We start from the raw sequence: 56,938 nt of genomic DNA on the forward strand, positions 1-56,938 counted from the left end.
TCTCACGCAAGTCTCGGCCTTGCCCAGATCCCTGTAGGAGCGGCTTTAGCCGCGAACACCGGCAAAGCCGGTGCCATCCACCACGTCGCCTGCTTCGCGGCCAAAGCCGAACCCCACAGGGATCGCGACACAAGGCCGCACTTACAGGCCCTTTTCCTATGCAAGCCAACAGCCCATGGCTATCATGCCTGCCTTATTCCAAGTCGAGACTGGCATGCTGAAGTTGTTGAATCTCCTCAAGGATGGCCGGTTCCATTCCGGTGAAGCCCTGGGGGCAGCCCTCGGGGTGAGTCGCAGTGCCGTTTGGAAGCAGCTGCAGCACCTGGAGAGTGAACTGAACCTCACCATTCACAAGGTTCGTGGGCGCGGCTATCAGCTGGCGGCACCGCTCGCCTTGCTCGAAGCACAGGCAATCGCCGGTTATGCCGAAGGCGAGCAGTGGCCGGTGTTCATCCACGAATCGATTGACTCGACCAATGCGGAAGGTTTGCGGCTTGCCGGCCAAGGGCAGGCAGCTCCGTTTATCGTGCTGGCCGAGCGGCAGAGTGCCGGCCGCGGCCGGCGTGGCCGTCAGTGGATCAGCCCATTTGCCGAAAACCTCTATTACAGCCTTGTATTGCGAGTGGATGGCGGCATGCGTCAGCTCGAAGGTTTGAGCCTGGTGGTGGGATTGGCTGTAATGCGTACCCTGCAGGCGTTTGGCGTAAAAGAGGTAGGGCTCAAATGGCCCAACGATGTGCTGGTTCGCGGGCAGAAGATTACCGGCATTCTCCTGGAGCTGGTGGGCGACCCCGCCGATGTCTGCCATGTGGTGCTGGGTGTCGGTATCAATGTGAACATGCAGGCAAATGACCAGGTCGATCAACAGTGGACCTCGATGCGGCGTGAGGTGGGTGCGACAATTGATCGCAATCACTTGGTGGCATCGCTCAGTCAGCAGCTGCAGCATGAATTGGCGCGCCATCGTCGCTACGGATTTGCAGCATTCCTGGAAGAATGGGAGCAGGCGCACCTTTGGCAGGGGCGCAATGTTTCGCTGGTTGCTGGCAGCACGCATATTGATGGTGTGGTTCTCGGCGTCGACGGGCAGGGTGGCTTGCGCCTTGAGGTGGACGGAGTGGAAAAGAGCTTCAGTGGTGGTGAGCTCAGTTTGAGGTTGCGTGATGATTCTTGAGCTCGATTGTGGTAACAGCTTCATCAAGTGGCGGGTAATCCATGCCGCTGATGCAGTCATTGAAGGTGGCGGGATCGTCGATTCCGATCAGGCGTTGCTCGCTGAAGTGGCTGCGTTGGCTTCGGTGCGTCTTACAGGCTGTCGCATTGTCAGTGTGCGCAGCGAGGAAGAAACCGATGCGCTGTGTTCATTGATTGCCCAGGCGTTTACCGTTCAGGCGCGTGTTGCACATCCGGCGCGGGAAATGGCCGGCGTGCGCAATGGCTATGACGATTATCAGCGTCTGGGTATGGATCGTTGGCTGGCTGCGCTGGGTGCATTTCACTTGGCAAAGGGCGCGTGCCTGGTCATTGACCTGGGCACTGCCGCAAAAGCGGACTTCGTTGCGGCGGATGGTGAGCATCTGGGTGGTTACATCTGCCCGGGCATGCCTTTGATGCGTAGCCAGCTGCGCACCCATACCCGGCGTATCCGTTATGACGATGCCTCCGCCGAGCGTGCATTGACCAGTCTGTCGCCCGGGCGCTCCACCGTCGAAGCGGTCGAGCGCGGCTGTGTGTTGATGCTCCAGGGCTTTGCGCGCACCCAGCTTGATCAGGCGCGTGCGCTGTGGGGGGATACGTTCACGGTATTTCTCACTGGGGGTGATGCGCCACTGGTAAGGGAGGCTGTGCCCCAGGCGCGTGTTGTGCCAGACCTGGTTTTCGTTGGCCTGGCCATGGCCTGCCCATTGGATTGAGGTGCCTATGCGTTGGTTGTTTCTGCTGTTACTGGTGCTCAACGTCTTCTATTACGTGTGGCACCAGCAGGAAGCCCCGCTGAAGGTCAAGGAAGTCGCCCCGCTGTCTCTGTACAAGGGGAATCAGCAAGAAATCCGCCTGCTGCGTGAAACCGGCGTGTCGGCGCCGCCCAAGCGTCGTGATGAATGCCTGGTAGTGGGAGGGGTGATGGGGCAGGGGCAGCTGGATGCGCTGCGTCAGCGCCTCTTGAGCCTTGATATTGCGACGTTGCCAGTGGTGGGGCAGCTGCCGGGAGCAGATGGGCGCTGGCTCAAGGTTGCACCGGAAAGCGAGCGTTTGCTGGACCAAACGGTGCTCTCAGCTCTTTCCAATGATTTCAAAGACTTAAAACATAAAATTATTTTCTGCCAGGGTATTGCAACTGGCGAATAGCTTGATAGAATGGCGCCCGCTTCACAGGGAACACCACTCAGGTGGTAGAACTGGAAGCGGTGTCAAAACAGCTAAGTTTCAGATTTGATTGAAAAAATTTGAAAAAACGCTTGACACTAGGGCGGCAGACAAATAGAATGCCGGCCACATCTGGAGGGATTCCCGAGCGGTCAAAGGGGACGGACTGTAAATCCGTTGCGAGAGCTTCGAAGGTTCGAATCCTTCTCCCTCCACCAGTTTTAGCGAGAGCCGCAAGCTCCGCGGGTATAGTTTAGTGGTAGAACCTCAGCCTTCCAAGCTGATGATGCGGGTTCGATTCCCGCTACCCGCTCCAAGTTTGCCGGATTTTGCACAAAGTGTTTCGCTCTTGTAGCTCAGTTGGTAGAGCACACCCTTGGTAAGGGTGAGGTCAGCGGTTCAAATCCGCTCAAGAGCTCCATATAAACAAGGCAGATATGAAAATATCTGCCTTTGTTTTATCAGCGCAAGACTATTTCTTCTGCGGAGGATTGTATCGATGGCTAAGGAAAAGTTTGATCGTTCCCTTCCCCACGTTAACGTCGGCACTATCGGCCACGTTGACCACGGTAAGACCACTCTGACCGCAGCTCTGACTCGCGTCTGCTCCGAAGTTTTCGGTTCGGCAGTCGTTGAGTTCGACAAGATCGACTCGGCTCCGGAAGAAAAAGCGCGCGGTATCACCATCAACACCGCTCACGTCGAGTACAACTCGAACATTCGTCCACTACGCTCACGTTGACTGCCCAGGTCACGCTGACTACGTGAAGAACATGATCACCGGTGCTGCCCAGATGGACGGCGCGATCCTGGTTTGCTCGGCCGCCGATGGTCCGATGCCGCAAACCCGTGAGCACATCCTGCTGTCCCGTCAGGTAGGCGTTCCGTACATCGTGGTCTTCCTGAACAAGGCTGACCTGGTAGACGACGCTGAGCTGCTGGAACTGGTCGAGATGGAAGTTCGCGACCTGCTGTCCACCTACGACTTCCCAGGCGACGACACTCCGATCATCATCGGTTCCGCTCGTATGGCCCTGGAAGGCAAAGACGACAACGAAATGGGTACTACCGCTGTCAAGAAGCTGGTAGAAACTCTGGATGCCTACATCCCTGAGCCAGTTCGTGCCATCGACCAGCCGTTCCTGATGCCGATCGAAGACGTATTCTCGATCTCGGGTCGTGGTACCGTTGTTACCGGTCGTATCGAGCGTGGTATCGTTCGCGTTCAAGATCCACTGGAAATCGTCGGTCTGCGTGACACCACCACCACCACCTGCACCGGTGTTGAGATGTTCCGCAAGCTGCTGGACGAAGGTCGTGCTGGCGAGAACTGCGGCGTTCTGCTGCGTGGCACCAAGCGTGACGACGTTGAGCGTGGTCAGGTTCTGGTCAAGCCAGGTTCGGTCAAGCCGCACACCAAGTTCACCGCAGAAGTTTACGTTCTGTCGAAGGAAGAAGGCGGCCGTCACACTCCGTTCTTCAAAGGCTACCGTCCTCAGTTCTACTTCCGTACCACTGACGTGACCGGTAACTGCGAACTGCCGGAAGGCGTTGAAATGGTAATGCCAGGTGACAACATTCAGATGACTGTCACCCTGATCAAGACCATCGCAATGGAAGACGGTCTGCGCTTCGCTATCCGTGAAGGCGGTCGTACCGTCGGCGCCGGCGTCGTAGCAAAAATTATTGAATAAGTAGTTGATTTACTTGATCAGGCCGGTATAATGGCCGGCCTGATACAGCGTTACAGGTCAGTAGCTCAATTGGCAGAGCGACGGTCTCCAAAACCGTAGGTTGGGGGTTCGATTCCCTCCTGACCTGCCATTTCACCTCGGTGTGATGGCTTTCTTCTTACAGGATCCTCCTCGATGACCCCCAAAACTGAAGCCCAAGAATCGCGTTTTGATCTGTTCAAGTGGCTGGCTGTAGTGGCTTTGGTGGTTGTTGGTGTTGTGGGTAATCAATATTACTCCGCCTCTCCAATCCTGTATCGCGTTCTCGTACTTCTCGTCCTGGCTGCTGTCGCGGGCTTTGTAGCTCTGCAGACTGCGAAGGGCAAGTCGTTCTTTGCGCTGGCGAAGGAAGCTCGTACCGAGATTCGTAAAGTCGTGTGGCCGACCCGCCAGGAAACCACCCAGACCACGCTGATTGTCGTGGCTGTCGTGCTGGTTATGGCACTGCTGCTGTGGGGGCTCGATTCCCTGCTCGGCTGGGCGGTCTCCTTGATCGTTGGCTAAAGGTGTCCCGTGGCTAAGCGTTGGTATGTTGTGCATGCTTACTCGGGTTACGAGAAGCATGTAATGCGCTCCCTGATCGAGCGCGTCAAGCTGGCTGGCATGGAAGACGGTTTCGGCGAGATCCTGGTCCCGACCGAAGAAGTCGTCGAAATGCGCAACGGCCAGAAGCGCAAGAGTGAGCGTAAATTCTTCCCTGGCTATGTATTGGTCCAGATGGAGATGAACGAAGGGACTTGGCACTTGGTCAAGGACACCCCTCGTGTGATGGGCTTTATTGGTGGCACTGCAGACAAGCCTGCGCCGATCACCGATAAAGAAGCTGAGGCTATCCTGCGTCGCGTTGCCGACGGTAGCGACAAGCCGAAGCCGAAGACGCTGTTCGAGCCAGGTGAAGTGGTTCGAGTCATTGACGGTCCGTTCGCTGACTTCAATGGTAGTGTCGAAGAGGTTAACTACGAGAAGAGCCGTCTGCAGGTTGCAGTGCTCATTTTCGGTCGCTCTACCCCGGTAGAGCTCGAGTTCAGCCAGGTCGAAAAGGTCTAGGCGGACGAAGCATCCCATACCCCGCAGCCCTGTGTGCTGCGGGGTTTTGTCGTCACTGGGATAAAACGCAAGTCATCCGGGGAGCCAACAGGCGTTCGTACCCGATTTTGGAGTAGCTCATGGCTAAGAAGATTCAGGCTTACATCAAGCTGCAAGTTAAGGCCGGCCAGGCCAACCCAAGCCCACCCGTTGGTCCAGCACTGGGTCAACACGGTGTGAATATCATGGAATTCTGCAAGGCCTTCAACGCCCGTACCCAGGGTCAAGAAGCCGGCCTGCCGACTCCTGTGATCATCACTGTTTACAGCGACCGTAGCTTCACTTTCGAGACCAAGAGCACCCCTGCCTCGGTTCTGCTGAAGAAAGCTGCTGGCCTGACCAGTGGTTCGGCTCGCCCGAACACCGTTAAAGTCGGTACCGTTACCCGTGCTCAGCTGGAAGACATCGCGAAAGCCAAACAGGCTGACCTGACTGCCGCTGACCTGGACGCTGCTGTACGCACCATCGCTGGCTCTGCCCGCAGCATGGGCCTGAACGTGGAGGGTGTGTAATGGCTAAGCTGACCAAACGCCAAAAGGCAATCGCCGAGAAAATCGAAGCAGGCAAGGCCTACAACTTCGAAGAAGCGGCAACTCTGCTGGCCTCGCTGCCTGCTGCCAAGTTCGTAGAGTCCTACGACATCGCCGTTAACCTCGGTGTTGACCCGCGTAAATCCGACCAGGTCGTACGTAGCGCTACTGTGCTGCCACACGGCACTGGCAAGACCGTTCGCGTTGCTGTCTTCACCCAGGGTCCAGCTGCTGAAGCCGCTCTGGCTGCCGGCGCTGACCGCGTAGGTATGGACGACCTGGCTGCCGAAATGAAAGGCGGCGACCTGAACTATGACGTCGTCATCGCATCGCCTGATGCCATGCGCGTTGTAGGTCAGCTGGGTCAGGTTCTGGGTCCTCGCGGCCTGATGCCTAACCCGAAAGTCGGTACCGTAACTCCAGACGTAGCCACTGCCGTGAAAAACGCCAAGGCTGGTCAGGTTCGCTACCGTACCGACAAAAACGGTATCATCCACACCTCCGTTGGCAAGATCGGCTTTGAAGCTGGCAAGCTGAAGGAAAACGTTGAAGCCCTGATCGCTGACCTGAAGCGTATCAAGCCAGCTTCCTCGAAAGGTATCTACGTCAAGCGCGTTACCCTGAGCACCACCATGGGCCCAGGTCTGGTCATCGATCAGAGCTCGCTGAACGTGTAAGAACATGGTGGCGTGACCTGTCACGCCACCAGCAAAAATTGGGGTCCCTGCCTGGCGGGGGCTATCCAAGACCGTAGGCGGCGCAAGCCTTAAAACACCAGCCCACGCAGATGGTGCTCCCGATTCGTTACCGAATCAGACACCAAAACGACATCAGGCTTCGGCCAGATGAAACGGTAAAAACCAGGAGTAAACCCGTGGCAATTAAACTCGAAGACAAGAAGGCCATCGTCGCTGAAGTCAACGAGGCTGCCAAAGTCGCTCTGTCCGCTGTCGTGGCTGATGCCCGTGGTGTGACTGTAAGCGCAATGACCGGACTCCGTAAAGAGGCCCGCGAAGCTGGCGTTTACGTACGTGTTGTACGTAACACCCTGCTGAAGCGCGCTGTTGAAGGCACCGAATTTTCGATCCTCAACGACGCGTTCAAAGGCCCGACCCTGATTGCTTTCTCCAACGAACACCCGGGCGCTGCTGCTCGTCTGTTCAAAGAGTTCGCCAAGGGTCAGGACAAGTTCGAGATCAAGGCAGCTGCGTTTGACGGCAATTTCATTGCAGCGAACCAGATCGACGTGTTGGCTACCCTGCCGACCCGCGACGAAGCTATCGCAAAACTGATGAGCGTGATCCAAGGCGCCACCAGCAAGCTGGCTCGTACTCTGGCAGCCATTCGCGACCAGAAAGAAGCTACCGCCGCCTAAGGCGCGCGAACTCTTTCAAAATCATACGTTTAATTTGATGGCTGCGTAGGCTGTCACCCCAATACAGGATTTAAGTCATGTCTCTGACTAACGAACAAATCATCGAAGCAATCGGCCAGAAAACCGTTCTGGAAGTTGTTGAGCTGATCAAAGCTATGGAAGAAACCTTCGGCGTTACCGCTGCTGTTGCCGCTGCTGGCCCAGCTGCTGCTGCTGCCGTTGTTGAAGAGCAGACCGAGTTCAACGTTGTTCTGGTTGAAGCCGGCGACAAGAAAGTGAACGTGATCAAAGCCGTTCGCGAACTGACCGGTCTGGGCCTGAAAGAAGCCAAAGAGAAAGTCGATGGCGCTCCTCAGGTTGTAGCTGAAGGCGTTTCGAAAGAAGCCGCTGAAGACGCTAAGAAGAAGCTGGAAGAAGCAGGCGCTAAAGTCGAGCTGAAGTAATCTCGACCTTGCGATGCCAGCCTGAGCGTTGAGCGAAGGGCTGATGGCTGGTGGCTTACGCCACCGGCCTTTTTCCGTTATTGGTGGTCGGTCAGGCCGGCCCCGATAACAAGCTGCAAGACACCCATGTGGGTGGCGCAAACCAAGGGGTTTGCACGATTTTCTGGCTGCTCCCGCCGGGAGAAGCCAAACAAGCAGGTGACCAAGCTGGGGAACGCTGATGGCTTACTCATACACTGAGAAAAAACGTATCCGCAAGGACTTTAGCAAGTTGCCGGACGTCATGGATGTGCCTTACCTCCTGGCCATCCAGCTGGATTCGTATCGCGAATTCCTGCAAGCGGGAGCATCCAAGGATCAGTTCCGCGACGTCGGCCTGCACGCGGCCTTCAAATCGGTATTCCCGATCATCAGCTACTCCGGCAATGCTGCCCTGGAGTACGTAGGCTATCGCCTGGGCGAACCGGCCTTCGATGTGAAGGAATGTGTCCTGCGTGGCGTGACCTTCGCGGTCCCACTGCGGGTCAAGGTGCGCCTGATCATCTTCGACAAGGAATCGTCGAACAAAGCGATCAAGGACATCAAAGAGCAAGAAGTCTACATGGGTGAAATCCCCCTGATGACTGAGAACGGTACCTTCGTTATCAACGGTACCGAGCGTGTGATCGTTTCCCAGCTGCACCGTTCGCCTGGTGTGTTCTTCGACCACGACCGTGGCAAGACCCACAGCTCCGGCAAGCTGCTGTACTCCGCTCGCATCATCCCTTACCGCGGCTCCTGGCTGGACTTCGAGTTCGACCCGAAGGACTGCGTGTTCGTGCGTATCGACCGTCGCCGCAAACTGCCGGCTTCGGTGCTGCTGCGCGCCCTGGGCTACAGCACTGAAGAAGTGCTGAACACCTTCTACACCACCAACGTGTTCCACATTTCCGGCGAAAAACTCAGCCTGGAACTGGTGCCTCAACGTCTGCGTGGTGAAGTTGCAGTCATGGACATCCATGACGAAACCGGCAAAGTCATCGTCGAGCAAGGCCGCCGTATTACCGCGCGCCACATCAACCAGCTCGAAAAAGCCGGCGTCAAGCAGCTGGACGTTCCAATGGAATACGTCCTGGGCCGCACTACCGCCAAGGCCATCGTGCATCCGGCTACCGGCGAGATCCTGGCCGAATGCAACACCGAGATGACCACCGAACTGCTGATCAAGGTCGCCAAGGCACAGGTTGTCCGTATCGAGACCCTGTACACCAACGACATCGATTGCGGTCCGTTCATCTCCGACACCCTGAAGATCGACACCACCAGCAACCAGCTGGAAGCTCTGGTCGAGATCTACCGCATGATGCGTCCAGGCGAGCCGCCAACCAAGGATGCAGCCGAGACCCTGTTCAACAACCTGTTCTTCAGCGCCGAGCGTTACGACCTGTCCGCCGTTGGCCGCATGAAGTTCAACCGTCGTATCGGTCGTACCGAGATCGAAGGTTCGGGCGTGCTGAGCAAGGAAGACATCGTCGAGGTTCTGAAGACCCTGGTCGATATCCGTAACGGCAAAGGCATCGTCGACGACATCGACCACCTCGGTAACCGTCGCGTACGTTGCGTTGGTGAAATGGCCGAGAACCAGTTCCGCGTTGGCCTGGTGCGTGTAGAGCGCGCGGTCAAGGAACGCCTGTCGATGGCGGAAAGCGAAGGCCTGATGCCGCAAGACCTGATCAACGCCAAGCCGGTTGCGGCGGCGGTGAAAGAGTTCTTCGGTTCCAGCCAGCTGTCCCAGTTCATGGACCAGAACAACCCGCTCTCCGAGATCACCCACAAGCGCCGTGTCTCTGCACTCGGCCCTGGCGGTCTGACCCGTGAGCGTGCCGGCTTCGAAGTCCGAGACGTACACCCGACCCACTACGGCCGTGTGTGCCCGATCGAGACCCCTGAAGGTCCGAACATCGGTCTGATCAACTCCCTGGCAGCCTATGCCCGCACCAACCAGTACGGCTTCCTGGAAAGCCCGTACCGCGTGGTGAAGGAAGGCGTTGTCAGCGACGACATCGTGTTCCTGTCGGCCATCGAAGAAGCTGATCACGTTATCGCCCAGGCTTCGGCCGCGATGAACGAGAAGAAGCAACTGATCGATGAACTGGTAGCGGTTCGTCACCTGAACGAATTCACCGTCAAGGCGCCGGAAGACGTCACCCTGATGGACGTTTCGCCGAAGCAGGTTGTTTCCGTTGCTGCCTCGCTGATTCCGTTCCTCGAGCACGACGACGCCAACCGTGCATTGATGGGTTCGAACATGCAGCGTCAGGCTGTACCAACCCTGCGTGCCGACAAGCCGCTGGTAGGTACTGGCATGGAGCGCAACGTTGCCCGTGACTCCGGTGTCTGCGTGGTTGCTCGCCGTGGTGGTGTGATCGACTCGGTCGACGCCAGCCGTATCGTTGTTCGCGTTGCCGACGACGAAGTGGAAACCGGCGAAGCAGGTGTGGATATCTACAACCTGACCAAGTACACCCGTTCGAACCAGAACACCTGCATCAACCAGCGTCCGCTGGTGAGCAAGGGCGACAAGGTTCAGCGTGGCGACATCATGGCCGACGGCCCGTCCACCGACATGGGTGAGCTGGCACTGGGTCAGAACATGCGCATCGCGTTCATGGCGTGGAACGGCTTCAACTTCGAAGACTCCATCTGCCTGTCCGAGCGTGTGGTTCAGGAAGACCGCTTCACCACCATCCACATCCAGGAACTGACCTGTGTGGCGCGTGACACCAAGCTTGGCCCAGAGGAAATCACTGCGGACATCCCGAACGTGGGTGAAGCTGCACTGAACAAACTGGACGAAGCCGGTATCGTCTACGTGGGTGCCGAAGTCGGCGCTGGTGACATCCTGGTTGGCAAGGTCACGCCAAAAGGCGAAACCCAGCTGACTCCGGAAGAAAAACTGCTGCGCGCAATCTTCGGTGAGAAGGCCAGCGACGTTAAGGACACCTCCCTGCGTGTGCCAACCGGCACCAAGGGTACCGTCATCGACGTACAGGTCTTCACCCGTGATGGCGTAGAGCGCGACAGCCGCGCCCTGGCCATCGAGAAGATGCAGCTGGACGAGATCCGCAAGGACCTCAACGAAGAGTTCCGCATCGTCGAAGGTGCAACCTTCGAGCGTCTGCGTTCTGCCCTGAACGGCCAGGTGGTCGACGGTGGCGCGGGCCTGAAGAAAGGCACCGTGATCACTGACGAAGTGCTGGACGGTCTGGAGCACGGCCAGTGGTTCAAACTGCGCATGGCTGAAGATGCACTGAACGAGCAGCTGGAAAAGGCTCAGCAGTACATCGTCGACCGTCGCCGTCTGCTGGACGACAAGTTCGAAGACAAGAAGCGCAAGCTGCAGCAGGGCGATGACCTGGCTCCGGGCGTACTGAAGATCGTCAAGGTCTACCTGGCAATCCGCCGTCGCATCCAGCCGGGTGACAAGATGGCCGGTCGTCACGGTAACAAGGGTGTTGTCTCGGTCATCATGCCGGTCGAAGACATGCCGCACGATGCCAACGGTACTCCGGTCGACGTCGTACTGAACCCGCTGGGCGTACCTTCGCGTATGAACGTTGGTCAGATCCTTGAAACCCACCTGGGCCTGGCGGCCAAGGGCCTGGGCGAGAAGATCGACCGCATGCTCGAAGAGCAGCGCAAAGCCGCTGAACTGCGCGTGTTCCTGACCGAGGTCTACAACGAGATCGGCGGTCGTCAGGAAAACCTCGAAGAGTTCACCGACGCAGAGATCCTGGCTCTGGCCCACAACCTGAAGAAAGGCGTGCCGATGGCTACCCCGGTCTTCGACGGTGCCAAAGAGCGTGAGATCAAGGCCATGCTGAAGCTGGCTGACCTGCCAGAAAGCGGCCAGATGGTGCTGTTCGATGGCCGTACCGGCAACAAGTTCGAGCGTCCTGTGACCGTTGGTTACATGTACATGCTCAAGCTGAACCACTTGGTGGACGACAAGATGCACGCGCGTTCCACTGGTTCCTACAGCCTGGTTACCCAGCAGCCGCTGGGTGGTAAGGCGCAGTTCGGTGGTCAGCGTTTCGGGGAGATGGAAGTGTGGGCGCTGGAAGCATACGGCGCGGCATACACCCTGCAAGAAATGCTCACAGTGAAGTCGGACGACGTGAACGGCCGTACCAAGATGTACAAAAACATCGTGGATGGCGATCACCGTATGGAGCCGGGCATGCCCGAGTCCTTCAACGTGTTGATCAAAGAGATCCGTTCGCTCGGTATCGATATCGATCTGGAAACCGAATAACACGTGACGCGAAGGGGAGTGGGGCAGGTAATGCCCGCTCCCTGCTCCGCCAGGAGGAAAGGCCTTGAAAGACCTACTGAATTTGCTGAAAAACCAGGGTCAAGTCGAAGAGTTCGACGCCATCCGCATCGGTCTGGCGTCGCCTGAAATGATCCGTTCGTGGTCGTTCGGTGAAGTTAAGAAGCCGGAAACCATCAACTACCGTACGTTCAAGCCTGAGCGTGACGGCCTGTTCTGCGCCAAGATCTTTGGCCCAGTCAAGGACTACGAGTGCCTGTGCGGCAAGTACAAGCGCCTCAAGCACCGCGGCGTAATCTGCGAGAAGTGCGGCGTTGAAGTTGCCCTGGCCAAGGTTCGTCGTGAGCGCATGGCGCACATCGAACTGGCCTCGCCGGTAGCCCATATCTGGTTCCTGAAGTCGCTGCCGTCCCGTATCGGCCTGCTGATGGACATGACCCTGCGTGACATCGAGCGCGTGCTCTACTTCGAGAGCTATGTCGTTATCGACCCGGGCATGACCACCCTGGAAAAGGGCCAGCTGCTGAACGACGAGCAGTACTTCGAAGCGCTGGAAGAGTTCGGTGACGACTTCGACGCCCGCATGGGTGCCGAGGCTGTCCGCGAGCTGCTGCACGCTATCGACCTGGAGCACGAGATCGGTCGCCTGCGCGAAGAGATTCCGCAGACCAACTCGGAAACCAAGATCAAGAAGCTGTCCAAGCGCCTGAAGCTGATGGAAGCTTTCCAGGGCTCGGGCAACCTGCCTGAGTGGATGGTCCTGACCGTCCTGCCAGTGCTGCCGCCGGACCTGCGTCCGCTGGTTCCGCTGGATGGTGGCCGCTTCGCGACCTCCGACCTGAACGACCTGTATCGTCGGGTGATCAACCGTAACAACCGTCTGAAGCGCCTGCTGGATCTGTCGGCGCCGGACATCATCGTGCGCAACGAAAAGCGCATGCTGCAGGAAGCGGTCGACGCCCTGCTGGACAACGGCCGTCGCGGTCGCGCCATCACTGGCTCGAACAAGCGTCCGCTGAAGTCCCTGGCCGACATGATCAAAGGTAAGCAAGGTCGCTTCCGTCAGAACTTGCTCGGTAAGCGTGTGGACTACTCCGGCCGTTCGGTAATTACCGTAGGCCCGACCCTGCGCCTGCACCAGTGCGGTCTGCCGAAGAAGATGGCCCTCGAGCTGTTCAAGCCGTTCATTTTCGGCAAGCTGGAAATGCGTGGTCTGGCGACCACCATCAAGGCCGCCAAGAAGATGGTCGAGCGCGAGCTGCCAGAGGTGTGGGACGTTCTCGCCGAAGTGATTCGCGAACACCCCGTACTGCTCAACCGTGCACCTACCCTGCACCGTCTGGGTATCCAGGCCTTTGAACCGGTTCTGATCGAAGGTAAGGCGATTCAGCTGCACCCGCTGGTCTGTGCTGCGTACAACGCCGACTTCGACGGTGACCAGATGGCCGTTCACGTGCCGCTGACGCTGGAAGCCCAGCTCGAAGCGCGCGCGCTGATGATGTCGACCAACAACATCCTTTCGCCAGCCAACGGTGAGCCAATCATCGTTCCGTCGCAGGACGTTGTACTGGGTCTGTACTACATGACCCGTGAAGCCATCAACGCCAAGGGCGAAGGTCGCGTGTTTGCCGACCTGCAGGAAGTCGACCGCGTATTCCGCGCCGGCGAAGCTGCCCTGCACGCGAAAATCAAGGTTCGTATCAACGAAACCGTGAAAGAGCGTGATGGTTCGGTGGTCAAGAACACCCGCATCGTCGACACCACCGTCGGCCGTGCGCTGCTGTTCCAGGTTGTACCGGCAGGTCTGCCGTACGACGTGGTCAACCAGCCGATGAAGAAAAAGGCGATCTCCAAGCTGATCAACCAGTGCTACCGCGTGGTTGGTCTGAAAGAGACCGTTATCTTCGCTGACCAACTGATGTACACCGGTTTCGCTTACTCGACCATTTCCGGCGTTTCCATCGGTGTTAACGACTTCGTTATCCCGGACGAGAAAGCCCGCATCATCGGTAACGCTACCGACGAAGTGAAGGAAATCGAGAGCCAGTACGCCTCCGGCCTGGTAACCCAGGGCGAGAAGTACAACAAGGTCATCGACTTGTGGTCGAAGGCGAACGACGAAGTGTCCAAGGCGATGATGGCCAACCTCTCGAAAGAGAAGGTCATCGACCGCGAAGGCAAAGAAGTCGAGCAAGAGTCCTTCAACTCGATGTACATGATGGCTGACTCGGGTGCGCGGGGTTCCGCAGCCCAGATCCGTCAGCTGGCCGGTATGCGTGGTCTGATGGCCAAGCCGGACGGCTCCATCATCGAGACGCCGATCACTGCGAACTTCCGTGAAGGTCTGAGCGTACTTCAGTACTTCATCTCGACTCACGGTGCTCGTAAGGGTCTGGCGGATACCGCCTTGAAGACTGCGAACTCCGGTTACCTGACTCGCCGTCTGGTAGACGTTGCCCAGGATCTGGTCGTTACCGAGATCGACTGCGGCACCGACCAAGGCCTGCTGATGACTCCGCACATCGAAGGCGGCGACGTTGTAGAGCCACTGGGTGAGCGTGTACTGGGTCGTGTCATCGCCCGTGACGTGTTCAAGCCTGGCACCGAGGACGTCATCGTTCCGGCCGGTACCCTGGTTGACGAGCAGTGGGTCGAGTTCATCGAGCTGAACAGCATCGACGAAGTGATCGTGCGTTCGCCGATCAACTGCGAAACCCGCTATGGCATCTGCGCCAAGTGCTACGGTCGCGACCTGGCTCGCGGTCACCAGGTGAACATCGGTGAAGCTGTCGGCGTTATCGCTGCACAGTCGATCGGTGAGCCGGGTACCCAGCTGACCATGCGTACGTTCCACATCGGTGGTGCTGCAAGCCGTACTTCGGCTGCCGACAGCGTCCAGGTGAAGAACGGCGGTATGGTGCGTCTGCACAACCTGAAGCAGGTTGAGCGTGCCGACGGTAACCTGGTTGCCGTATCGCGTTCGGGCGAGCTGGCCATTGCCGACGAATTCGGCCGTGAGCGTGAGCGCTACAAGCTGCCTTACGGTGCGGTGATTTCGGTCAAGGAAGGTGAGAAAGTCGAAGCTGGCGCCATCGTCGCCAAGTGGGACCCGCACACCCACCCGATCGTTACCGAGCTGAAAGGTACCGTGACCTTCGTGGGTATGGAAGAAAACATCACCATCAAGCGTCAGACCGACGAACTGACCGGTCTGACCAATATTGAAGTACTGGACGTCAAGGATCGCCCTGCCGCAGGCAAGGAAATCCGTCCGGCAATCAAGATGGTCGATGCTGCTGGCAAGGACCTGTACCTGCCAGGTACCGACGTACCTGCCCAGTACTTCCTGCCGGCCAACGCCCTCGTTGGTGTGGCTGACGGTGCCCAGATCGGCGTTGGTGACGTTATCGCGCGTATCCCGCAAGAAACGTCGAAAACCCGTGACATCACCGGTGGTCTGCCACGCGTTGCCGACCTGTTCGAAGCGCGTCGCCCGAAAGAAGCCTCGATTCTGGCTGAAGTCAGCGGCACCATCGCATTCGGTAAAGAGACCAAGGGCAAGCGTCGCCTGGTCATCACTCCGACCGACGGTAGCGATCCGTACGAAGAGCTGATTCCGAAGTGGCGCCACCTGAACGTCTTCGAAGGTGAGCAGGTAAACCGTGGTGAAGTTATTTCCGACGGCCCGAGCGATCCGCACGACATCCTGCGTCTGCTGGGTGTGAGCGCGCTGGCGAAGTACATCGTCAACGAGATCCAGGACGTTTACCGTCTGCAAGGCGTGAAGATCAACGACAAGCACATCGAGACCATCCTGCGTCAGATGCTGCGCAAGGTCGAGATCTCCGAGTCGGGCGATTCCAGCTTCATCAAGGGCGACCAGATGGAACTGACCCAGGTACTGGTAGAGAACGAGCGTCTCGCCGGCGAGGACAAGTTCATCTCCAAGTTCACCCGCGTGCTGCTGGGTATCACCAAGGCGTCGCTGTCGACCGAGTCGTTCATCTCCGCGGCTTCCTTCCAGGAAACCACCCGCGTACTGACCGAAGCGGCGGTAACCGGCAAGCGCGACTACCTGCGCGGCCTGAAAGAGAACGTGGTCGTGGGTCGTCTGATCCCGGCCGGTACTGGTCTGGCCTACCACAGCGAGCGCAAGCGTCGCCGTGATGCCGACAAGCCGCTGCGTGTGAGCGCCAGTGAGGTGGAAGCCGCACTGACCGAAGCGCTGAACTCCAGCGGTAACTAAGTACAGGGCAGAGCCCCGGCAAGCCTCGAACGACCGTCGGTGACATGAAATGTTGCCGATGATCGGGCGGGGAGGGCCGGGGCCTCGTCTTGACTGGGTGCAAGATCCTCTTTAGACTTTTGTACCCTTAAATTTGGTGAGGCTCCGTCTCGCCAATTTTTGGCTTTCTTGCAAGACAATAGAGTCGCAAGACAATCAGTGGAGCTAGTAGATGGCAACTATCAACCAGCTGGTACGTCAGCCGCGTAAGCGTTCGGTCGAGAAGTCCGACGTTCCTGCGCTGCAGAACTGCCCGCAGCGTCGTGGCGTGTGCACCCGTGTGTACACCACCACGCCGAAAAAACCTAACTCGGCACTGCGTAAAGTATGCCGTGTGCGTCTGACCAACGGTTTCGAGGTTTCCTCGTACATCGGCGGTGAAGGCCACAACCTGCAAGAGCACAGCGTCGTCCTGATCCGTGGCGGCCGTGTAAAAGACTTGCCAGGTGTTCGTTACCACACCGTTCGCGGCTCTCTGGATACTTCGGGCGTTAAAGGCCGTAACCAGGGTCGTTCGAAATACGGTACCAAGCGTCCGAAGTAATCGGCCGTTTGCAGACATCCATTTTTTTGAGTCGATAAGAGTAAGGTCGGGCAGGGGTCGAAGACCCACGTCCCGGGCTAACCTGAAGACCGTTTGAGGGCTTATCATGCCAAGACGTCGTGTAGCAGCAAAACGTGAGATCCTTGACGATCCGAAGTACGGATCCCAGATCCTCGCCAAGTTCATGAACCACGTGATGGAAAGCGGCAAGAAGGCCGTAGCCGAGCGCATCGTTTACGGTGCCCTGGATACCGTCAAAGCACGCAAGAACAGCGACCCCCTGGAAATCTTCGAGAAAGCTCTCGACGCCATCGCTCCGCTGGTCGAAGTTAAGTCCCGTCGTGTCGGCGGTGCCACTTACCAGGTTCCGGTTGAAGTTCGTCCATCCCGTCGTAACGCTCTGGCAATGCGCTGGCTCGTAGACTACGCCCGCAAGCGCGGCGAGAAGTCGATGGCTCTGCGCCTGGCTGGCGAACTGCTGGATGCTGCCGAAGGCAAGGGTGCTGCAGTCAAGAAGCGTGAAGACGTTCACCGTATGGCTGAAGCCAACAAAGCGTTCTCGCACTACCGCTTCTAATTCAAGCATCAATCATTTTGCGAGGGCTTTATGGCTCGTACTACAGCAATTAACCGCTACCGTAACATTGGTATCTGTGCCCACGTTGACGCGGGCAAGACCACTACTACCGAGCGGATCCTGTTCTACACAGGTCTGAGCCACAAGATGGGCGAGGTGCATGACGGCGCCGCGACCACCGACTGGATGGTGCAGGAGCAGGAGCGCGGTATCACCATTACCTCCGCTGCCGTTACCACCTTCTGGAAAGGTTCCCGTGGTCAGTACGACAACTACCGCGTAAACGTCATCGATACCCCCGGCCACGTTGACTTCACCATTGAAGTAGAGCGTTCGCTGCGTGTACTCGACGGCGCGGTCGTTGTGTTCTGCGGTACCTCCGGCGTTGAGCCTCAGTCCGAAACCGTATGGCGTCAGGCCAACAAGTACGGCGTTCCACGTGTTGTTTACGTGAACAAGATGGACCGTGCCGGTGCCAACTTCCTGCGCGTTATCGGCCAGATCAAGAACCGCCTGGGTCACACCCCGGTTCCGGTCCAGCTGGCTATCGGTGCAGAAGATGACTTCCAGGGTCAGGTTGACCTGATCAAGATGAAAGCCATCTACTGGAACGATGACGACAAGGGCACCACCTACCGCGAGGAAGAGATTCCTGCTGAGCTGGTAGACCTGGCCAACGAATGGCGCAACAACATGGTCGAGGCTGCTGCCGAGGCCAACGAAGAGCTGATGAACAAGTACCTTGAAGAAGGTGACCTGTCCGTCGAAGACATCAAGGCTGGTCTGCGCGCCCGTACCCTGGCGAGCGAGATCGTTCCTGCTGTCTGCGGTTCCTCGTTCAAGAACAAGGGTGTTCCCCTGGTTCTCGACGCCGTTATCGACTTCCTGCCTGCTCCGACCGAAATCCCGGCGATCAAGGGTATCCACCCTGACCTGATCGACACGCCGAAGGAAGAAGTCACCCCAGAGCAGTATGACGAGCGTCCTGCTGACGACGACGCGCCGTTCTCGGCCCTGGCGTTCAAGATTGCCACCGACCCGTTCGTGGGTACTCTGACCTTCGTCCGCGTCTACTCGGGCTTCCTGACCTCCGGTGACTCCGTCATCAACTCGGTCAAGGGCAAGAAAGAGCGCGTTGGTCGTATGGTGCAGATGCACGCCAACCAGCGTGAAGAAATCAAGGAAGTACGTGCAGGCGACATCGCTGCTCTGATCGGCATGAAGGACGTCACCACCGGTGACACCCTGTGCAACGCCGACAAGCCGATCATCCTCGAGCGTATGGACTTCCCTGAGCCGGTGATTTCGCTCTCCGTAGAGCCGAAGACCAAGGCTGACCAGGAGAAGATGGGTATCGCACTGGGCAAGCTGGCTCAGGAAGACCCGTCGTTCCGCGTCAAGACCGACGAAGAAACCGGCCAGACCATCATCTCCGGTATGGGTGAGCTGCACCTGGACATCCTCGTTGACCGCATGAAGCGCGAGTTCAACGTCGAGTGCAACGTCGGCAAGCCGCAGGTTTCGTACCGCGAGAAGATCACCAAGTCCGGCGTCGAGATCGAAGGCAAATTCGTTCGTCAGTCGGGTGGTCGTGGTCAGTTCGGTCACTGCTGGATCCGCTTCTCGGAGCCAGAGCAGGACGACAAAGGCAACATCACCGAAGGTCTGGTGTTCACCAACGAAGTCGTTGGTGGCGTGATTCCTAAGGAATTCATCGCCCCGATCCAGAAAGGTATCGAAGAGCAGATGAAGAACGGCGTTGTCGCCGGCTATCCGCTGATCGGCCTGAAGGCTACGGTATTCGACGGTTCGTACCACGACGTCGACTCCAACGAAATGGCGTTCAAAATCGCTGCTTCGATGGCAACCAAGCAGCTGGCCACCAAGGGCGGCGGCGTGGTTCTCGAGCCGATCATGAAGGTCGAAGTTGTAACCCCGGAAGACTACCTGGGTGACGTGATGGGTGACCTGAGCCGTCGTCGCGGGATGATCCAGGGTAATGAAGACTCGGTGTCCGGCAAGGTAATCACTGCTGAGGTGCCGCTCGGAGAAATGTTCGGTTACGCAACCGACGTTCGTTCCATGTCTCAGGGTCGCGCAAGCTACTCCATGGAATTCTCCAAATACGCCGAAGCTCCGTCGAACATCGTCGAAGCACTCGTTAAAAAACAAGGCTAATCCCCTTTAGGCAAGAGGTTCACTGTCGTGGCTAAAGAAAAATTTGATCGCTCCCTTCCCCACGTTAACGTCGGCACTATCGGCCACGTTGACCACGGTAAGACCACTCTGACCGCAGCTCTGACTCGCGTCTGCTCCGAAGTTTTCGGTTCGGCAGTCGTTGAGTTCGACAAGATCGACTCGGCTCCGGAAGAAAAAGCGCGCGGTATCACCATCAACACCGCTCACGTCGAGTACAACTCGAACATTCGTCCACTACGCTCACGTTGACTGCCCAGGTCACGCTGACTACGTGAAGAACATGATCACCGGTGCTGCCCAGATGGACGGCGCGATCCTGGTTTGCTCGGCCGCCGATGGTCCGATGCCGCAAACCCGTGAGCACATCCTGCTGTCCCGTCAGGTAGGCGTTCCGTACATCGTGGTCTTCCTGAACAAGGCTGACCTGGTAGACGACGCTGAGCTGCTGGAACTGGTCGAGATGGAAGTTCGCGACCTGCTGTCCACCTACGACTTCCCAGGCGACGACACTCCGATCATCATCGGTTCCGCTCGTATGGCCCTGGAAGGCAAAGACGACAACGAAATGGGCACTACCGCTGTCAAGAAGCTGGTAGAAACTCTGGATGCCTACATCCCTGAGCCAGTTCGTGCCGTTGATCAGCCGTTCCTGATGCCGATCGAAGACGTATTCTCGATCTCGGGTCGTGGTACCGTTGTTACCGGTCGTATCGAGCGTGGTATCGTTCGCGTTCAAGACCCACTGGAAATCGTTGGTCTGCGTGACACCACCACCACCACCTGCACCGGTGTTGAGATGTTCCGCAAGCTGCTGGACGAAGGCCGTGCTGGCGAGAACTGCGGCGTTCTGCTGCGTGGCACCAAGCGTGACGACGTTGAGCGTGGTCAGGTTCTGGTCAAGCCAGGTTCGGTCAAGCCGCACACCAAGTTCACCGCAGAAGTTTACGTTCTGTCGAAGGAAGAAGGCGGTCGTCACACTCCGTTCTTCAAAGGCTACCGTCCTCAGTTCTACTTCCGTACCACTGACGTGACCGGTAACTGCGAACTGCCGGAAGGCGTTGAAATGGTAATGCCAGGTGACAACATTCAGATGACTGTTACCCTGATCAAGACCATCGCAATGGAAGACGGTCTGCGCTTCGCTATCCGTGAAGGCGGTCGTACCGTCGGCGCCGGCGTCGTGGCCAAAATCATCGAGTAATCACTCGACCGATTGAAAAAACCCCCGCTCAGCGGGGGTTTTTTTTATTGGGTTGACACTAAATTGGGGCGTCTATAGAATCACGCCTCCTTTTAGCGGGCGTAGTGCGTCCGTTGGGAACAGCCTGGAGTCTGAAATCCAATGCAAAATCAGCAAATCCGTATCAGGTTGAAGGCTTTCGACCATCGCCTGATCGACCAATCCACCCAGGAAATCGTGGAAACCGCGAAACGTACTGGTGCACAAGTGCGTGGTCCAATTCCACTGCCTACCCGCAAAGAGCGTTTCACCGTTCTGGTCTCCCCGCACGTCAACAAAGACGCGCGTGACCAGTACGAGATTCGCACTCATAAGCGTGTTCTGGACATCGTCCAGCCAACGGATAAAACCGTTGACGCGCTGATGAAGCTTGATCTGGCGGCAGGTGTGGAAGTACAGATCAGCCTCGGCTAAGACTTCGGTCTAGTCGTGTAACGCTCTGAAATGGGCGGCCATAGCGGGTGAAAGCCCCGTACACTCATGAGGTTTACAACATGACTATTGGTGTAATCGGTCGCAAGTGCGGTATGACCCGCATTTTCACCGAAGAAGGTGTCTCCATTCCGGTCACGGTCATTGAGATCGAGCCGAATCGTGTCACCCAGTTCAAAACTGAAGAAACCGATGGCTACCGTGCAGTGCAAGTCACTGTCGGCGAGCGTCGTGCTTCGCGTGTGACTGCCGCTCAGGCAGGTCACTTCGCCAAGGCTAACGTTGCCGCTGGTCGCGGTGTCTGGGAGTTCCGTCTTGAAGAAGGCGATTTCCAGGCTGGCGATCTGATCAAAGCTGAACTCTTCACTGCAGGCCAGCTGGTAGACGTTACTGGTCAGTCCAAAGGTAAAGGCTTCGCCGGTACCATCAAGCGCTGGAACTTCCGTGGTCAGGACAACACCCACGGTAACTCCGTGTCGCACCGTGTTCCTGGTTCCATCGGCCAGTGCCAGACTCCTGGTCGTGTGTTCAAGGGCAAGAAAATGTCCGGTCACATGGGCGCCGAGCGCGTGACTGTTCAGTCCCTGGAAGTAGTTCGCGTAGACGCTGAACGCAACCTGCTGCTGGTCAAGGGTGCCGTTCCTGGCGCTACTGGCGGCGACGTGGTTGTACGTCCAGCTGTCAAGGCTCGCGGTTAAGGGGAAACTGACATGCAACTCAATGTAAATGACGCTCAGGCGATCGAAGTTTCCGAACTGACTTTCGGTGGCGAATTCAACGAGACGCTGGTACACCAAGCAGTCGTGGCCTACATGGCCGGCGGCCGTCAGGGCACCAAGCAGCAAAAGACCCGTTCCGACGTGGCTGGTGGCGGTAAGCGCCCATGGCGTCAGAAGGGTACTGGCCGTGCTCGTGCTGGTACCACTCGTGGTCCGATCTGGCGTGGCGGTGGTGTAACCTTCGCAGCTCGCCCTCAAGATCACTCGCAGAAGCTCAACAAGAAGATGTACCGCGCAGCCCTGCGCTCCATCCTCGCTGAGCTGGTGCGTAGCGACCGTCTGGTCGTGGTTCAGGACTTCGCTGTCGAAGCACCGAAAACCAAAGATCTGCTGAACAAGCTGAACGGCATGGGTCTGAGCGACGTATTGATCGTTTCCGACGCTGTTGATCAGAACCTGTACCTGGCTGCTCGCAACCTGCCGCACGTCGACGTACGTGACGTACAAGGTTCCGACCCGGTCAGTCTGATCGCATACGAGAAAGTGTTGATCACTGTCTCGGCCGTGAAGAAATTCGAGGAGCTGCTGGGATGAACCAGGAACGCGTATTCAAAGTCCTCCTTGGCCCGCACGTTTCCGAGAAGGCTACCGTTCTGGCTGAGAAAAAAGGCCAGTTCGTATTCAAGGTTGCTACTGATGCAACCAAGCTGGAAATCAAGAAAGCTGTCGAAGGCCTGTTCAACGTAAAGGTTGAAAACGTGTCGACTGTTAACGTTCTGGGTAAAACCAAGCGTACCGCACGTGGTCTGGGCAAGCGTAATGACTGGAAGAAGGCGATCGTCTCCCTTCAGCCAGGCCAAGATCTCGATTTCAGCAGCAGTGCTGAGTAAGGAAGGGGTGCATCATGGCAATCGTTAAATGCAAACCGACTTCCCCTGGCCGCCGTTTCGTGGTCAAGGTGGTCAACAAGGAGCTGCACAAAGGCGCTCCTCACGCACCGCTGATCGAGAAAAAATCGAAGTCTGGTGGTCGTAACAACAATGGCCGCATTACCACTCGTCACGTTGGTGGTGGTCATAAGCAGCATTACCGTCTGGTCGACTTCCGTCGCAACGACAAAGATGGCATCCCAGCCACTGTCGAGCGTATCGAATACGATCCGAACCGTACTGCTCACATCGCCCTGCTGTGCTACGCAGACGGTGAGCGTCGCTACATCATCGCCCCTAAAGGCGTGAGCGCTGGCGACCAGCTGATCGCAGGTGCCCTGGCCCCAATCAAGGCCGGTAACTCCCTGCAGCTGCGCAACATTCCAGTGGGTTCCACCATTCACGGCATCGAACTGAAGCCGGGTAAAGGTGCTCAGATCGCTCGTTCCGCTGGTGCTTCGGCTCAGCTGATCGCTCGTGAAGGTGTCTACGTGACCCTGCGTCTGCGCTCTGGTGAAATGCGTAAAGTCCTGGCTGAGTGCCGTGCGACCCTGGGCGAAGTCTCGAACTCCGAGCACAGCCTGCGTTCGCTGGGTAAAGCTGGTGCCAAACGCTGGCGCGGCGTTCGCCCAACCGTTCGTGGTGTTGCCATGAACCCGGTTGACCACCCACACGGTGGTGGTGAAGGTCGTACCTCCGGTGGTCGTCATCCGGTATCGCCATGGGGCTTCCCAACCAAGGGTGCTAAAACCCGTGGTAATAAGCGTACCGACAACATGATCGTCCGTCGTCGCAAGTAACTAGAGGGATACGACAGTGCCACGTTCTCTGAAAAAAGGTCCTTTTATCGATCTTCACCTGCTGAAGAAGGTCGAAGTGGCGGTGGAGAAGAACGATCGCAAGCCAGTTAAAACCTGGTCGCGCCGTTCGATGATCCTGCCACAAATGGTCGGTCTGACCATCGCGGTACACAACGGTCGTCAACATGTCCCAGTTCTCGTGAACGAAGACATGGTCGGCCACAAACTGGGCGAGTTCGCCGGTACCCGCACCTACCGCGGGCACGTGGCTGACAAGAAAGCCAAGCGTTAAGGGGTAAGGAAATGGAAGTAGCCGCTAAGTTGTCGGGCGCTCGCATCTCCGCCCAGAAAGCCCGCTTGGTCGCCGACCAGATCCGCGGGAAGAAGGTGGGCGAAGCGCTCAACCTGTTGGCCTTCAGCAGCAAAAAAGCCGCTGAAATCATGAAGAAAGTCCTCGAGTCGGCCGTAGCCAACGCCGAACACAACGAAGGCGCAGACGTTGATGACCTGAAGGTCTCCACCGTCTTCGTCAACGAAGGGCGTTCGCTGAAGCGCATCATGCCACGTGCCAAAGGCCGTGCTGATCGCATCGTCAAGCGGTCTTGCCATATCACTGTCAAGGTTGCGGACAAGTAACGGAGTCGATCAGATGGGTCAGAAAGTACATCCCACTGGCATTCGCCTGGGAATCGTCAAGGAGCACACCTCCGTCTGGTACGCAGACGGTGCTACTTACGCAGATTACCTGTTGAAGGATCTGAAAACGCGTGAGTACCTCCAAGACAAACTAAAAAGCGCGTCCGTAAGCCGTATCGATATTCATCGTCCGGCTCAAACTGCACGCATCACCATCCACACCGCTCGTCCAGGTATCGTTATCGGGAAGAAAGGTGAAGATGTCGAGAAGCTGCGTCAGGACCTGACCAAGCAGATGGGTGTGCCTGTGCACATCAACATCGAAGAGATCCGCAAGCCGGAACTCGACGCTATGCTGGTTGCGCAGAGCGTAGCTCAGCAGCTGGAACGCCGCGTAATGTTCCGTCGCGCCATGAAGCGCGCCGTACAGAACGCCATGCGTATTGGTGCCAAGGGCATCAAGATCCAGGTGAGCGGTCGTCTCGGCGGTGCTGAGATTGCTCGTACCGAGTGGTATCGCGAAGGTCGTGTGCCGCTGCACACCCTGCGTGCCGATATCGACTACAACACCTACGAAGCTCACACCACTTACGGTGTGATCGGTGTGAAGGTTTGGATCTTCAAAGGCGAAGTTATTGGTGGTCGCCAAGAAGAACTGAAACCACAAGCACCAGCGCCTCGTAAAAAAGCTGCTAAGTAAGGGGTACGCCAAATGTTGCAACCAAAGCGTACAAAATTCCGCAAGCAGATGACTGGCCACAACCGTGGTCTGGCACTGCGCGGTAGCAAAGTCAGCTTCGGCGAGTTCGCCCTGAAAGCTGTTGCTCGCGGTCGCCTCACCGCTCGCCAGATCGAGTCCGCACGTCGTGCGCTGACCCGTCACGTTAAACGTGGCGGTAAGATCTGGATCCGTGTGTTCCCGGACAAGCCGATCTCCAAGAAACCTCTCGAGGTTCGTATGGGTAAAGGTAAGGGTTCCGTGGAGTACTGGGTTGCCCAGATCCAGCCAGGTAAAGTCCTGTACGAGATCGAGGGTGTTTCTGAAGAGCTGGCGCGCGAAGCATTCGCCCTGGCTGCTGCAAAGCTGCCTCTCGCCACCTCCTTTGTTAAGCGGACGGTGATGTGATGAAAGCGAATGAACTTCGTGAAAAATCGGCACAGCAACTGAACGAGCAACTGCTCGGCTTGCTGCGCGACCAGTTCAATCTGCGTATGCAGAAAGCAACTGGCCAGTTGGGGCAGTCGCACCTGCTCTCGCAAGTTAAGCGTGACATCGCTCGCGTGAAAACTGTGCTCAACCAGCAGGCAGGTAAGTGATCATGGCTGAAGCTGAAAAAACCGTCCGTACGCTGACTGGCCGTGTCGTCAGCGACAAAATGGACAAGACCATCACCGTTCTGATCGAGCGTCGCGTAAAGCACCCGATCTACGGTAAATACGTTAAGCGTTCGACTAAGCTGCACGCGCACGACGAAGCCAACCAGTGCAAGATCGGCGACAAGGTTTCCATCCGTGAAACCCGTCCGCTGGCCAAGACCAAGTCCTGGGCACTGGTTGAAGTCCTCGAACGCGCTGTTGAAGTCTAAGGGCTAGGGGTCGGAGAAATTTTATGATTCAGACTCAATCCATGCTCGATGTGGCCGATAACAGCGGCGCTCGTCGCGTCATGTGCATCAAGGTGCTCGGCGGTTCGCACCGCCGTTACGCCGGCATCGGTGACATCATCAAGGTTACCGTCAAGGAAGCAATTCCGCGCGGTAAGGTCAAAAAAGGCCAAGTGATGACTGCTGTTGTCGTGCGCACCCGTCACGGTGTTCGTCGCGCTGACGGTTCCATCATTCGTTTCGACGGCAACGCTGCTGTTCTGCTGAACAACAAGCAAGAGCCGATCGGCACTCGCATCTTCGGGCCAGTGACCCGTGAGCTTCGTACTGAGAAGTTCATGAAGATCGTCTCGCTCGCCCCTGAAGTGCTGTAAGGAGATCCGACATGCAAAAGATTCGTCGTGACGACGAGATCATCGTGATCGCCGGCAAAGACAAAGGTAAGCGCGGTAAGGTGCTGAAGGTTCTGGCTGACGACCGTCTGGTCGTTGGTGGTGTGAACCTGGTCAAGCGTCATACCAAGCCTAACCCGATGGCGGGCGTACAGGGCGGTATCGTCGAGAAAGAAGCGCCTCTGCACGCTTCCAACGTTGCCATCTTCAACGGCGAAACCAACAAGGCTGACCGCGTTGGTTTCAAAGTAGAAGACGGTAAAAAAATTCGTGTCTTCAAGTCGACCCAAAAAGCGGTTGATGCTTGAACACTGCTAGGTAGAAGACCATGGCACGACTGAAAGAGATTTACCGGAACGAAATCGCTCCTAAGCTTAAGGAAGAACTTAAGCTGTCGAACGTGATGGAAGTTCCGCGCGTTACCAAAATCACCCTGAACATGGGTCTGGGCGAAGCGATCGGTGACAAGAAAGTCATCGAGCACGCTGTTGCCGACCTGGAAAAGATCACCGGTCAAAAACCGGTTGTGACTTTCGCTCGCAAATCCATCGCTGGCTTCAAAGTCCGCGAAGGCTGGCCGATCGGCGTCAAGGTGACCCTGCGTAGCGACAAGATGTACGAATTCCTGGACCGCCTGCTGGCGATCTCCCTGCCTCGGGTTCGCGACTTCCGCGGCCTGAATGCCAAGTCCTTCGATGGCCGTGGCAACTACAGCATGGGCGTGAAAGAGCAGATCATCTTCCCGGAAATCGACTACGACAAGATCGATGCTCTGCGCGGTTTGGACATCACCCTGACCACCACTGCTCGTTCGGACGACGAAGGCCGCGCTCTGCTGCGTGCTTTCAAGTTCCCGTTCCGCAACTGATTGGAGTAGGAAAATGGCCAAGAAGAGCATGAAAAACCGCGAGCTGAAGCGTCAGCTCACGGTAGCCAAGTTCGCTAAGAAGCGTGCTGAGCTGAAAGCGACCATCGTCAACGTTAACGCCTCTCCAGAAGAGCGTTTCGCTGCCGTTGTCGCTCTGCAGAAGCAGCCACGTGATGCTAGCGCCTCGCGCCTGCGCAACCGTTGCCGCCTGACCGGTCGTCCTCACGGTGTATACCGTAAGTTCGGCCTGGGCCGTAACATGCTGCGTCAAGCTGCAATGCGCGGTGACGTACCAGGTCTGGTCAAGGCCTCCTGGTAATCGCTGCAGGCTGGGTCCCGGCGCAAGGGGAGCAATCTTCCGACCGCCGGTGACCTTGCCAACAAACAAGCCCCTATATGGGGCTTGTTTCGTTTCTGCCTTGTGTCTAGAATGACCGGCTCACCTGAGCCTGGGTTTTTTACCCTGCCTGCTTGGGTGGTTGTGATAGCCGCAAGGCTAATAATTCTTGTATCAGGAGCATCTAGCCCATGAGTATGCAGGACCCGTTAGCGGACATGCTAACTCGCATCCGTAATGCCCAGATGGCTGAAAAGTCCGTCGTAAGCATGCCTTCCTCCACCCTGAAGGTCGCGGTTGCCAAAGTTCTGAAAGACGAAGGTTACATCGCTGGCTACCAGGTTACTGGTGAGGCCAAGCCTTCCCTGTCGATCGAGCTGAAGTACTTCGAAGGCCGTCCGGTCATCGAGGAGCTGAAGCGTTCCAGCCGTCCTGGCCTGCGCCAGTACAAGTCCGTCGCAGAACTGCCGAAAGTACGTGGCGGCCTGGGCGTGTCTATCGTCTCCACCAACAAAGGTGTGATGACTGATCGCGCTGCGCGCGCTGCCGGTGTCGGCGGCGAAGTTCTGTGCACAGTGTTCTAAGGGGAGATAGGCATGTCTCGCGTCGCTAAGAACCCCGTTAAGCTGCCAGCAGGCGTCGAAGTCAAATTCGCCGGCCAGCAGCTTTCGGTGAAGGGTGCCAAAGGCACTCTCGAACTGAACGTTCACTCGTCTGTTGAAGTTACCGAAGAGTCTGGCGAGCTGCGTTTCGTCGCTCGCAACGGTGACCAGCAAGCTCGCGCCATGGCCGGTACCACCCGCGCTCTGGTGAACAACATGGTCCAAGGCGTAAGCCAAGGCTTCGAGCGTAAGCTCCAGCTGGTCGGTGTTGGTTACAAGGCACAGGCTAAAGGCACCGTCCTGAACCTGGCTCTGGGCTTCTCGCACCCAGTGGACTACGAACTGCCAGCCGGTATCACCGCTGAAACCCCAAGCCAGACCGACATCCTGATCAAGGGTATCGACAAGCAGCTGGTGGGTCAGGTGGCCGCTGAAATCCGCGACTTCCGTCCGCCAGAGCCTTACAAAGGCAAGGGTGTGCGTTACGCGGACGAAGTAGTCCGTCGTAAAGAAGCCAAGAAGAAGTAGGGCCTAGCAAATGACCGACAAAAAAGTTATCCGACTGCGTCGCGCTCGCAAAGCACGTCTCAAGATGCACGAACTCGAAGTCGTGCGCCTGTGCGTGTTCCGCTCCTCGCAGCACATCTACGCCCAGGTCATTTCGGCCGACGGCAGCAAGGTTTTGGCAAGCGCCTCGACCTTGGACAAAGAACTGCGTGATGGCGCCACTGGCAACATCGACGCGGCCACTAAGGTTGGCAAGCTGGTAGCTGAGCGTGCGAAAGCCGCCGGTGTATCTCAAGTTGCCTTTGACCGTTCCGGCTTCAAGTACCACGGCCGCGTCAAAGCGCTGGCTGATGCTGCTCGTGAAGGCGGGCTGGAGTTCTAAGTTATGGCAAATAACGATCAAAAGCGCGACGAAGGCTACATCGAGAAGCTGGTTCAAGTTAACCGCGTTGCCAAAACCGTAAAAGGCGGCCGTATCTTCACCTTCACCGCGCTGACCGTGGTAGGTGATGGTAAAGGTCGTGTTGGCTTCGGCCGTGGCAAATCGCGCGAAGTACCAGCCGCGATCCAGAAAGCCATGGAAGCTGCTCGCCGCAACATGATCCAGGTTGACCTGAAGGGCACCACCCTGCAGTACGCCACCAAGGCTGCCCACGGCGCCTCGAAGGTTTACATGCAGCCTGCCTCGGAAGGTACCGGTATCATCGCCGGTGGCGCAATGCGTGCTGTCCTGGAAGTTGCTGGTGTTCAGAACGTTCTGGCCAAGTGCTACGGTTCGACCAACCCAGTGAACGTGGTTTACGCCACCTTCAAGGGTCTGAAAGCCATGCAATCTCCTGAATCCATTGCTGCCAAGCGCGGCAAGAGCGTCGAGGAGATCTTCTGATCATGGCAACCGTAAAAGTAACGCTGATCAAGAGCGTCTCGGGCCGTCTGCCTAACCACAAACTGTGCGTTAAAGGCCTGGGTCTGCGTCGCATCGGTCACACTGTAGAAGTCCAGGATACTCCCGAGAACCGCGGGATGATCAACAAGGCTTACTACATGCTGAAGGTCGAGGGTTAATCGATGAAACTCAATGATCTGAGTCCAGCGCCGGGTTCCCGTCGCGAGAAGCATCGTCCAGGTCGTGGTATCGGTAGCGGTCTGGGTAAGACCGGCGGCCGTGGCCACAAAGGTCAGACTTCCCGTTCGGGTGGTTCGATCGCTCCTGGCTTCGAAGGCGGTCAACAGCCGCTGCACCGTCGTCTGCCGAAGTTCGGCTTCGTTTCCCTGAAAGCCATGGACCGCGCCGAAGTGCGTCTGTCCGAGCTGGCCAAAGTGGAAGGCGACGTGATCTCCGTGCAATCCCTGAAGGATGCCAACGTGATCAACCAGCACATTCAGCGTGTGAAAATCATGCTGTCTGGCGAAGTTACTCGCGCAGTCACCATCAAGGGCATCGCAGCCACCAAGGGTGCGCGTGCGGCTATCGAAGCAGCTGGCGGCAAATTCGAGGAATAAATGGCTAAGCAAGGTGCTCTCTCTTCGCTCGGTAAGGGCGGGATGTCGGAACTCTGGGCTCGTCTGCGCTTTCTGTTCATGGCGATCATCGTCTATCGGATAGGTGCGCATATCCCGGTTCCCGGCATCAATCCGGACCGTCTGGCGGATCTGTTTCGGCAGAATGAGGGGACCATTCTTAGCTTGTTCAACATGTTTTCCGGTGGCGCGCTTGAGCGCATGAGCATCTTTGCACTGGGGATCATGCCGTACATCTCGGCATCGATCATCATGCAGCTGATGACGGCGGTCAGCCCGCAACTGGAGCAGTTGAAGAAGGAAGGTGAAGCTGGCCGTCGCAAGATCAGCCAGTACACCCGCTACGGCACCGTTATCCTGGCACTGGTTCAAGCCATTGGCATGTCCATTGGCCTGGCCAACCAGGGCGTGGCGTTTTCTGTAGGCCTGGGCTTCCATGTCGTTGCCGTCTCCACCTTTGTGGCGGGCGCGATGTTCATGATGTGGCTGGGCGAGCAGATCACCGAGCGCGGTGTGGGCAACGGTATCTCGATGTTGATCTTCGCAGGTATCGTTGCCGGTCTTCCGAGAGCAATCGGGCAGTCTTTCGAGTCTGCACGCACAGGCGATATCAACATTTTCGCCCTGGTCGCTATCGGTTTGCTGGCAGTAGCGATTATCGGTTTCGTGGTGTTCATTGAGCGTGGTCAGCGTCGTATCGCCGTTCACTACGCCAAGCGTCAGCAGGGCCGCAAGGTCTTCGCTGCGCAGACCAGCCACTTGCCGTTGAAAGTGAACATGGCGGGGGTTATCCCGGCCATTTTCGCGAGCAGCATTTTGCTGTTCCCGGCTTCGCTGGGTGCCTGGTTCGGTCAGTCCGAAGGTATGGGCTGGCTGCAGGACATCTCGCAGTCGATCGCTCCTGGTCAGCCGTTGAACATTCTGCTGTTTAGTGCAGGGATCATTTTCTTCTGCTTCTTCTACACAGCGTTGATGTTCAACCCGAAAGACGTAGCGGAAAACCTGAAGAAGTCCGGTGCCTTTATTCCGGGTATCCGTCCTGGTGAGCAGTCGGCACGCTACATTGATGGCGTTCTGACTCGTCTGACCATGTTCGGTGCTCTTTACATGATGGCCGTCTGCCTTCTGCCCCAGTTCCTGGTGGTGGCAGCAAATGTGCCGTTCTACCTTGGCGGGACCTCGTTGCTGATTGTGGTAGTGGTTGTGATGGACTTCATGTCCCAAGTACAATCGCACCTCGTTTCGCACCAGTACGAATCCCTGATGAAGAAAGCCAACCTGAAAGGCTACGGTGGCAGCGGTCTGCTGCGCTGATACGCCCCTAAGGTTCGAGGAGTCGGTAATGAAAGTTCGTGCATCGGTGAAAAAGCTGTGCCGTAACTGCAAGATCATCCGTCGCGAAGGCGTCGTACGAGTGATCTGCAGCGCGGAACCGCGTCACAAACAGCGCCAAGGCTGAGTGTGATCTGCGCTTCAAACCCAGCAGCTAGTGTGCTGCTGGGTTGATTATTCGTTTCTACAGCGATATTATCTCGCGCCCTATTTCTTGGCTTCCGGGGCGTAGGTAGCTGTCAATTGGAGTCCCACTGAATGGCCCGTATTGCAGGCGTCAACATTCCAGATAACAAGCATACTGTTATCTCGCTGACCTACATCTATGGTGTCGGTCGCACAACTGCACAGAAGATCTGTGCAGACGCTGGTGTAAACCCAGCCGCTAAGATCAAGGATCTGAGCGACGAGCAAATCGAAACCCTGCGTGGCGAAGTCGCGAAGTTCACCACCGAAGGTGACCTGCGTCGTGACATCAACATGAAGATCAAACGCTTGATGGACCTGGGTTGCTACCGCGGCCTGCGTCATCGTAAAGGTCTGCCGGTTCGCGGTCAGCGCACCAAGACCAACGCACGCACCCGTAAGGGCCCGCGTAAGCCGATCCGCAAGTAATCGCCCAGGAATATAGACATGGCAAAACCTGCTGCTCGTCCTCGTAAGAAAGTCAAAAAGACAGTGGTTGATGGCATCGCCCACATCCATGCCTCTTTCAACAACACCATCGTGACCATCACCGACCGTCAGGGCAATGCTTTGTCCTGGGCGACCTCCGGTGGTTCGGGTTTCCGTGGTTCGCGCAAATCCACCCCGTTCGCAGCTCAGATCGCTGCTGAGCGTGCTGGTCAAGCTGCGCTGGAATACGGTCTGAAGAACCTCGACGTTAACGTCAAGGGTCCAGGTCCAGGTCGTGAGTCCGCCGTTCGTGCATTGAACAGCTGCGGCTACAAGATCGCCAGCATCACCGACGTGACGCCAATCCCGCACAACGGGTGCCGTCCGCCGAAGAAGCGTCGCGTGTAATCAGGAGACAGAAGAATGGCACGTTACATTGGTCCAAAATGCAAACTGTCTCGTCGTGAAGGCACTGACCTGTTCCTGAAGAGCGGCGTTCGCGCTCTGGAATCGAAGTGCAACATCGAAGCAGCCCCAGGTATCCACGGCCAGCGCCGTGGCCGTCAGTCTGACTACGGCACCCAGCTGCGTGAGAAACAAAAAGTCCGTCGTATCTACGGTGTTCTGGAGCGTCAGTTCCGCGGTTACTACCAAGCTGCTGCCTCGAAAAAAGGCGCAACCGGTGAGAACCTGCTGCAACTGCTCGAGTGCCGTCTGGATAACGTCGTTTACCGTATGGGCTTCGGCTCGACTCGTTCCGAGTCGCGTCAGCTGGTTTCGCACAAAGCGATCAGCGTCAACGGTAAGACTGTAAACATTCCATCCTACCAAGTTCGTCCGGGTGACGTGGTCGCGGTTCGCGAGAAATCGCTGAGCCAGCTGCGCATTGTTCAAGCCCTTGAACTGTGCGCCCAGCGTGGCCGCGTTGAGTGGGTTGACGTGGATGCTGCTAAAAAGTCGGGCGTTTTCAAGAACGTTCCTGCTCGCAGCGACCTGTCTGCCGACATCAACGAGAACCTGATTGTCGAGCTCTACTCCAAGTAAGGGCTAGAAAATAGGTGCATCCATGCAGATTTCGGTAAATGAGTTCCTGACTCCCCGCCACATTGATGTGCAGGTAGTCAGTCCGACCCGCGCCAAGATCACGCTCGAGCCTCTCGAGCGTGGTTTCGGCCATACCCTGGGCAACGCGCTGCGCCGCATCCTGTTGTCCTCCATGCCTGGCTGTGCAGTAGTCGAGGCCGAGATCGATGGCGTACTCCACGAGTACTCCGCGATCGAAGGTGTTCAGGAAGACGTCATTGAAATCCTGTTGAACCTGAAAGGCCTGGCTATCAAACTGCACGGTCGTGACGAAGTTACGCTGACCTTGTCGAAAAAGGGTTCGGGGGTGGTTACCGCTGCCGATATTCAGCTGGATCACGATGTCGAGATCGTCAACCCCGATCACGTAATCGCGAACCTGGCGTCGAACGGCGCCCTGAACATGAAGCTCACTGTAGCTCGTGGTCGTGGTTACGAGCCGGCCGACTCCCGTCAAACCGACGAAGACGAAAGCCGTAGCATTGGCCGTCTGCAGTTGGACGCTTCGTTCAGCCCGGTGCGTCGTATCGCCTATGTGGTCGAGAACGCCCGTGTTGAGCAGCGTACCAACCTGGACAAACTGGTCATTGATCTGGAAACCAACGGCACCCTGGACCCTGAAGAGGCAATCCGCCGCGCTGCGACCATCCTGCAACAGCAGCTGGCCGCGTTCGTCGACCTCAAAGGTGACAGCGAGCCTGTCGTAGTCGAGCAGGAAGACGAGATCGATCCGATCCTGCTGCGTCCGGTTGACGACCTGGAACTGACTGTACGTTCGGCCAACTGCCTCAAGGCGGAGAACATCTACTACATCGGCGACCTGATTCAGCGTACCGAAGTAGAGCTGTTGAAGACTCCTAACCTGGGCAAGAAGTCCCTGACTGAAATCAAGGACGTCCTGGCCTCTCGTGGTCTGTCTCTCGGCATGCGCCTCGACAACTGGCCGCCTGCAAGTCTTAAGAAAGACGACAAGGCGACCGCCTGATCGTCGTAATCACCGAACGTAGTGTTTGGTAAGGAATGAATCATGCGTCATCGTAAAAGTGGACGTCACCTGAGCCGTACCAGCTCTCACCGCAAGGCTATGTTCCAGAACATGGCAGTGTCGCTGATCGAGCACGAGCTGATCAAAACCACCCTGCCGAAAGCCAAGGAACTGCGCCGCGTTGCCGAGCCGCTGATCACCCTGGCCAAGGAAGACAGCGTTGCTAACCGTCGTCTGGCCTTCGACCGTACCCGTTCGAAGTCCGCTGTTGGCAAACTGTTCAACGACCTGGGCAAGCGTTACGCCACCCGTCAGGGCGGCTACCTGCGCATCCTGAAGTGCGGTTTCCGCGCTGGCGACAACGCGCCTATGGCGTACGTCGAGCTGGTTGATCGTCCGGTCGGCGGTGCTGTAGAAGCTGCTGAGTAAGACGTTCTGTCTGCTACAAAGAACCGGGCCTAGTGCCCGGTTTTTTGTTTCTGTTGGTATTGTTAATTTCTATTGATATAAGTCATTTAATGAATTTGTCCCTGTAACCTCGCTCGTCAATACTCTCTCCATAGCCGATTAGCCGGCGCTTCAAGACCGATAAGGAGAGCCCATGAGCAAGATTCTCACCACCGCTAGCGGTGCACCTGTAGCCGACAACCAGAACTCCCGCTCCGCCGGCCCACGCGGCCCGCTGCTGCTCGATGACTTCCATTTGATCGAGAAGCTCGCCCATTTCAATCGTGAGAACATCCCCGAGCGCCGGGTGCACGCCAAGGGGTCGGGCGCCTATGGCACTTTTACCGTAACCCGCGACATCACCGGTTATACCAGCGCCAAATTGTTCGAGCAGATTGGCAAGCAGACGGAGACATTCCTGCGCTTCTCTACCGTGGGTGGCGAACGTGGTTCTGCGGACACAGAGCGCGATCCGCGCGGATTTGCCGTCAAGTTCTACACCGAGGAAGGTAACTGGGACATCGTGGGTAACAACACGCCAGTGTTCTTCATTCGTGATCCGCTCAAGTTCCCGGACTTTATCCACACCCAGAAACGTCACCCGCAGTCCAACCTGAAGAACGCCCAGATGATGTGGGATTTCTGGTCGCACTCGCCCGAGGCGCTGCACCAGGTCACCATCCTGTTCTCCGACCGGGGGATTCCGGACGGCTACCGCCACATGCATGGCTTTGGCAGCCACACCTACAGCCTGATCAATGCCCAGGGTGAGCGCACTTGGGTCAAATGGCACTTCAAGACCCAGCAAGGCATCAAGAACCTCGCCCCGGCAGAGGCCGCACGCTTGGCAGGTACTGACCCGGACTACGCCCAGCGCGACCTGTTCGAAGCCATTGAGCGTGGCGATTACCCTCGCTGGACTGTCTGCATCCAGGTGATGAGCGAAGCCGAGGCGGCGAGCCGCGACGAGAACCCGTTCGACGTGACCAAAACCTGGTCGCAAAAGGACTACCCATTGATCGAAGTGGGCGTGCTTGAGCTTAACCGCAACCCGCTCAACTACTTCGCCGAGGTCGAGCAGGCTGCCTTCGGGCCAAGCAACATGGTGCCAGGGGTTGGCCTGTCGCCGGACCGCATGCTGCAGGGCCGCGTGTTCGCCTATGCAGACGCACACCGCTACCGTGTGGGGACTAACCACCAACAGTTGCCGGTGAATGCGCCGCGCTGCTCGGTCAACAGCTACCAGCGCGACGGCTCCATGGCCACTGGCAGCTATGGCAGTGCACCGAACTACGAACCCAACAGCTACGCCGCGGCACCGAAACAGTCGCCACGTCACGCCGAGCCCGCATTGGCCCTGAATGGTTCGGCCGACCGTTACGATCACCGCGAGGACACTGACTACTACAGCCACGCCGGCGCGCTGTTCCGCCTGATGAGTGACGAGCAGAAGGCCCTGCTGATCAGCAACATCGCTGGAACCATGGCGGGTGTCAGCGAAGACGTCATCCAACGCCAGTTGCAGTACTTCTTCAAGGCCGACCCGGCCTACGGAGAAGGGATTGCCAAGGCCCTGGGCATCAATCTCGCCTAAGTCGAAGTGATAAGAAGAACCGCCCTCATTTGGGCGGTTTTTCAATGAATATCACTACTGTTTAACCGTTTTTTTGCTTCTAATTGCGCGTTTTTCAGTGACCGCAGGCAAAAGCTGGTTCACACTATGTGGCATAGACGTTTTCATATGGAGAAGCAGGGCGATGCAAGGCCACCCGGACGTAATCAACTACCTCGTCACGTTGCTGAAGGGCGAACTGGCAGCACGCGACCAGTACTTCATTCATTCGCGCATGTACGAAGACTGGGGCCTGACCAAGCTCTACGCGCGTATCAACCACGAGATGGAAGAAGAGACGCAGCACGCTGATGCCCTGATGCGTCGCATCCTGATGCTCGAAGGCACACCTGACATGCGTGCAGACGACCTGGAAGTCGGCAGCACCGTGCCGGAAATGATCGAGGCCGACCTCAAGCTTGAGTACAAGGTGCGCGGTGCGCTTTGTAAAGGCATCGAGCTGTGTGAGCTGCACAAGGACTACATCAGCCGTGACATCCTGCGTGCGCAGCTGGCGGATACCGAAGAAGATCACACCTACTGGCTGGAGAAGCAGCAAGGTCTGATCAAGGCCATCGGCCTGGAGAACTACCTGCAGTCGCAGATGTAAGTTATCCACACACTCAAGAAAAAGCCCCTGGCACCAACGGCACCAGGGGCTTTTTCATTGCAGCGGTACTCAGGCCCGGTCCCGCTCCAGCAGCGGTTTCAGGTAATGCCCGGTATACGACTGCTTCATCTCGCTCAGCTCTTCCGGCGTACCGCAGGCAATGATCTGCCCCCCTTTGGAACCACCCTCCGGGCCGAGGTCCACCAGCCAGTCAGCAGTCTTGATCACATCCAGGTTGTGCTCGATCACCACCACGGTATTGCCGTGGTCGCGAAGGCGATGCAGCACGTCCAGCAACTGCTGGATATCGGCAAAGTGCAGGCCTGTGGTTGGCTCATCCAGGATATACAGGGTTTTGCCGGTATCGCGCTTGGACAACTCGCGGGACAGCTTCACCCGCTGCGCCTCACCACCAGACAAGGTGGTCGCCGACTGGCCCAGCTTGATGTACGACAGGCCTACATCCATCAATGTTTGCAGCTTGCGCGCCAGCGCTGGCACCGCGTCGAAGAATTCGCGGGCATCCTCGATGGTCATTTCCAGCACCTCGTGGATGTTCTTGCCCTTGTACTTGATCTCCAGCGTTTCGCGGTTGTAGCGCTTGCTCTTGCACACGTCGCACGGCACGTAGATGTCTGGCAGGAAGTGCATTTCGACCTTGATCAGGCCATCGCCTTGGCAGGCCTCGCAACGGCCACCCTTGACGTTGAACGAGAAACGTCCCGGGCCATAGCCCCGTGAGCGCGACTCCGGCACCCCGGAGAACAGCTCGCGGATAGGGGTGAAAATACCGGTGTACGTTGCCGGGTTCGAGCGCGGAGTGCGGCCGATCGGGCTCTGGTCGATATCCACCACTTTGTCCAGGTGCTGCAGGCCATCCATGCTGCTGTGCGGTGCGGCTTCCAGGCTGCTTGCGCCATTGAGGGCCGTAGCGGCCAAGGGGAACAGGGTGTTGTTGATCAGCGTCGATTTGCCCGAGCCGGATACCCCGGTCACGCAGGTCAGCAGGCCGATGGGGACTTCGAGGTCGACGTTCTGCAGGTTGTTGCCACGCGCACCTTTGAGCTTGAGTTGCAGCTTCTTGTTGCGCGGGGTGCGCTTGGCTGGCACGACGATCTTCTTGCGCCCGGACAAGTACTTGCCGGTTAACGAGTCAGGGTGGTCCATGACCTCCTGTGGCGAGCCCTCGGCGACGATCTGGCCACCATGCACACCGGCTCCTGGGCCGATATCGACCACGTAGTCGGCCAAGCGAATGGCGTCCTCGTCGTGTTCCACCACAATGACCGTATTGCCCAAATCGCGCAGGTGGTTGAGGGTGGCCAGCAGGCGGTCGTTGTCGCGTTGATGAAGGCCGATGGACGGTTCATCGAGGATGTACATCACCCCGACCAGGCCGGCGCCAATCTGGCTGGCCAGGCGGATACGCTGCGCCTCACCACCGGACAGGGTGTCGGCGCTACGGTCGAGGGTGAGGTAGTCGAGGCCGACGTTGACCAGGAACTGCAAGCGCTCGCAGATTTCCTTGAGGATCTTGGCGGCAATCTCGCCACGGCGGCCAGTCAGGGTCAGCTCGCCGAAGTAGTTGCTGGCTTCACCGATCGGCAGGTTGGTGACCGCCGGCAGCGTTTTTTCGCCCACCCACACATGGCGCGCTTCACGGCGCAGGCGAGTGCCACGGCAATCCGGGCAGGGCTGGGTGCCGAGGAACTTGGCCAGCTCTTCGCGTACGGTGGCCGACTCGGTCTCGCGGTAGCGGCGTTCCAGGTTCGGCACGATGCCTTCGAACGGGTGCGAGCGCTTGACGATATCGCCACGGTCGTTCAAGTACTTGAAGTCGATGCTTTGCTTGCCACTGCCCTGCAGGATCACCTTCTGGTGTTCTGCCGAGAGCTCGCCGAAGGGTTCTTCCAGGCTGAAGCCATAATGCGCGGCCAACGAGCCGAGCATCTGGAAGTAGTACACGTTGCGTCGGTCCCAGCCGCGGATCGCGCCTTCGGCCAGGGTGAGTTCGGTATTGACCAGGCGTTTGGTGTCGAAGAACTGCTTCACCCCCAGGCCATCGCAGGTCGGGCAGGCGCCAGCCGGGTTGTTGAAGGAAAACAGCTTGGGTTCGAGCTCGCTGATGGCATGGCCGCACACCGGGCAGGCGAAGCGGGCGGAGAAGATCATCTCTTCGCCTGGCTCGTCGTCCATCGGTGCTACCAGAGCGATCCCGTCGGCCAGCTTCAGTGCGGTCTCGAACGATTCAGCGAGGCGTTGCTGCAGGTCGGCGCGCACTTTGAAGCGGTCTACCACCACATCGATGCTGTGCTTTTTCTGTTTGTCCAGTTTGGGCAGTTCGTCCAGCTCGTAGAGCTTGCCGTTGACCCGGGCGCGTACGAACCCCTGGGCGCGCAGCTCGTCAAACACGGCCAGGTGCTCACCCTTGCGCTCGCGTACCACCGGCGCCAGCAGCATCAGCTTGCTGCCTTCCGGGCGCTCCAGCACCAGGTCGACCATCTGGCTGATCGTTTGCGCCTCCAGCGGGATATCGTGGTCCGGGCAGCGTGGCGTACCCACGCGGGCATAAAGCAGGCGCAGGTAGTCGTAGATTTCAGTGATGGTGCCGACCGTGGAGCGTGGGTTGTGCGAGGTCGACTTCTGCTCGATGGAAATGGCCGGTGAGAGGCCTTCGATGGTATCGACGTCGGGCTTTTCCATCATCGACAGGAACTGCCGGGCGTAGGCCGACAGCGATTCCACGTAGCGGCGCTGGCCTTCGGCGTAGAGGGTGTCGAACGCCAGGGACGACTTGCCGGAACCGGACAGGCCGGTGATCACGATCAGCTTGTCCCGGGGCAGGGTCAGGTCGATGTTCTTCAGGTTGTGGGTACGTGCCCCACGAATCAGGATCTTGTCCACTGCGGCCTCGCTTGGCGGGCATAAACAAGGAAGTATACGGCGCGCCAGTATGACGCGGCAAAGCGTCGCGTAGATGCCGTCACGCTGTCGGACTGGTAGAATCGCCGCCGGTTCACACGAGGTTAATCCATGCACGACACCCACAACGAGCGCATGAGTGGCGGCGAAACCCGCGCCGCTGGCGGCCTTGCCCTGGTCTTTGCCTTTCGTATGCTGGGCATGTTCATGGTCTTGCCGGTACTGGCTACCTACGGCATGGACCTGGCCGGTGCCACCCCTGCGCTGATCGGCCTGGCCATCGGAGCCTATGGCCTGACCCAGGCGGTATTGCAGATCCCGTTCGGGATGATTTCCGACCGCATCGGCCGCCGGCCGGTGATTTACCTGGGGCTGGTGATCTTCGCCCTGGGCAGTGTACTGGCGGCCCAGGCCGACTCCATCTGGGGCGTGATCGCCGGGCGTGTTTTGCAGGGTGCCGGTGCGATTTCTGCCGCCGTCATGGCGCTGTTGTCCGACCTCACCCGCGAGCAACACCGGACCAAGGCCATGGCCATGATCGGCATGAGTATCGGCCTGTCGTTTGCCGTCGCCATGGTCGTCGGCCCCTTGCTGACAAGTGCCTTTGGCTTGTCAGGATTGTTCCTGACCACGGCAGGGCTCGCCTTGGTAGGCATCCTGCTGATTGCCTTTGTCGTGCCCAACACGCATAGCATCCTGCAGCACCGCGAATCGGGCGTGGCGCGCCAGGCACTCGGCCCAACCCTGCGTCATCCGGACCTTCTGCGCCTGGACATAAGCATCTTCGTCCTCCATGCCATTCTCATGGCCAGCTTCGTCGCGCTGCCGCTGGCCTTCGTCGAGCGCGGTGGGCTGCCCAAGGAGCAGCACTGGTGGGTGTACCTGACCGCGCTGTTCATCTCATTTTTTGCAATGGTCCCGTTCATCATCTACGGCGAAAAAAAGCGCAAGATGAAACGCGTGTTGGCCGGCGCTGTCAGTGTCCTGCTGCTGACAGAGATATACTTCTGGGAGTGGGCTGACGGTTTGCGCGGACTGGTGATTGGCACCGTGGTATTCTTTACCGCATTCAACCTGCTGGAGGCATCGCTGCCTTCGCTGGTGAGCAAGGTGTCGCCTGCCGGTGGCAAGGGGACGGCGATGGGGGTCTACTCCACCAGCCAGTTCCTTGGTGCGGCGCTGGGCGGCATCCTCGGTGGCTGGTTGTTCCAGCACGGTGGGCTGGACACGGTGTTCCTCGGTTGCGCGGTGCTGTGTGCCATCTGGCTGGTCGTCGCCCTGCGCATGAACGAGCCGCCTTATGTGACCAGTCTGCGCATGCCGCTGACGCCTGAGGCAGTCCGGGAAGCCGGCCTGACCGAGCGCCTGATGGCCGTGCCGGGTGTGACCGACGCTGTGGTGGTGGCTGAAGAAGCCGCTATCTATATCAAACTGGATACGAAAATTTTGGACCGTGCGACCCTCGAGCGACTGGTGAACCCAGCCTCTTCGGCGTGCGAAGCCTAGGAGAACGTTATGGCCCGTGGGGTTAACAAAGTCATTCTGGTCGGCACCTGTGGCCAGGATCCCGAAGTCCGCTACCTGCCCAACGGTAACGCCGTGACCAACCTGAGCCTGGCTACCAGCGAGCAGTGGACCGACAAGCAGTCGGGTCAGAAGGTAGAGCGTACCGAGTGGCACCGTGTGTCGCTGTTCGGCAAGGTTGCCGAGATCGCCGGCGAGTACCTGCGCAAAGGTTCGCAGTGCTACATCGAAGGCAAGCTGCAGACCCGTGAGTGGGAAAAAGACGGTATCAAGCGCTACACCACCGAGATCATTGTCGACATCAACGGCACCATGCAGCTGCTGGGTGGCCGTCCGCAGGGCCAGCAGCAGGGCGGCGACCCGTACAACCAGGGTGGCGGCAACTACAACCAAGGCGGCCAGCCGCAACAGTACAACCAGGCTCCGCGTCAACAGGCCCAACGTCCGCAACAGGCCCCTCAGCGCCCGGCGCCGCAGCAGCCAGCGCCACAGCCAGCGGCTGACTTTGACAGCTTTGATGACGATATTCCGTTCTAGGAGTTACCTTAGACTTTCTTGTAAAGTTTAGGCTTAGAACCCCCGCACTGCGGGGGTTTTGTCGTTTTAGGGTCGTTAAAAAATTCTTGACCTCATTTTGTTAGTCTCCTACCTAGAATTTACGTAATGAATTCGAGGTGGGTATGCAGCTTTCAATTCGACGGTTCACGAGCAGCACAGGAGAGCGTTTCGCCGTTCTGGTCGATGACCTGGGGATGCCGCTGTACTACCCAACGTTGTACGTTACCTGTGTTCTGCGGGGCGGTGGCCTGGCGGTCAATACAATCATCAACTCCCTCACCGCAATCAAAGCCCTCTACGCATGGCAGGCTTATCAAGGCTTCGAGGTGGAGTCGCGCTTCGAGCGAAGCGAACTGCTGTTGACGCACGAGATCCACCCCCTACGTGACTTTCTGCAAATTCCGCTGATTCCTGCACAGCAGCTCGCGACCAACGTACGCGCCCTCAAGCAGGAGGTTCGGGTCGTAGGTTCTGACAGTCAGTTTTGCGGATGTCGGTCATCGCGGACTATCTAAAGTTTCTTGCCGAAAGGCTACACCCGCGAGCTGGAACAAGCAGCGCGGCCATCGATAAGATGGTTAAAGCCATCAAAGAGAACAGGCCTAGGTGTTCAGTCCCAGCGAGTAGGGCTGGGCGAGGTCTCAAATCCTTCAGCTACCAGCTCGTGCCGATACGCAGGCGTCGATGCCCTGCGTCGTAACTGTCACACCAGGTATACCGATCATAAGGTCGTGCACTCAGTTACCTTCACAAGGCCCAAGGCGCTCAATTCAGGCGCGTGATCAACCCTGCGCCTCAACCCCGGATTCTCGACCGGACGTTCCTCTACACAACGGAATCCAGGGCCAAGCGCAGGTCATTATGGGTGGCGACACCAAGGCTGTGCGAGACGCTACTAAGCTCCCACGCATAGCATTTTCGAGAGACCTGATTCACCCAATCGGATCCTCATTGACTCCAAAAATCAGAATGTCAAACAAGAAAACTGACTCATAAGGATGTAAAGTGATGCAGTTCCCCTCGTGATGACCCAAAAACTATGAAATCTTCACGCACCACAATTTCTTTGACGCCCGAACAACTTGAGCAACTGCAAGCATTGGCTGACCAGCATGGCTTGTCGCTAGCGTGGGTAGTTCGTCAGGCCATCAGTGAGTTTCTTGCTCGCTTGGAACAGCCTGCCAATTTCAACCCGCTTGCTCCGCGCAAGGAGGGCTGATGTACACCGATCATCAGCGTGCTTATATGGCTCATTGGTTGGCGCTGTCTCGACCCGATGAGCAGGCTTTGACCAAGACTATTGCCAGCGCGAGGGTTGATATGAACCCTCATCAGGTGGACGCTGCGCTTTTCGCCCTGAAATCGCCATTGTCTAAGGGGGTGATCCTGGCGGATGAGGTTGGTCTCGGTAAGACCATTGAGGCAAGTCTTGTTCTGGCGCAGAAGTGGGCCGAACAGCGCTGTCGCTTATTGTTGATCGTGCCAGCGACACTGCGTAAGCAGTGGCAACAGGAGCTTTTCGATAAATTTGCGCTGCCGTCGAAGATTCTGGAAGCCAAAGATTTCAACGAGGCCAAAAAGGCCGGCATCAGTAACCCTTTCGACAGGGAAATAGCTGGGGAGCCGGCTATCGTCATCTGCTCGTACGAGTTCGCTGCCCGTAAGGAGCCCGAACTGGCTCGTGTACCTTGGGATTTAGTGGTGTTCGACGAAGCGCATCGCTTGCGCAACATTTACAAGAACGATGGGGCAAAGATTGCCAAGGCTTTGAATGATGCCTTGCTCGGTTGTCCAAAGGTGCTTTTGTCGGCCACCCCTCTGCAGAACAGCCTTCTGGAGCTCTATGGTTTGGTCTCGGTCGTGGATCCGCATTTCTTCGGCGACTTGCAATCCTTCAAAGCCCGGTATGGCCGGCCACGAGTAGATGATGCCGAGCTTGAGTTGTTGCGTCATCGCTTGCAGAGCATCTGCAAACGTACGCTGCGACGCCAGGTGCAGGAGGAAGGCGGTATCAACTTTACCCGCCGCTATTCGATGACCTCGACCTACGAGCCCAAGCCCAGTGAGACTAAGCTGTATGAGCTTGTATCTGAATACCTGCAGGACGAGCAGACCCTAGCCATCAAGCCGCAGGCCCGGCATCTGGTGACACTGGTTGTCCGCAAGATTCTCGCCTCTTCGTCCCATGCACTGCGTGGCACATTGCAGCGCATGATCGAAAGGCTGGAACAGAAAGCCTCTCTGGCTGAAGCGCTTGCCGACTATGAAGAGCTTGGTGACCTTTCCGACGCCACAGGCACTGAAGACGAGGACTTCATTGACCTTGATGCACTGCAGTCTGAAGTCGACAGGCTTAAAAGCTTTCTGGCTCTAGCGGACAGCATAACCAGCAACGCGAAATGCGATGAGCTATTGACTGTATTAGAGAATGCCTTCGACTTTGCCCAACGTTTGGGGGGGCAAAGGAAAGCCGTGATTTTCACGGAGTCGGTTCGTACCCAGGCTTGGCTGCTTGAGCAGCTAACGCTTGCAGGCTATGGCGGGCGTGTCGTGCTGCTCAATGGCACCAATAACGATCAAGACTCTCTGGCGACTTTGCAGGCCTGGCAGCAGCGGCACGCTGGTTCGTCTCGCATTTCCGGTTCTCGCACTGCTGATATGAAAGCTGCGCTGGTAGAGCGTTTTCGGGATCAGGCCATGATCATGATTTGCACTGAGGCAGGGGCCGAAGGTATCAACCTGCAATTTTGCTCGTTGCTGATCAACTACGACTTACCCTGGAACCCCCAGCGCGTCGAGCAGCGCATCGGACGCGTGCACCGCTACGGGCAGAAGCATGACGTCGTGGTGGTGAACTTCATCAATGGTGCGAATAAAGCCGATGTGCGTGTCTTTGAGTTATTGAGCAAGAAATTCAATTTGTTCGAGGGCGTTTTCGGAGCGTCCGATGAGATACTTGGGGCCATTGAGTCTGGGGTGGATATCGAGCAGCGTATCCATGCTATTTACCAGGAGTGCCGTAGCGACGCTGAGATTGAACGCGAGTTTGACCAGTTACAGGAGCAATTGCAGGCGCAGATTGAGAGCCGTAACCAAGATGCGCGTCGTTCCTTGCTGGAGCACTTTGACGTTGACGTGATCAAGCGCCTGAACATGCGCCGTGAGCAGACGGAGAATGCTCTCGACCAGTACCAACAGCATCTCCTGCTGCTTGCTCGTATGAGTTTGCCAGAAGCGAACTTTCAGGGGCAAAGGTTCGAGCTGGACGGGCAATGGTACGACCCGGACTGGCAATCTGTGGAGCAGACTGACAGTCAGTTTCTGCAAGCCAACGATGGCTTGGGCAAGCAACTTATCGAACAAGCTATCTCCAGCGATACGACCAGTACTGCTGAAATCGTATTTCGTTATGCACCAGCGGACAATGGCCAGTATTCCAACCTATTGGATCTGCTGAACCAGTCAGGCGAACTGGTGGTTGAGAAACTTTTGTTCAACACGCCCAAGCAGCAATACCAACATTTGTTGCTCTGCGGTCTAACGGATAAGCAACAACCGCTGGATGAGCGTACTTGCGAGCGTCTGTTGAGGTTGTGGGGTAACAAGCAGGAGGGGGAGCCGGCTATTCATCATGCACAGGATCTAGAAGCTCACCTTGAGGTCTTGCGCGCTGGCTATTTAAGCGAAGCGGAAGCCCGTAATGAGCGTTTTTTTGAAGAGGAAACCGAAAAACTCGAACGTTGGGCAGAGGACAAGCGCATCGGTCTGGATATTCGCGGAAAACAACTCGATCAGGAAATCAAGGATGCGCGCAAAGCCGTGCGCCAGCTGGAAACCTTGCAAGAGAAAATGAGTGCCAAGAGGGCACTGAAGAAGCTTGAGCGAGAGCGTGATGACCTGATGCTTGCGTACCACGAAGAGAAGAAGAGAATCGAACAGGAAGAGGATCGTTTGCTGGAAGGTATTGAGGAAAACCTAGAGATCAGCATCAGCCATGAGCGATTATTCACTCTGCGCTGGCGCTTGGAGGCGAGCGTATGATCAACACCACGGAGCTGGTGCGCGAACTGATCTATCAGATCCGCTTGGGGGAAGATTCTGCCTACGAGTTCAAGGCGATAACCTTGCGTGGCGACAAGGTCAACGACCCTCATCGCAATAGCATGGCCGACGAGTTGGCGGCCTTCGCCAATGCCAGCGGTGGCATTTTGGTACTTGGCGTAAATGACAGAACGCGAGAGGTCGAAGGCATTGCGCATAATGATCTGGATACCGTCGAGCTATGGCTGACCAATATTGTCAGTCAATTGGTCGAGCCCGCCATTGCCATCGAAACCCGACTGGTGGAGATCCCTGATAATCACGGACAGGCGAGACCACTGGTTTGGGTACGGGTGCAGAAAAGCCTGTTCGTCCACCGCAGCCCTGGTGGTTACTGTCACCGCGTGGGATCAAGTAAGCGCGACATGCCACCGGAGCTATTGGCCAGGTTGTTCCAGCAGCGCAGTATGGCTCGGCTGATTCGCTTCGATGAGCAGCTGGTGCCGGGCACTAGTCGTGAAAATATTGCAGCAGAGCTCAAGGCGCGTTTCGTGCGTGGCGACCTTCCCGAAACCATGCAGCTCAAAAAACTTAACCTAATGCGTGAAGATGAAAGCCAGAACTTGCACCTTACGGTGACAGGGGTGCTTCTGTTGACTCGCCGACCTAGCGACATTCTCTCTTCGGCCTATGTGCAATGCGTCGCTTATTCCAGTAGTGAGCGCAATGCTGAATACCAAATCGACGCTCAAGATTGCGACGGTCCTGTGGATGAGCAGATTCAGCAGGCATTCAACTTCGTCCGCCGTAGCATGCGCGTCGAAGCGGTTAAGCGTCCGGGCCGTATCGATATTCCGCAGTATGACCTAGGCGCCGTCTACGAAGCCTTGGTTAACGCTGTGGCTCATCGTGATTACTCGATTTATGGCGCGCGTATCCGCGTTCATCTGTTCTCTGATCGCCTGGAAATCAGCACGCCCGGCGGACTGCCCGACAGTCTGACCGTGGACAGCATGGATGCCAACAGTATTAGCCGTAACGAGACTCTAGTGAACTTGCTGAGCCGCTACTACCCGGCAGATCCAAGCACGCGCCGACAGAACATGATCGAGCGGCGTGGTGAGGGTGTACCCACCATTATCTCTGCCAGTGAGCGCCTGTCGTTGCGCCGCCCTAATTATGAACAGACCGACCACACTGAGCTGAAACTGACTATTTTTGCTGCCAGCCGTGAACGTAATGGCCTGCTGGCGCACTTTGCTGAAGACGAAGAAAGCACTGATGACTGACAAACCCAAACTTGAACTGAACTGGATCGGCAAAGAAAACCGCCCGCGTCTCGAACCGCGCATCTTGATTGAGGACACGACCCTATCGTACCAGGCTCATGCTCCGATACCCGCCCAAGGCGACCTGCTGGCGGATACGCCCAACCAGGCCTACCACGATAACCTGCTGATCCAGGGCGACAACCTGCTGGCTCTCAAGGCGCTGGAAGCAAAATATGCCGGTAAGGTTAAATGCATTTATGTAGATCCACCCTATAACACTGGCCAGATGTTCATAAATTACGATGATGGTATCGAGCACTCTGAGTGGTTGACCCGTTTTAGAGATAGGGTCGCGTTACTTCGCGAGCTTCTAACTGGGGATGGTGTTTTCTTCTGTCAGCTGAACGATGATGAATGTGCCTATGCAAAGGTGTTGCTAGATGAGGTTTTTGGTAGAGGTAATTTCCTTAACCAGATCAGCGCTAAAATGAAGCAAACATCGGGCGCCAGTGGAGGTGGTGAAGATAAGAGGCTGAAAAAAAATATTGAACATATTCTTGTCTATTCAAAAGACAAGAATATGTTTTCGAAGTTTAATGACGTGTATGATGAGGCCGAGCTCTTTGAAGTCATAGCGGAAATGCGTGATGAGGGTAAAAGCTGGAAATACACTCGCGCGATTACCTCATTTGGGACGCGTGTCTATCAGAAAACAATTTATGATGGCTCAGGAGAAGAAATAAAGATTTTCGCTCATGAGGATGTTGAGATTAAAACCATCAAAGAGCTTATGCAGGAGGATGGGCTTACTGAGGAGGAAGTGTATTTTAAATATTTCGACCGCATATTCCGAGATACTAACGCTCAAAGTTCTATTCGGGCTAGAGTAATGGAGGCTACGGAGGGGTTTGGTGACTTTGTAAGTATTGAATACACTCCGAGGTCTGGCCGCTCGAAAGGTAAGGTTACAGCCTTGTACTATAAGGGGGGTAATAGGGATCTTCTGGCTTGGCTTTCCGATATTTCAGAGAAGAAAGGAAAAAAGCTTATTAAGAAGGAAAAAGCAGGCACTTTTTGGGAAGGTTTTCCATTGAATAACCTAACCAAAGAAGGCGGCGTACTATTTCCTAACGGGAAAAAGCCTGAAGCACTGATAAAGAAAATTTTAGACCTGGCGACCGCGCCCGGTGACCTCGTCCTCGACTCCTTTGGTGGTTCCGGTACCACGGGGGCTGTCGCCCACAAGATGGGGCGTCGCTGGATCATGGTTGAATTGGGCGAGCACTGCCATACCCATATCGTACCCCGCCTGAAAAAGGTGATCGACGGAACCGACCAAGGCGGGATCAGTAAGGCGGTCGATTGGCAGGGCGGCGGCGGTTTCCGCTATTTGCGCATAGCGCCTTCGCTGCTGAAGAAGGATCAGTGGGGCAACTGGGTCATCAACCCAACCTACAACGCAGAGATGCTTGCCGAGGCCATGTGCAAGCACATGGGCTTCGAGTATGCCCCGAGCCAGATTCATTTCTGGGAACACGGGCGCAGCAGCGAGAGAGATTTTATCTACGTGACTACAGGTAGTCTGAGCCATGATCAGTTGCGCCGTATTGGTGACGAGGTGGGTAGTGAACGTACCTTGCTGATCTGTTGCAAGGCGTTTATGGCAGATGTCGATGTATTCCCTAACTTAACGCTGAAAAAAATTCCACATGCGATCTTGGGCAAGTGCGAGTGGGATCAGGACGATTATAGTTTTAGCATCAATCTAACTGCCGGGCCGGATGAGCTTGTACTCGAAGATGAATAAGGATGTTATTTATGGCTGAGCCAATCAATGGGCGGAGAGTAGCTAATCAGATCACCGCACGACTTTCGCTGCGCAAGCCACAACGGGAATCGTTGGATATTCTGGTCGAGCTTCTCGACCAATTACCGCTGGGCAAAGAACCTGACATGCAGCATTGGCTGCAGGTGATCCGTAGCCATTATTCGAGTATGCAGGCGTTCGAGCGCGCCTTCCCGTCACTGTGCTTTGCCTTGGCCACTGGCGTGGGCAAAACGCGCTTGATGGGGGCAATGGTCGCTTGGCTGTTCATCACCGGGCGCAGCCGCCACTTTTTAATCCTGGCGCCAAATTTGACGATTTATGAAAAGCTGAAAAAAGACTTCAGATTTGGTGAGCCAAAATATGTATTCACCGGGATTCCCGAGATGGCTGGCACGCCACCTGTGATTATTACGGGGGATGATTACGAAGACGGACGGGGCGTACGGTTAGACTATGCGGTTCCCAAACCATTGACAATGCAGGGTGACATGCTGAATGTGGAAGGTGCGCTGCATATCAATATCTTCAATATCGCCAAGATCAATGCTCGTGATAATAAAAAGGGTGCGACGAAGTCGGCGACTGCCAAAGTACGCCGTCTGCAGGAGTATTTAGGCGAATCATATTTCGACTATCTGGCTGGTCTGCCTGATCTGGTCGTGCTGATGGATGAGGCGCATCGGTACTACGCCGATGCGGGCGCGAAGGCGATCGATGATCTCAAGCCTGTGCTCGGTCTGGAGCTCACGGCAACGCCAAAAACCACCGGCGTCAAACCCAGACCGTTCAGTAATGTGGTGTATCACTATCCGCTTTCTAAGGCACTTCAAGATGGCTATGTAAAAATCCCTGCCGTCGGAACCCGCCGGGATTTTAATAGCGATCAATATTCTCCAGATGTTCTCGAATCCATCAAGCTGGAGGATGGCATCCATCACCACGAATTCGTCAAGGTCGAGTTGGAGAACTACGCACGCAACTATGGCGTCAAGACAATCAAGCCGTTCATGTTAGTGGTGGCACAAGACACAGCCCATGCCTCGTCGATTCGTGGCCTGATTCAGTCGAAAAAATTCTTCGGTGGGCGCTATCGGGATCGAGTTATCGAAGTGCATTCCAACCTCTCGGGCTCAGAATCGGATGAATCTACCGAACGGCTGTTGGCGGTGGAGCATGACGAAAACACCGAGATTGTGATCCACGTCAACAAGCTCAAGGAAGGTTGGGACGTCACCAACCTGTACACCATTGTGCCGCTGCGTGCTTCGGCTTCAGAGATTCTCACCGAGCAGACCCTTGGTCGTGGTTTGCGCCTGCCCTATGGCAAGCGTACCGGTGTGGTGGCGGTCGATCGCTTGTGTATCGTCGCCCATGATCGCTTTCAAGAAATTGTTGACCGAGCCAATCTTGATGATTCGCTGATACATGAAAAAGTGTATATCGGTGGCGAGAGCGAAGCGGATGTCCCGCAGAAAAAGCCTCAGCTATTGCCGTCGTCACCGATAACTGCGCGTATTTCGGATGAGTCTTCAGCTTCGCCTGCTGCAGAGATTCAGGGCCGGTATCAGGTTCAAGTGAAGAATGCCGAAGAGGCCAGAGTGGTTGCCATTACCCTTGAAGCCCTACACGAGGAGGCACGCAAGCTCGGCACTAGCCTTGAGTTGCAGAGCCGGGAAACCCAGCAGCGCCTAGTCAAGCGTGTTCAGCGTGTACTGGAGAACCAGTTGCCTGTTCAACCACAACTGAGTGGCCTGCAGGACATCGAGCTGCAGACCGCTGGCGAGTTGCAAGCACTGGTGCTCAAGGTTACGGAGAAAATTGTTGCCCTGACCATTGATGTGCCGCGCATTGCAGTGTTGCCAACACGAGAGGTCAATTATCATTTCGAGGATTTCGATCTGGTGGGGCTAGAGAAAGTTCGCTTCGAGCCCGTGGCCAAAGAAATTCTTCTGCACCACCTGGAGAGCAACCAGAGCGCTACTATTCTTTGGGATCGGCAGGAGGCCACCGAGGCCCGATTCGAGGATTATCTAGTACGTCATTTGTTTGCTCGGGACGAGGTGGATTACGATCAGTATGCTGGCCTGCTTTACAAGCTGGCGGCGCAGATGATCACTCATCTGAAGGGCTATCTCAGCAATACCGATGCCGTGGAAAATGTGCTGCTCTACTGGCAAAAGCAGCTGAGTGATTTCATCTGGGCCCAGATGCAGGCCCATGTGCGTACTACTCCGACGGATTACAGAGGCAAGGTTACTCAGGGTTTCGATGTCCTCAAACCTGCGGCGTATACTTTACCTGCCGGTGATAGTCCACGATATTTCCGAACACCGATTACCGAAAAGCGCTTGGTTCGGCAGATGGTCTTCGAGGGTTTTCAGCGCTGCTGCTATCCCTACCAGAAGTTCGATTCAGTGGATGGAGAGTGGCGGTTAGCGCAAATCCTTGAGGACGATCCGCAGGTGATTAGATGGATGAAACCAGCACCTGGTCAGTTCCGAATTGAGTATCAGAATGGACAGAACTACGAGCCTGATTTTATTGTAGAAACTCAAGATGATTATCTAATGATCGAACCAAAACGCGCTGATCAGATAGATCTAGTTGACACTCAGAACAAGGCCCGTGCGGCTGAGCGCTGGTGCGGCTATGCTAACGAGCATGCAAAAATTAATGGGGGGAAGTGTTGGGTGTATTTGTTGGTGCCGGATGACCAAGTTAGACTCGGCAACAGCCTTACATGGCTTAGGAACTCTTTTACCTATTGATTGGTATTGGTGGCCATTGATTCTGTAAGCGAGGTTGCTGAGCTAGGTCACTGTCACTGCGCAGCCTATCGACCGTTTCCAGCGTTCTTTGCAGGTCAGCCCGAGCAGCCTCTTGCTTTTGGCTAAAGCAGCGGAGGCAAGGCAGATCCTCGCTTATTTCAGTGGTAGAAATTGCGCTCCCTAGGGTCTGGATGAAAAGTCTTGAGACGAAGGTCAGGCAAGGCGAAAACAGCCGAGGAAGCGGAGTTTACGGATTGTAAATGAGCATTCCGAGGCTGTTTTCAACGCAGCATCACCGAGTATCAAGGCTTTTCGTACAGAGCCTAGAGGCTTTGATTAGTGAAGGGATCGTTGTGCTACCGATCCTCACGAGCGATGCACTGGGTGTTGGGGAGGGAGCAAAGCGGACTGACGAGATGAGGTCTAGGGTGCGAGCGTGCCAAGGACAGGGTATGACGAAAGCTGAGGCAGTGCTTTACCTTAAAATCTCCAGGACGACGGTTGGTGGATAATGCGAATAGACAAGAAGGCGAAACGTCTCTTTGCGCTCAATTCCGACGAGCGGTGCCTCGCTTGGGCTACGATCCATTTTTGTAAAGTTTTTTGAGCGAAAAGCGGCGAATCATTACAAAATTCCGTACGTTTTTCATGCGGTATGACTTTCTATGTGGTGGTTGACCCCTTGTTTTATGGGCGCTCACTAGCTCGATTGGTTTTTTAGCTTTCCGGTATTCATAACCGTTCTGATCGGCAAGGTAAGGCGTCTAACAAGACAAAAAAACCAGGGCAGTTGCCTTGGTTTTTTTATGGCCCGGTATCCTGTGTAGGAGACGTCTGAAGTTGCTGGTGTTGCAACTCCTCACCGCCCTCTCTGTTTAGTATCTGCTTCATAGCAGGCAGAGGGAATGGAAGCATGGACGTCATCATGGGTTTGGTAGCTGCCGTACTTTGGGGTGCTGCGGATTTTCTGGTGGGGGTAAACGCTCGGGCGGTTGGTATTCGTCGAGCCGTCTTTTTTGGACAGGTATTGGGCCTGTTGCTGATGGGACTGATCATCCTCATGTCGGCCAATCAGCTGGAGAAGATGCTGGCGGCCCCTGTTAGCGCATTGCTTCTTGGCGGTGTTGCGGCGCTTTGCACGGTGTTAGGAGCGCTGTCACTTTCCAAGGCCTTTGCTATCGGCAAAACGGCAGTTGTGGCTCCGCTGGTGACCACGTATGGCGTTTTTACTACGCTGCTGGCCTGGCTGGGTGGTGATGAATTGTCGCTTTGGCAGTTTCTTGGTTTGCTGATCTGTTTCTTTGGCGTGCTGTTGGCCAGTAGCAGCGGTAACAAGGCGGATGATCAGGGGCGCTCGATGAGCCGTTTGCCGGTTGCGTTCGCTCTATTGGCGGCGGCGCTCTACGGCGTCAGTTTCTGGCTTCAGGGAAAATATGCGCTGCCATCACTCGGCCCTGTGAACATGTTGGCGCTAGGGTATGCCGTTGGGGTGATCTTCCTCATGCCCGAAGCGCTCAGGCTGATGAGGGGCTGGTCGGTAATCAGGCCAAGAACCTATGCAACATTATGCGGTGCCAGCCTGTTTAACCTCGGTGGCTTTTCTGCCTTTTCCTGGGGGGCGCTCAATGGTTCGATTTCTGTTGTTACGGTGATCAGCACGCTTTCGGGCGGAATCGCTGCGGTACTTGGCTTTTTCTTCTATCGAGAGCGGTTGTCCTGCTTTCAAGTTGTAGGCGTGAGTCTGGTTTTAGCAGGGGCCGTTGTGCTGCACCTGCTTGAGTGACCTCTATAAGTTCAGGGGCTGCATTCACTATGGGGGCGGGCGAGCCCGCTCTCATAGGTACTGCGCAGGTTTCTTCTACGGCGCAATCCTGTGGGGGTATTAACCCAGTCAGTGCTTCAGTAGAACAACCGCGGCTCCGGCGAATCCAGCAGGCTTGCCAACTTGGTCAGGGCAAAGCCCAGTTCCTGGCGGCTGGGGCTCATCAGCGCGATGCGCACACCGCAGGTGGCGTGGCTACGTTCTGGTAAAAACTGGCTGCCGCTGACCACCGTAACGCCGTTGTTACGCGCCAGGTTGGCGAACTCGTCGCTGGTCCACGGCTCTGGCAACTCCAGCCAGATATGAAAGCTGTGGGGCTGAGTACGGATGTTGTATCGACCAAGAATCTCCCGGGCCATGTGCTGGCGCGCGGCCGCCTCGTCCTGCTGTACCCGTACCAACTGGTCGGCCATACCGCTGTTGATCAGGTTACTGGCCAATTGCGCCATCAATGGCGAAGGCATCCACACGCTGCTGCGTACCATCGACGATAACCGTGACAGGGTTTGCGGCGGAGCGTACAGGTAGCCGATGCGCAGCGCCGGCAGCACGCTCTTGGACAGGCTGGTGAGGTACACCGAGCGTTCAGGCGCATACGCGGCCAGTGGCTTGTAATCCGGGGCGGGCTCAAGAAAACCGTAGATGTCGTCATCGACGATGAACAGGTCGAACTCGCGGGCGATCTCGGCGATGGCCTGGCGCCGTGCGTGGGGCATGATCGAGTTGGTCGGGTTCTGGTGCGTGGTGACGCATACCAGCAGGGAAGGGCGGTGCTCCAGGCAGGCCGCGCGCAATGCATCAGGAATAATGCCGTGCTCGTCCATGGCCACGCCGCGCAGGCGGCGGCCCATGCTGTGGGCCAGAGAGATGATGCCTGGGTAGCAAAACGACTCGCACAGCACCACATCGTCGCTCTTCGACAGGCTGCTGATGGCTACCAGCAGGCCATGCTGGGCCCCGGAGGTCAGTACCACTTGCTGCCAGCGTGCTTCGGGCAGCCAGCGCTGTATCCAGGCCGCGCCGGCCTGCTTGTGCGTCGCGTGGCCACCCTCGGTGACATAGTCGAGCACCTGCCCCAGGTCGGGCGAAGCGGCGAGTTCGGTTATGGCTCCGCGCAGCCAGTCGCTCATGTGGGCGTCGTTGGGCTTGATGATCGACAGGTCGATCTGACCGCTTTCGCGCCCGGTATTCACGGGGCTGGATCGGGTGCCAGGGGCAGCATTCGGCGTCGGCCGTTGTTGCAGTACAAAGGTACCTCTGCCGACTTCACCCACAACCAGGCCACGCTTGGCGGCTTCGTCATAAGCGCGGCCGATGGTGCCAGGGGTGACGTTCAGGGACTCGGCCAGGTCCTTGAGGGTTGGCAAGCGTTCGCCAGCCACCAGTCGGCCACTGCCAATGTCCTGCTCCAAGGCGTCGGCGATCATCAGGTAGACCGGCTGCGCCAGGTCGCTGTAGTGAGGAACCCACATAGAAATGGCACCAGAATTTGCGAGAACGCGGAAGCCTAGCACGAAAGGTCTGATGGAAGTAATTGTGTTTTCCCACATGTAAATTGCCTTGATTGACTCGCTTGCGCCTACCCTGCGCAGCTATCAAGCCCCGCTTCTAGAGGCCATGCGCTTTACCTATGCCAGATTGTCTGCTCATCGGTGTATCTAGAAATCTTTTGAAATCAATGAGTTGATTTGATCGATTCAATTCAAGGTGTTGACGCTTTGGAAAATCAATTGAATCGAGGTTATTTTTATAATTACAATGATTGAGTCGATGCAATGCGAAATTGCCTGAAAGGCTTTCATCGCCGCCATCGCATAGCTGTGAACGGCTTCAAAAAAACAACCTCTGCCGCCTCTGCCCGGCTTGGCACGATACCGAACGGCCTCAAGCCAGCTCAATGGAATAGCACTCGAAATGGAAAGCGCACACCTGCAACAAGGGGCCGAGCCTCAAACCTCTCTGGAGATCCGCCTGCCTTGGGTTACTTCCAGCGCCTGGCAAACCTTGCTGAACAATACCCCGCTCGATTTTGAGGCGAGCAAAGAGCTTTACCCGCAGCTCAAGGACCAGGCGCAGGAAGTGCTGGGCAAGGCGCTGTGCCGGCAGGTTCGAGGGTTTGTCGAAGATCCGCAGTTGACCAGCATGATCGTGCGCAACTGCCCCCGGGACCGGGACATCCCGCCCACACCCTACACAGGCGTGCTCAGCCCGCGCAGCACACCCATTGCATGCCTGGTGAGCCTGACCATGCAAAGCCTGATGGGGATCAACCCGGTGGTTTACGAAGGGGAGAACGATGGCCGGTTGTTCCGCCATGTCATCCCGTCGCGCAGTTCTTCCAGCCACAAGAGTTCTCATGGTTCGCGACTGCGTTTTTCCTACCATGTGGATAACCCGGACCTGCCGCTGTCTTGCGAACCGCTGGGCGTAACGTCCTGCTGCCCGGAATACCTGTCGTTCTTCGGCATGCGCTGTGACCCGCGCATCAGCACCACGCTGGTCAACCTTGATGCAGTGGTCGAAGCACTGCCGGCGTCGACCGTGCGCGAGCTGTGTCTGCCGCAGTTCGAAATCCGCCGCCCGGACTCATTCACCGGCAACCGCCGTTGCACGGCAGAGCTGCCAGTGCTGGCGCGTGGTCACGCTGGCGAATGGTTGTGCCGTTTCGACAGCGAGAACACCCACGGCCTCAACCTGCGTGCCGAGCAGGCCTTGGGCTGCCTGCGTGGCGTGCTGGAGACCCGCCGCTTCGATGAGCCGCACCTGCTGCTGCCGGGCGACTTTATGGTGTTCAAGAACCAGCGCGTGTTGCACGCCCGCGACGGCTTCGAGCCGCAGAACGATGGCGCCGACCGCTGGCTGTTACGCCTGTTTGCGGTCAACGACCTCAACCGGGTGCATTTTGCCCGGGCCGACCACCTGTACGAAGTTCTCTCCTGATCCATTTCACTGATTCAACGGACGCATACTTATGGAACTGTTAGGCGCCTTCTGGGCGGAACACTGGTTGCTGGCAATCCTGATGCTCGGCGCGATCGCCTTCGTTGCAGGCTTCGTCGACAGTATTGCCGGTGGTGGCGGTCTGTTTCTGGTACCGGGCTTTTTGCTGGTGGGCATGCCGCCGCAGGTGGCACTGGGCCAGGAAAAACTGGTCAGCACCCTTGGCACGTTGGCGGCCATTCGCAACTTCCTGGCCAACAGCAAGATGGTCTGGCAGGTGGCGTTGGTCGGGGTGCCGTTCTCACTTCTGGGTGCCTACCTGGGGGCGCACCTGATCGTGTCTATCTCGCAAGAGACTGTAGGCAAGATCATCCTGGCGCTGATCCCGTTCGGCATCCTCATCTTCCTCACCCCCAAGGACCGCCCGGTAGAGGAGCGAGAGCTGTCTTCGCGCATGCTCTACACCGTGGTGCCGTTGACCTGCCTGGCCATCGGCTTCTATGACGGCTTCTTCGGCCCCGGTACCGGGAGCATGTTCATCATCG

57 protein-coding genes, 4 tRNA genes and 2 pseudogenes (1 of these 63 cut by a window edge) are annotated in these 56,938 nt (G+C 56.9%); 61 read left to right on the forward strand and 2 right to left on the reverse strand.

All coding sequences use genetic code 11. The features are described from left to right. Positions 1-214 precede the first annotated feature (214 nt). The 50 genes and pseudogenes from birA (at position 215) to bfr (ending at position 36,719) form a co-directional block, all read left to right on the forward strand. Positions 215-1,174: a bifunctional biotin--[acetyl-CoA-carboxylase] ligase/biotin operon repressor BirA gene (birA, locus tag A0O30_RS23275; protein ID WP_105948307.1), complete on the forward strand. Its 960-nt coding sequence runs from the start codon at positions 215-217 to the stop codon at positions 1,172-1,174. Next, complete coding sequence (locus A0O30_RS23280) at positions 1,164-1,913, forward strand: pantothenate kinase (RefSeq protein ID WP_016715909.1); 750 nt, start codon at positions 1,164-1,166, stop codon at positions 1,911-1,913. The genes birA and A0O30_RS23280 overlap by 11 nt, the downstream gene beginning before the upstream one ends. Positions 1,914-1,920: 7 nt before the next feature. Further along, complete coding sequence (locus A0O30_RS23285; RefSeq protein ID WP_019098632.1) at positions 1,921-2,346, forward strand: hypothetical protein; 426 nt, start codon at positions 1,921-1,923, stop codon at positions 2,344-2,346. 152 nt (positions 2,347-2,498) lie between these two features. After that, positions 2,499-2,582: transfer RNA gene (locus A0O30_RS23290), tRNA-Tyr, on the forward strand. Positions 2,583-2,606: 24 nt separating this feature from the next. Then, positions 2,607-2,680: transfer RNA gene (locus tag A0O30_RS23295), tRNA-Gly, on the forward strand. A gap of 29 nt (positions 2,681-2,709) precedes the next feature. Next, positions 2,710-2,785 (forward strand) — tRNA-Thr (locus A0O30_RS23300). A 78-nt stretch (positions 2,786-2,863) separates the two neighbouring features. Next, positions 2,864-4,058, forward strand: a pseudogene (gene tuf / locus A0O30_RS23305) (elongation factor Tu). A 54-nt stretch (positions 4,059-4,112) separates the two neighbouring features. Then, positions 4,113-4,188 (forward strand) — tRNA-Trp (locus tag A0O30_RS23310). Between the two features lie 44 nt (positions 4,189-4,232). After that, positions 4,233-4,601 carry a preprotein translocase subunit SecE gene (gene secE / locus A0O30_RS23315; RefSeq protein ID WP_003255502.1) on the forward strand — a complete coding sequence of 123 codons (369 nt, stop codon included), beginning with the start codon at positions 4,233-4,235 and terminating at the stop codon, positions 4,599-4,601. Positions 4,602-4,610: 9 nt separating this feature from the next. Next, the gene (gene nusG / locus A0O30_RS23320) at positions 4,611-5,144 is read left to right on the forward strand and encodes a transcription termination/antitermination protein NusG (protein WP_003255501.1); all 534 of its coding nucleotides are present in this window, start codon (positions 4,611-4,613) and stop codon (positions 5,142-5,144) included. 119 nt (positions 5,145-5,263) lie between these two features. Then, on the forward strand, positions 5,264-5,695 hold the full coding sequence (gene rplK / locus A0O30_RS23325) for a 50S ribosomal protein L11 (protein ID WP_003255500.1): 432 nt from the start codon (positions 5,264-5,266) through the stop codon (positions 5,693-5,695). Beyond that, the gene (gene rplA, locus A0O30_RS23330; protein ID WP_060501592.1) at positions 5,695-6,390 is read left to right on the forward strand and encodes a 50S ribosomal protein L1; all 696 of its coding nucleotides are present in this window, start codon (positions 5,695-5,697) and stop codon (positions 6,388-6,390) included. The genes rplK and rplA overlap by 1 nt, the downstream gene beginning before the upstream one ends. 197 nt (positions 6,391-6,587) lie before the next feature. Continuing rightward, positions 6,588-7,088: a 50S ribosomal protein L10 gene (gene rplJ / locus A0O30_RS23335; protein ID WP_016715872.1), complete on the forward strand. Its 501-nt coding sequence runs from the start codon at positions 6,588-6,590 to the stop codon at positions 7,086-7,088. Between the two features lie 77 nt (positions 7,089-7,165). Next, positions 7,166-7,531, forward strand: a complete 366-nt coding sequence (gene rplL, locus A0O30_RS23340) for a 50S ribosomal protein L7/L12 (RefSeq protein WP_003255496.1) — start codon at positions 7,166-7,168, stop codon at positions 7,529-7,531. Between the two features lie 220 nt (positions 7,532-7,751). After that, entirely contained in the window at positions 7,752-11,825 is a 4,074-nt protein-coding gene (rpoB, locus tag A0O30_RS23345; RefSeq protein ID WP_016715871.1) for a DNA-directed RNA polymerase subunit beta, read from the forward strand. A gap of 64 nt (positions 11,826-11,889) precedes the next feature. Next, a complete protein-coding gene (gene rpoC, locus A0O30_RS23350) occupies positions 11,890-16,089 on the forward strand; it encodes a DNA-directed RNA polymerase subunit beta' (RefSeq protein ID WP_016715870.1) in 4,200 nt (1,399 codons plus the stop codon). Positions 16,090-16,300: 211 nt separating this feature from the next. Continuing rightward, the gene (gene rpsL / locus A0O30_RS23355; RefSeq protein ID WP_003255492.1) at positions 16,301-16,672 is read left to right on the forward strand and encodes a 30S ribosomal protein S12; all 372 of its coding nucleotides are present in this window, start codon (positions 16,301-16,303) and stop codon (positions 16,670-16,672) included. 106 nt (positions 16,673-16,778) lie between these two features. Continuing rightward, the gene (rpsG, locus tag A0O30_RS23360; protein ID WP_003246741.1) at positions 16,779-17,249 is read left to right on the forward strand and encodes a 30S ribosomal protein S7; all 471 of its coding nucleotides are present in this window, start codon (positions 16,779-16,781) and stop codon (positions 17,247-17,249) included. 30 nt (positions 17,250-17,279) lie between these two features. Continuing rightward, entirely contained in the window at positions 17,280-19,427 is a 2,148-nt protein-coding gene (gene fusA / locus A0O30_RS23365) for an elongation factor G (RefSeq protein WP_105948215.1), read from the forward strand. Between the two features lie 27 nt (positions 19,428-19,454). Beyond that, positions 19,455-20,649 (forward strand): annotated as a pseudogene (gene tuf, locus A0O30_RS23370) (elongation factor Tu). Positions 20,650-20,790: 141 nt separating this feature from the next. Beyond that, the gene (gene rpsJ, locus A0O30_RS23375; protein WP_003186070.1) at positions 20,791-21,102 is read left to right on the forward strand and encodes a 30S ribosomal protein S10; all 312 of its coding nucleotides are present in this window, start codon (positions 20,791-20,793) and stop codon (positions 21,100-21,102) included. An 80-nt stretch (positions 21,103-21,182) separates the two neighbouring features. Continuing rightward, the gene (rplC, locus tag A0O30_RS23380) at positions 21,183-21,818 is read left to right on the forward strand and encodes a 50S ribosomal protein L3 (protein ID WP_003257089.1); all 636 of its coding nucleotides are present in this window, start codon (positions 21,183-21,185) and stop codon (positions 21,816-21,818) included. 12 nt (positions 21,819-21,830) lie between these two features. Then, positions 21,831-22,433 (forward strand): 50S ribosomal protein L4, encoded by a 603-nt coding sequence (gene rplD / locus A0O30_RS23385; protein WP_003255485.1) that lies wholly within the window; start codon positions 21,831-21,833, stop codon positions 22,431-22,433. Next, positions 22,430-22,729, forward strand: a complete 300-nt coding sequence (gene rplW, locus A0O30_RS23390) for a 50S ribosomal protein L23 (protein WP_003255484.1) — start codon at positions 22,430-22,432, stop codon at positions 22,727-22,729. The genes rplD and rplW overlap by 4 nt, the downstream gene beginning before the upstream one ends. A gap of 14 nt (positions 22,730-22,743) precedes the next feature. Beyond that, positions 22,744-23,568 (forward strand): 50S ribosomal protein L2, encoded by an 825-nt coding sequence (gene rplB, locus A0O30_RS23395; RefSeq protein ID WP_003255483.1) that lies wholly within the window; start codon positions 22,744-22,746, stop codon positions 23,566-23,568. A gap of 16 nt (positions 23,569-23,584) precedes the next feature. Continuing rightward, positions 23,585-23,860 (forward strand): 30S ribosomal protein S19, encoded by a 276-nt coding sequence (rpsS, locus tag A0O30_RS23400; protein ID WP_003255482.1) that lies wholly within the window; start codon positions 23,585-23,587, stop codon positions 23,858-23,860. 11 nt (positions 23,861-23,871) lie between these two features. After that, complete coding sequence (rplV, locus tag A0O30_RS23405; RefSeq protein WP_003103908.1) at positions 23,872-24,204, forward strand: 50S ribosomal protein L22; 333 nt, start codon at positions 23,872-23,874, stop codon at positions 24,202-24,204. A 13-nt stretch (positions 24,205-24,217) separates the two neighbouring features. Next, a complete protein-coding gene (rpsC, locus tag A0O30_RS23410) occupies positions 24,218-24,904 on the forward strand; it encodes a 30S ribosomal protein S3 (RefSeq protein ID WP_003255481.1) in 687 nt (228 codons plus the stop codon). A 12-nt stretch (positions 24,905-24,916) separates the two neighbouring features. Then, positions 24,917-25,330, forward strand: coding sequence for a 50S ribosomal protein L16 (gene rplP / locus A0O30_RS23415; protein ID WP_003255479.1), 414 nt, complete (start codon positions 24,917-24,919; stop codon positions 25,328-25,330). Further along, on the forward strand, positions 25,330-25,521 hold the full coding sequence (gene rpmC, locus A0O30_RS23420; RefSeq protein ID WP_002555481.1) for a 50S ribosomal protein L29: 192 nt from the start codon (positions 25,330-25,332) through the stop codon (positions 25,519-25,521). Before rplP ends, rpmC begins: the two co-directional genes overlap by 1 nt. 2 nt (positions 25,522-25,523) lie before the next feature. Then, entirely contained in the window at positions 25,524-25,790 is a 267-nt protein-coding gene (gene rpsQ, locus A0O30_RS23425; RefSeq protein WP_003255478.1) for a 30S ribosomal protein S17, read from the forward strand. 23 nt (positions 25,791-25,813) lie between these two features. Next, positions 25,814-26,182, forward strand: a complete 369-nt coding sequence (gene rplN / locus A0O30_RS23430) for a 50S ribosomal protein L14 (protein WP_002555479.1) — start codon at positions 25,814-25,816, stop codon at positions 26,180-26,182. An 11-nt stretch (positions 26,183-26,193) separates the two neighbouring features. Beyond that, positions 26,194-26,508 carry a 50S ribosomal protein L24 gene (rplX, locus tag A0O30_RS23435; RefSeq protein ID WP_016715319.1) on the forward strand — a complete coding sequence of 105 codons (315 nt, stop codon included), beginning with the start codon at positions 26,194-26,196 and terminating at the stop codon, positions 26,506-26,508. A gap of 20 nt (positions 26,509-26,528) precedes the next feature. Next, on the forward strand, positions 26,529-27,068 hold the full coding sequence (gene rplE, locus A0O30_RS23440) for a 50S ribosomal protein L5 (protein WP_003255474.1): 540 nt from the start codon (positions 26,529-26,531) through the stop codon (positions 27,066-27,068). 13 nt (positions 27,069-27,081) lie between these two features. Further along, complete coding sequence (rpsN, locus tag A0O30_RS23445) at positions 27,082-27,387, forward strand: 30S ribosomal protein S14 (protein ID WP_009681970.1); 306 nt, start codon at positions 27,082-27,084, stop codon at positions 27,385-27,387. 209 nt (positions 27,388-27,596) lie between these two features. Further along, positions 27,597-27,989, forward strand: a complete 393-nt coding sequence (gene rpsH, locus A0O30_RS23450; protein WP_009681971.1) for a 30S ribosomal protein S8 — start codon at positions 27,597-27,599, stop codon at positions 27,987-27,989. Between the two features lie 12 nt (positions 27,990-28,001). After that, entirely contained in the window at positions 28,002-28,535 is a 534-nt protein-coding gene (gene rplF, locus A0O30_RS23455) for a 50S ribosomal protein L6 (protein WP_009681972.1), read from the forward strand. Positions 28,536-28,545: 10 nt separating this feature from the next. Next, complete coding sequence (gene rplR / locus A0O30_RS23460) at positions 28,546-28,896, forward strand: 50S ribosomal protein L18 (protein WP_009681973.1); 351 nt, start codon at positions 28,546-28,548, stop codon at positions 28,894-28,896. Positions 28,897-28,899: 3 nt separating this feature from the next. After that, positions 28,900-29,400 (forward strand): 30S ribosomal protein S5, encoded by a 501-nt coding sequence (gene rpsE, locus A0O30_RS23465; RefSeq protein WP_003255465.1) that lies wholly within the window; start codon positions 28,900-28,902, stop codon positions 29,398-29,400. A 2-nt stretch (positions 29,401-29,402) separates the two neighbouring features. Beyond that, positions 29,403-29,579 carry a 50S ribosomal protein L30 gene (gene rpmD, locus A0O30_RS23470; protein WP_003255463.1) on the forward strand — a complete coding sequence of 59 codons (177 nt, stop codon included), beginning with the start codon at positions 29,403-29,405 and terminating at the stop codon, positions 29,577-29,579. Positions 29,580-29,582: 3 nt separating this feature from the next. Beyond that, on the forward strand, positions 29,583-30,017 hold the full coding sequence (rplO, locus tag A0O30_RS23475) for a 50S ribosomal protein L15 (protein ID WP_003255461.1): 435 nt from the start codon (positions 29,583-29,585) through the stop codon (positions 30,015-30,017). Further along, a complete protein-coding gene (gene secY, locus A0O30_RS23480) occupies positions 30,018-31,349 on the forward strand; it encodes a preprotein translocase subunit SecY (RefSeq protein WP_003257108.1) in 1,332 nt (443 codons plus the stop codon). A gap of 28 nt (positions 31,350-31,377) precedes the next feature. After that, the gene (gene rpmJ / locus A0O30_RS23485; protein WP_002555468.1) at positions 31,378-31,494 is read left to right on the forward strand and encodes a 50S ribosomal protein L36; all 117 of its coding nucleotides are present in this window, start codon (positions 31,378-31,380) and stop codon (positions 31,492-31,494) included. 131 nt (positions 31,495-31,625) lie between these two features. Further along, positions 31,626-31,982, forward strand: coding sequence for a 30S ribosomal protein S13 (gene rpsM, locus A0O30_RS23490; RefSeq protein ID WP_003255457.1), 357 nt, complete (start codon positions 31,626-31,628; stop codon positions 31,980-31,982). 18 nt (positions 31,983-32,000) lie between these two features. Next, positions 32,001-32,390 (forward strand): 30S ribosomal protein S11, encoded by a 390-nt coding sequence (gene rpsK, locus A0O30_RS23495; protein ID WP_003255454.1) that lies wholly within the window; start codon positions 32,001-32,003, stop codon positions 32,388-32,390. 15 nt (positions 32,391-32,405) lie between these two features. Next, entirely contained in the window at positions 32,406-33,026 is a 621-nt protein-coding gene (gene rpsD / locus A0O30_RS23500) for a 30S ribosomal protein S4 (protein ID WP_009681977.1), read from the forward strand. A gap of 22 nt (positions 33,027-33,048) precedes the next feature. Next, a complete protein-coding gene (rpoA, locus tag A0O30_RS23505; RefSeq protein WP_003255452.1) occupies positions 33,049-34,050 on the forward strand; it encodes a DNA-directed RNA polymerase subunit alpha in 1,002 nt (333 codons plus the stop codon). A gap of 42 nt (positions 34,051-34,092) precedes the next feature. Continuing rightward, a complete protein-coding gene (gene rplQ / locus A0O30_RS23510) occupies positions 34,093-34,479 on the forward strand; it encodes a 50S ribosomal protein L17 (protein WP_003255451.1) in 387 nt (128 codons plus the stop codon). Positions 34,480-34,651: 172 nt separating this feature from the next. Continuing rightward, the gene (locus tag A0O30_RS23515; RefSeq protein ID WP_105948216.1) at positions 34,652-36,091 is read left to right on the forward strand and encodes a catalase; all 1,440 of its coding nucleotides are present in this window, start codon (positions 34,652-34,654) and stop codon (positions 36,089-36,091) included. A 163-nt stretch (positions 36,092-36,254) separates the two neighbouring features. Next, positions 36,255-36,719 carry a bacterioferritin gene (gene bfr / locus A0O30_RS23520; protein WP_105948217.1) on the forward strand — a complete coding sequence of 155 codons (465 nt, stop codon included), beginning with the start codon at positions 36,255-36,257 and terminating at the stop codon, positions 36,717-36,719. Positions 36,720-36,788: 69 nt separating this feature from the next. Here the strand turns inward: bfr and uvrA are convergent, their stop codons facing one another. Continuing rightward, on the reverse strand, positions 36,789-39,623 hold the full coding sequence (gene uvrA, locus A0O30_RS23525; RefSeq protein WP_177410305.1) for an excinuclease ABC subunit UvrA: 2,835 nt from the start codon (positions 39,621-39,623) through the stop codon (positions 36,789-36,791). Between the two features lie 129 nt (positions 39,624-39,752). On the opposite strand from uvrA, the gene A0O30_RS23530 reads away from it, so the two are divergent. From A0O30_RS23530 to A0O30_RS23575, 9 genes are all read left to right on the forward strand, one after another. Then, on the forward strand, positions 39,753-41,147 hold the full coding sequence (locus tag A0O30_RS23530) for an MFS transporter (RefSeq protein ID WP_105948218.1): 1,395 nt from the start codon (positions 39,753-39,755) through the stop codon (positions 41,145-41,147). Between the two features lie 9 nt (positions 41,148-41,156). Next, positions 41,157-41,702, forward strand: a complete 546-nt coding sequence (locus A0O30_RS23535; RefSeq protein WP_105948219.1) for a single-stranded DNA-binding protein — start codon at positions 41,157-41,159, stop codon at positions 41,700-41,702. A gap of 143 nt (positions 41,703-41,845) precedes the next feature. After that, complete coding sequence (locus tag A0O30_RS23540) at positions 41,846-42,238, forward strand: hypothetical protein (protein ID WP_105948220.1); 393 nt, start codon at positions 41,846-41,848, stop codon at positions 42,236-42,238. Positions 42,239-42,762: 524 nt separating this feature from the next. After that, positions 42,763-42,942: a CopG family transcriptional regulator gene (locus tag A0O30_RS23545; protein WP_105948221.1), complete on the forward strand. Its 180-nt coding sequence runs from the start codon at positions 42,763-42,765 to the stop codon at positions 42,940-42,942. Then, entirely contained in the window at positions 42,942-45,764 is a 2,823-nt protein-coding gene (locus A0O30_RS23550) for an SNF2-related protein (protein WP_105948222.1), read from the forward strand. The genes A0O30_RS23545 and A0O30_RS23550 overlap by 1 nt, the downstream gene beginning before the upstream one ends. Beyond that, on the forward strand, positions 45,761-47,053 hold the full coding sequence (locus A0O30_RS23555; protein WP_105948223.1) for an ATP-binding protein: 1,293 nt from the start codon (positions 45,761-45,763) through the stop codon (positions 47,051-47,053). Before A0O30_RS23550 ends, A0O30_RS23555 begins: the two co-directional genes overlap by 4 nt. After that, positions 47,046-48,842, forward strand: coding sequence for a site-specific DNA-methyltransferase (locus tag A0O30_RS23560; RefSeq protein WP_158261462.1), 1,797 nt, complete (start codon positions 47,046-47,048; stop codon positions 48,840-48,842). Before A0O30_RS23555 ends, A0O30_RS23560 begins: the two co-directional genes overlap by 8 nt. A gap of 11 nt (positions 48,843-48,853) precedes the next feature. Further along, positions 48,854-51,631: a DEAD/DEAH box helicase gene (locus tag A0O30_RS23565; RefSeq protein WP_105948225.1), complete on the forward strand. Its 2,778-nt coding sequence runs from the start codon at positions 48,854-48,856 to the stop codon at positions 51,629-51,631. A 913-nt stretch (positions 51,632-52,544) separates the two neighbouring features. Beyond that, the gene (locus A0O30_RS23575; RefSeq protein ID WP_105948227.1) at positions 52,545-53,414 is read left to right on the forward strand and encodes a DMT family transporter; all 870 of its coding nucleotides are present in this window, start codon (positions 52,545-52,547) and stop codon (positions 53,412-53,414) included. A 116-nt stretch (positions 53,415-53,530) separates the two neighbouring features. Here A0O30_RS23575 and A0O30_RS23580 read toward each other — a convergent pair whose 3' ends face one another. Continuing rightward, positions 53,531-54,925, reverse strand: a complete 1,395-nt coding sequence (locus A0O30_RS23580) for a PLP-dependent aminotransferase family protein (RefSeq protein ID WP_105948228.1) — start codon at positions 54,923-54,925, stop codon at positions 53,531-53,533. A 442-nt stretch (positions 54,926-55,367) separates the two neighbouring features. On the opposite strand from A0O30_RS23580, the gene A0O30_RS23585 reads away from it, so the two are divergent. Then, positions 55,368-56,393, forward strand: coding sequence for a TauD/TfdA family dioxygenase (locus A0O30_RS23585; protein WP_105948229.1), 1,026 nt, complete (start codon positions 55,368-55,370; stop codon positions 56,391-56,393). A gap of 31 nt (positions 56,394-56,424) precedes the next feature. Next, positions 56,425-56,938, forward strand: partial view of a TSUP family transporter gene (locus A0O30_RS23590; protein ID WP_105948230.1) — the 5' portion only. Its footprint extends 272 nt past the window's final position; the window shows 514 of its 786 coding nt (coding positions 1-514); its start codon is at positions 56,425-56,427; its stop codon lies off the right edge, out of view.

The organism is Pseudomonas sp. LLC-1, from assembly GCF_002992185.1.
Classification (GTDB): domain Bacteria; phylum Pseudomonadota; class Gammaproteobacteria; order Pseudomonadales; family Pseudomonadaceae; genus Aquipseudomonas; species Aquipseudomonas monteilii.

Bases quoted from the DNA above. Each gene is read 5' to 3' on its own strand.
- birA (WP_105948307.1), top strand. From the start codon at position 215: ATGCTGAAGTTGTTGAATCTCCTCAAGGATGGCCGGTTCCATTCCGGT.
- A0O30_RS23280 (WP_016715909.1), top strand. From the start codon at position 1,164: ATGATTCTTGAGCTCGATTGTGGTAACAGCTTCATCAAGTGGCGGGTA.
- A0O30_RS23285 (WP_019098632.1), top strand. From the start codon at position 1,921: ATGCGTTGGTTGTTTCTGCTGTTACTGGTGCTCAACGTCTTCTATTAC.
- secE (WP_003255502.1), top strand. From the start codon at position 4,233: ATGACCCCCAAAACTGAAGCCCAAGAATCGCGTTTTGATCTGTTCAAG.
- rplK (WP_003255500.1), top strand. From the start codon at position 5,264: ATGGCTAAGAAGATTCAGGCTTACATCAAGCTGCAAGTTAAGGCCGGC.
- rplA (WP_060501592.1), top strand. From the start codon at position 5,695: ATGGCTAAGCTGACCAAACGCCAAAAGGCAATCGCCGAGAAAATCGAA.
- rplL (WP_003255496.1), top strand. From the start codon at position 7,166: ATGTCTCTGACTAACGAACAAATCATCGAAGCAATCGGCCAGAAAACC.
- rpoB (WP_016715871.1), top strand. From the start codon at position 7,752: ATGGCTTACTCATACACTGAGAAAAAACGTATCCGCAAGGACTTTAGC.
- rpsL (WP_003255492.1), top strand. From the start codon at position 16,301: ATGGCAACTATCAACCAGCTGGTACGTCAGCCGCGTAAGCGTTCGGTC.
- rpsG (WP_003246741.1), top strand. From the start codon at position 16,779: ATGCCAAGACGTCGTGTAGCAGCAAAACGTGAGATCCTTGACGATCCG.
- fusA (WP_105948215.1), top strand. From the start codon at position 17,280: ATGGCTCGTACTACAGCAATTAACCGCTACCGTAACATTGGTATCTGT.
- rpsJ (WP_003186070.1), top strand. From the start codon at position 20,791: ATGCAAAATCAGCAAATCCGTATCAGGTTGAAGGCTTTCGACCATCGC.
- rplC (WP_003257089.1), top strand. From the start codon at position 21,183: ATGACTATTGGTGTAATCGGTCGCAAGTGCGGTATGACCCGCATTTTC.
- rplD (WP_003255485.1), top strand. From the start codon at position 21,831: ATGCAACTCAATGTAAATGACGCTCAGGCGATCGAAGTTTCCGAACTG.
- rplW (WP_003255484.1), top strand. From the start codon at position 22,430: ATGAACCAGGAACGCGTATTCAAAGTCCTCCTTGGCCCGCACGTTTCC.
- rplB (WP_003255483.1), top strand. From the start codon at position 22,744: ATGGCAATCGTTAAATGCAAACCGACTTCCCCTGGCCGCCGTTTCGTG.
- rplV (WP_003103908.1), top strand. From the start codon at position 23,872: ATGGAAGTAGCCGCTAAGTTGTCGGGCGCTCGCATCTCCGCCCAGAAA.
- rpsC (WP_003255481.1), top strand. From the start codon at position 24,218: ATGGGTCAGAAAGTACATCCCACTGGCATTCGCCTGGGAATCGTCAAG.
- rplP (WP_003255479.1), top strand. From the start codon at position 24,917: ATGTTGCAACCAAAGCGTACAAAATTCCGCAAGCAGATGACTGGCCAC.
- rpmC (WP_002555481.1), top strand. From the start codon at position 25,330: ATGAAAGCGAATGAACTTCGTGAAAAATCGGCACAGCAACTGAACGAG.
- rpsQ (WP_003255478.1), top strand. From the start codon at position 25,524: ATGGCTGAAGCTGAAAAAACCGTCCGTACGCTGACTGGCCGTGTCGTC.
- rplN (WP_002555479.1), top strand. From the start codon at position 25,814: ATGATTCAGACTCAATCCATGCTCGATGTGGCCGATAACAGCGGCGCT.
- rplX (WP_016715319.1), top strand. From the start codon at position 26,194: ATGCAAAAGATTCGTCGTGACGACGAGATCATCGTGATCGCCGGCAAA.
- rplE (WP_003255474.1), top strand. From the start codon at position 26,529: ATGGCACGACTGAAAGAGATTTACCGGAACGAAATCGCTCCTAAGCTT.
- rpsN (WP_009681970.1), top strand. From the start codon at position 27,082: ATGGCCAAGAAGAGCATGAAAAACCGCGAGCTGAAGCGTCAGCTCACG.
- rpsH (WP_009681971.1), top strand. From the start codon at position 27,597: ATGAGTATGCAGGACCCGTTAGCGGACATGCTAACTCGCATCCGTAAT.
- rplF (WP_009681972.1), top strand. From the start codon at position 28,002: ATGTCTCGCGTCGCTAAGAACCCCGTTAAGCTGCCAGCAGGCGTCGAA.
- rplR (WP_009681973.1), top strand. From the start codon at position 28,546: ATGACCGACAAAAAAGTTATCCGACTGCGTCGCGCTCGCAAAGCACGT.
- rpsE (WP_003255465.1), top strand. From the start codon at position 28,900: ATGGCAAATAACGATCAAAAGCGCGACGAAGGCTACATCGAGAAGCTG.
- rpmD (WP_003255463.1), top strand. From the start codon at position 29,403: ATGGCAACCGTAAAAGTAACGCTGATCAAGAGCGTCTCGGGCCGTCTG.
- rplO (WP_003255461.1), top strand. From the start codon at position 29,583: ATGAAACTCAATGATCTGAGTCCAGCGCCGGGTTCCCGTCGCGAGAAG.
- secY (WP_003257108.1), top strand. From the start codon at position 30,018: ATGGCTAAGCAAGGTGCTCTCTCTTCGCTCGGTAAGGGCGGGATGTCG.
- rpmJ (WP_002555468.1), top strand. From the start codon at position 31,378: ATGAAAGTTCGTGCATCGGTGAAAAAGCTGTGCCGTAACTGCAAGATC.
- rpsM (WP_003255457.1), top strand. From the start codon at position 31,626: ATGGCCCGTATTGCAGGCGTCAACATTCCAGATAACAAGCATACTGTT.
- rpsK (WP_003255454.1), top strand. From the start codon at position 32,001: ATGGCAAAACCTGCTGCTCGTCCTCGTAAGAAAGTCAAAAAGACAGTG.
- rpsD (WP_009681977.1), top strand. From the start codon at position 32,406: ATGGCACGTTACATTGGTCCAAAATGCAAACTGTCTCGTCGTGAAGGC.
- rpoA (WP_003255452.1), top strand. From the start codon at position 33,049: ATGCAGATTTCGGTAAATGAGTTCCTGACTCCCCGCCACATTGATGTG.
- rplQ (WP_003255451.1), top strand. From the start codon at position 34,093: ATGCGTCATCGTAAAAGTGGACGTCACCTGAGCCGTACCAGCTCTCAC.
- A0O30_RS23515 (WP_105948216.1), top strand. From the start codon at position 34,652: ATGAGCAAGATTCTCACCACCGCTAGCGGTGCACCTGTAGCCGACAAC.
- bfr (WP_105948217.1), top strand. From the start codon at position 36,255: ATGCAAGGCCACCCGGACGTAATCAACTACCTCGTCACGTTGCTGAAG.
- A0O30_RS23530 (WP_105948218.1), top strand. From the start codon at position 39,753: ATGCACGACACCCACAACGAGCGCATGAGTGGCGGCGAAACCCGCGCC.
- A0O30_RS23535 (WP_105948219.1), top strand. From the start codon at position 41,157: ATGGCCCGTGGGGTTAACAAAGTCATTCTGGTCGGCACCTGTGGCCAG.
- A0O30_RS23540 (WP_105948220.1), top strand. From the start codon at position 41,846: ATGCAGCTTTCAATTCGACGGTTCACGAGCAGCACAGGAGAGCGTTTC.
- A0O30_RS23545 (WP_105948221.1), top strand. From the start codon at position 42,763: ATGAAATCTTCACGCACCACAATTTCTTTGACGCCCGAACAACTTGAG.
- A0O30_RS23550 (WP_105948222.1), top strand. From the start codon at position 42,942: ATGTACACCGATCATCAGCGTGCTTATATGGCTCATTGGTTGGCGCTG.
- A0O30_RS23555 (WP_105948223.1), top strand. From the start codon at position 45,761: ATGATCAACACCACGGAGCTGGTGCGCGAACTGATCTATCAGATCCGC.
- A0O30_RS23560 (WP_158261462.1), top strand. From the start codon at position 47,046: ATGACTGACAAACCCAAACTTGAACTGAACTGGATCGGCAAAGAAAAC.
- A0O30_RS23565 (WP_105948225.1), top strand. From the start codon at position 48,854: ATGGCTGAGCCAATCAATGGGCGGAGAGTAGCTAATCAGATCACCGCA.
- A0O30_RS23575 (WP_105948227.1), top strand. From the start codon at position 52,545: ATGGACGTCATCATGGGTTTGGTAGCTGCCGTACTTTGGGGTGCTGCG.
- A0O30_RS23580 (WP_105948228.1), bottom strand. From the start codon at position 54,925: ATGTGGGTTCCTCACTACAGCGACCTGGCGCAGCCGGTCTACCTGATG.
- A0O30_RS23585 (WP_105948229.1), top strand. From the start codon at position 55,368: ATGGAAAGCGCACACCTGCAACAAGGGGCCGAGCCTCAAACCTCTCTG.